This is a genomic window from Streptomyces sp. NBC_00224, assembly GCF_041435195.1.
Taxonomy (GTDB): domain Bacteria; phylum Actinomycetota; class Actinomycetes; order Streptomycetales; family Streptomycetaceae; genus Streptomyces.
Window position 1 is genome coordinate 5,200,980 of the sequence record NZ_CP108106.1, and the last position, 44,021, is coordinate 5,245,000.

Consider the following 44,021-nt stretch of genomic DNA (forward strand, 5'->3'; position numbering starts at 1 on the left):
GCGGCGGCCCTCGGCGAGGGCGACACCCCCGAACAGCACCTGGACGACACGCTGGTGGCGGGCGCGGGCCTGTGCGACGAGACCGCGGTGCGCACCCTGGTCACCGAGGGCCCGGACGCGGTGCGGCGGCTGATCGCCACCGGCGCCGCCTTCGACACCGACGACTCCGGCGCCATCTCGCTGACCCGCGAGGGCGGCCACCACCGCCGCCGCATCGCCCACGCGGGCGGCGACGCCACGGGCGCCGAGATCTCGCGCGCGCTGGTCGAGGCCGTCCGAGAGCAGGCCGTACGGACCATCGAGAACGCGCTCGTACTCGACCTGCTGAGGGACGACGACGGGCGCACCGCGGGCATCACCCTGCACGTCATGGGCGAGGGCCAGCACGACGGCGTGGGGGCCGTCCACGCCCCCGCCGTGGTGCTCGCCACCGGTGGCATGGGCCAGGTCTTCTCGGCCACCACCAACCCGCCGGTCTCCACCGGCGACGGCGTCGCCCTGGCGCTGCGGGCCGGCGCCGAGATCTCCGACCTGGAGTTCGTCCAGTTCCACCCGACCGTGCTCTTCCTCGGCGCCGACTCCGAGGGCCAGCAGCCGCTGGTCTCCGAGGCGGTACGGGGAGAGGGCGCCCACCTCGTCGACGCCTCCGGAACCCGGTTCATGCTCGGGCAGCACGAGCTGGCCGAGCTGGCGCCCCGCGACATCGTGGCCAAGGCGATCACCCGCCAGATGCAGGTGCGGGGCACCGAGCACATGTACCTGGACGCACGGCACTTCGGCGCCGAGATGTGGGAGCAGCGCTTCCCCACCATCCTCGCCGCCTGCCGCTCCCACGGCATCGACCCGGTCACCGAGCCCATCCCGGTCGCCCCGGCCGCCCACTACGCCTCCGGGGGCGTCCGCACCGACCTGCACGGCCGCACCACGGTCCCGGGGCTCTACGCGTGCGGCGAGGTCGCCTGCACCGGCGTGCACGGCGCCAACCGGCTCGCCTCCAACTCCCTGCTTGAGGGCCTGGTCTTCGCCGAGCGCATCGCGGCCGACATCGCGGCGGGCGGCCACGCGCGCGTGGCGGCTCCCCAGGACGCCGCCCACCGCGTCCCCGAGTCCGCGCCCACCTGCCCGCTGCTGGTCCCCGAGGCCCGTATCCAGATCCAGCGGATCATGACCAACGGCGCGGGCGTGCTCCGCTCCGCCGACAGCCTCGCCGGGGCCGCCGTCCGCCTGGAGGAGATCCGGGCCGATGCCGACGGCGCCGACGAACGCAAGGCCGCCGAGCCCGGCGTGGACGCGTGGGAGACCACCAACCTGCTGCTCGTCGCGCGCGTGCTGGTCGCCGCCGCCGCCGCCCGCGAGGAGACCCGCGGCTGCCACTGGCGCGAGGACCGGCCCGACCGGGACGACGCGGACTGGCACCGCCACCTCGTCGTACGAGTGACGCCGGACCGTACGCTCGACGTCCGCCGTACCGATTCCGCAGACTTCCCCCCGACAGTCGCCGACGCCCCCAGGGAGCCGTAACCGTGAGCACCCCCGACGAACACCGTCCCGAGCCGGTGGACGTACCGCTGATCCAGATCGGCGTCCCCGCGAGCGGAGGCGGCTGCGGCGACGACTGCGGCTGCGGCGACGAGGACGTGTACGAGTGCGGCCTCGACCCCACGCTGGCCGCGCTGCTGGCCGAGGCGGGCCTGGACCCCGTACAGGTCGAGGACATCGCGCACCTCGCCATCGAGGAGGACCTCGACGGCGGCGTGGACGTGACGACCGCGGCGACCGTCCCCGAAGACGCCGTCGCCACCGGCGACTTCACCGCCCGCGAGGCCGGTACGGTCGCGGGCCTGCGGGTCGCCGAGGCGATCCTGTCGATCGTGTGCACCGAGGAGTTCGAGGTCGAGCGGCACGTCGCGGACGGCGACCGCGTCGAGGCGGGCCAGAAGCTGCTGAGCGTCACCACGCGCACCCGCGACCTGCTCACCGCCGAGCGCAGCGCGCTCAACCTGCTGTGCCGCATGTCCGGCATCGCGACCGCCACGCGCGCGTGGGCGGACGCCCTGGAGGGCACGCGCGCGAAGGTGCGCGACACCCGCAAGACGACGCCGGGGCTGCGCGCCCTGGAGAAGTACGCGGTGCGCTGCGGCGGCGGCGTCAACCACCGCATGTCGCTCTCCGACGCGGCGCTGGTCAAGGACAACCACGTGGTGGCCGCGGGCGGCGTCGCCGAGGCCTTCAAGGCCGTACGGGAGATGTTCCCGGAGGTGGCGATCGAGGTCGAGGTCGACACGCTCGACCAGGTCGGAGAGGTCCTGGAGGCGGGCGCGGACCTGATCCTGCTGGACAACTTCACGCCGGAGCAGACCGCGAAGGCCGTCGAACTCGTCGCCGGGCGCGCCTTCCTGGAGTCCTCGGGCCGCCTCACCCTGGAGACCGCGGCGGAGTACGCGGCGACGGGCGTCGACTACCTGGCGGTCGGCGCGCTCACCCACTCCTCACCGATCCTCGACATCGGACTCGATCTGCGCGAGGCGGCGTAACCGATGCTGCTGACGATCGACGTAGGCAACACGCACACGGTCCTCGGCCTGTTCGACGGCGAGGAGGTCGTCGAGCACTGGCGCATCTCCACCGACTCGCGCCGCACCGCCGACGAGATGGCGGTCCTGCTCAACGGCCTGATGGGCATGCACCCGCTGCTCGGGGCGGAGCTGGGCGACAACATCGAGGGCATCGCGATCTGCTCGACGGTGCCGTCGGTCCTGCACGAGCTGCGCGAGGTGACCCGCCGCTACTACGGCGACGTCCCGGCGGTCCTCGTCGAGCCCGGCATCAAGACCGGCGTCCCGATCCTCATGGACAACCCCAAGGAGGTCGGCGCGGACCGCATCATCAACGCGGTCGCGGCGGTCGAGCTGTACGGGGGCCCGGCGATCGTCGTCGACTTCGGCACGGCCACGACGTTCGACGCGGTGAGCGCGCGCGGCGAGTACGCGGGCGGGGTGATCGCCCCCGGCATCGAGATCTCGGTCGAGGCCCTCGGGGTCAAGGGCGCCCAGCTCCGCAAGATCGAACTGGCCCGGCCGCGGGCGGTGATCGGCAAGAACACGGTCGAGGCGATGCAGGCGGGGATCGTGTACGGGTTCGCCGGGCAGGTCGACGGGGTCGTGACCCGCATGGCCCGCGAACTGGTGGGCCCGGGCGGGGACCCGTCCGACGTCACGGTGATCGCCACGGGCGGCCTGGCCCCCATCATCCTGGGCGAGGCCAACGTGATCGACGAACACGAGCCGTGGCTGACGCTGATCGGCTTGCGCCTGGTGTACGAACGCAACATCTCCCGCATGTAGCCCCCGGGCCCGGTGGGGGCTGGTCGCGCAGTTCCCCGCGCCCCTAAAAATTCAGCCCCTCCGGCGTTTGAGGAGCGGGGTCCGGGGCGGAGCCCCGAAGCGGGGTGCAGGGGCCGCAGGCCCCGCGAAAGGGGTCCGGGGGCCCCGCCCCCGGGAAACGAGCCTCCGCCCCCACCCACCCCCGGAGGGTTAAGGGAACGGGCGGGGTGGGGAATTCGACCCCCGCCGCAGACACAACGCGCCCACCAACCCCCATTAAACGGATTTTGTCCATTTAGGACGTATTGTCGGGTCATGCCCACGCCTTACGGATCCCGCGGCGGAATGGCCTTCAGCGCAGACGAGCTGCGTGTGCTCCGACGTGCCCTCGCCGTCGCCCTCCACCCTGCCCCCCTCGCGGACACGGACGTCCAGGACTGCCTGCGGCTCGCCGGCTCCGTGGACGAGGCCGTGCGCGAGGCGAACCGGCTGCACGCCTTTCTGCTGGCCGATCTCGCCCGCTACCGCACTGCCCTGCCCGGCTCCGCCCCGGGCTTCCTGGAGCTGCTCCAGGACGCTCTGGCGGCCGGTTACGACCCGACCCCGGACGACCTGGCGGCACTGCGCGGGCTGCGCGCGCTGCCCGTGGCCGCCGCCCTGCTCGAACGGTGCCGGCGGCTGGCCGAGCACTCCGTACGGGCGCGGCTCGCCGCCGTGACCCCGGGACCGCGCACCCGGCTCCTCGCCCTGCCCGGCGGGCGCGCCGCCGCGCAGGACCCGAAGCAGCCCAGACCCCAGCCCAAGTCCGAGCCCGCCCGGCCGCAGCCCAAGGCGCCCCGCCCGGACCGGCCCATCCCCACCCCCGGCGAGGTGTTCCCGCCGCGCCGCAAGCCCCTGCCCCCGCCCGCCGCCCGCGCCGCCGGGTAGCTACTCTGGTCGGCATGGACTACGTTTCCGCGCTCCTTCCCCCCGTGGTGATGGCCGTCTTCTTCATCGGGCTCATCGTGACGATCGTCAAGAGCCAGGGCGGCCCCAACAAGGGCAAGGAGGACGCGGCCGTGGACGCCGCGCTCGCCCGAGCCGAGGCCGCCCAGCAGCGGCCGACCACCGGCCAGGCCTGACCGCGACAGAGCCTGCGGCCTCTCCCGGCCGCACGGCGCGTTTCACGCGTCAAGGGCGCGCGACCCATATCAAGGGCGCGCGCCCTTTTTGCTGTTCACCACCGTAAATAACCAGCCATTCACGACATCTCCCACTATGGTGCAGATGTGCCTCGCCAATTGGGAGAGCTGGAAGACGCCGTCATGACGCGCGTCTGGCAGTGGAACCGTCCGGTCACCGTCAGGGAAGTACTGGAAGACCTTCAGCAGGAACGGTCCATCGCGTACACGACCGTGATGACCGTAATGGACAATCTCCATCAGAAGGGCTGGGTGCGCCGGGAAGTCGACGGACGTGCCTATCGATATACCGCGGTCTCCACCCGGGCCGCCTACGCGGCCGCACTGATGAACGAAGCGTGGTCGCAGAGCGACAACCCGGCCGCCGCACTGGTCGCCTTCTTCGGCATGATGTCGCCCGAGCAGCGCGAGTCCCTGCGCGATGCCGTACGGATGGTGGGACCGCCCGAGGACTCCCCGGATCCGGCCGATCCGCCACCGTCCCCGGAAGCCGAGTCCCCGCAAGAGAGCGCACAACCCGCACAACCCGCAGAACCCGATGGGACCGGAGACGGGACGGGGCGATAGCGTCCGGTCATGTCTTATGCCCCCGCAAATGCCGTCAGCGTCCGCCGGGCCAGGACCAGCGATGTCCCGGCGGTCCGCCGCCTTCTCGACGCGTACGTCGGCGCGGGGATCCTGCTCGACAAAGCGACCGTGACGCTTTACGAGGACATCCAGGAGTTCTGGGTCGCGGAACGCGACTCCGATGCCCGGGTGGTCGGCTGCGGCGCGCTCCACGTGATGTGGGAAGACCTCGCCGAAGTGCGCACTCTCGCGGTGGACCGCGAGTTCAAGGGCGCCGGAGTGGGGCATCTGGTGCTCGACAAGCTGCTGCAGACCGCCCGCTGGCTCGGGATCCGCAGGGTTTTCTGTCTCACCTTCGAAGTGGACTTCTTCGCGAAGCACGGCTTCACCGAGATCGGGGAGACTCCGGTCGACACAGATGTCTACAGCGAGCTGCTGCGCTCGTATGACGAGGGTGTCGCCGAGTTCCTGGGTCTCGAACGAGTGAAGCCGAACACCTTGGGTAACAGCCGGATGCTTCTGCACCTGTGATCGCGGGAACCCGGTGGAACCCGGCAGAGCCCTATGTCCGAATCGCGCACGTTTCCCGCTGTGCAAGGTCCCTGAACCTCTGCCGGGGGTTTGTGTTTTCCAGGGAAAAGCGGTTTCCTTTCCGCGTACTGCATTTTCGATGAAAGGAAATCCGGTGGCACAGAAGGTTCAGGTCCTTCTTGTCGATGACCTCGACGGCGGCGAGGCGGACGAGACCGTGACGTTCGCTCTCGACGGCAAGACCTACGAGATCGACCTCACCACCGCCAACGCGGACAAGCTGCGGGGTCTGCTCGACCCGTACACCAAGAGCGGGCGGCGCACCGGTGGCCGTGCCGCCGGCGGCCGGGGCAAGAGCCGCGCTGTCGCGACGGGCGGCCAGGACACCGCCCAGATCCGCAAGTGGGCCAAGGAGCAGGGCTACAGCGTGAACGACCGCGGACGCGTCCCGGCCGATATCCGCGAGGCCTACGAGAAGGCCAACGGCTGAGTTCCCGCGTTACCCGACCTCTTCGCGCCGGCCCTCTCCCGGGCATGCGCGGAGCCGGTTACCGATTTCGTGGGGAACAAGCGGGCCCGGTGGCATTCCGTCGCCGCCGCGTCCACCAGCCGGACGAGGTCGGGGGTGCCCCCACCGCCCCCGTCGCCCTTCGGTCCGGCGAATCCGGTGAAAGCCGGAAGGGTTGCTTCTACCTCGCACCCCGGCTCGGGAGGCCGCAGCCACACGGCGGTCTCCCGCGAGCCGTCCCGATCGGGCGGCACACTCCAGCCGGTCGGTACGGGAGCGGTGATCCGGCCGCCGGCGCCGATGGCCGACAGGTCCAGGGCGACCCCGCCCCACTCCAGCCAGTCGAGCAGCCCCGGCAGCTCCTCCGCGCTGCCCGCGGCGACCAGGAACCGCATCCGGCGCCCCACGAGGGCGACGGGGCCCGTGCGTCCGTACCGTCCCAGCAGGGCGGCACCGGCCGGCGCCGGGAGGTCGAGCACGTCGAAGCGCAGCCCCGTCAGGAGCCGCACCGGCGGTCCAGGCACCACGGCCCAGCCGAGCTCCCGCTCGTACCACTGGACGAGCGGACGGCCGAGCGGGGCTCGGGGGCAGGGCACGGTGAGGGCCATGTCCGGAGCAACTCCTGAAACGCCCCAGGGTTACGCAGGGTTTCCGGACGGGTGCGTTCCGTAGGCACATCGGGGGCGCGCGGGAGCATTCGGCGGCGCAAGTGTGTTCGCCCGTAGCTGAGGGAACCGGGGCGCGCCGCATGGACTGTCAGTGCTTACGGGTAAGACATTCCTAGTGGGGAGGGGCGAGAAGCTCGCCGGGCCGTCTCGCGTTCGCCATCGGCGTACTGGAGACAGGGGTATCTGCTTGGCCTGCGGGAACATCGTCTCGCACCATCGAGTTGGAGCAGTTGTCGACTGTTCGGCAGCAAGTTTCCCCGCCTGGGCGGGGGTGATCGGGTCGGATGTCGGCAGTTGGAATGAGCTGTCCCGTCCCACGGGACTAGCATGCGGAAGGACAGGGAGGGGACCGACCCCTTACTGCCCGACCGCTCTGAGGAGCGATTAACGATGTTCGAGAGGTTCACCGACCGCGCGCGGCGGGTTGTCGTCCTGGCTCAGGAAGAAGCCCGGATGCTCAACCACAACTACATCGGCACCGAGCACATTCTCCTGGGCCTGATCCATGAGGGTGAGGGTGTCGCCGCTAAGGCCCTGGAGAGCCTCGGGATTTCTCTTGAGGCGGTCCGCCAGCAGGTGGAGGAGATCATCGGCCAGGGCCAGCAGGCCCCGTCCGGTCACATCCCCTTCACTCCGCGTGCCAAGAAGGTCCTGGAGCTGTCGCTCCGCGAGGCCCTCCAGCTCGGCCACAACTACATCGGCACCGAGCACATCCTGCTCGGCCTGATCCGCGAGGGCGAGGGCGTCGCCGCCCAGGTCCTCGTGAAGCTGGGCGCCGATCTCAACCGGGTCCGGCAGCAGGTCATCCAGCTGCTCTCCGGCTACCAGGGCAAGGAAGCCGCCACCGCGGGCGGCCCGGCCGAGGGCACGCCTTCGACCTCCCTCGTCCTCGACCAGTTCGGCCGGAACCTCACCCAGGCCGCTCGTGAGTCCAAGCTCGACCCGGTCATCGGGCGCGAGAAGGAGATCGAGCGGGTCATGCAGGTGCTGTCCCGCCGTACCAAGAACAACCCGGTGCTCATCGGCGAGCCCGGCGTCGGCAAGACGGCGGTCGTCGAGGGCCTGGCGCAGGCCATCGTCAAGGGCGAGGTGCCCGAGACCCTCAAGGACAAGCACCTCTACACCCTGGACCTGGGCGCGCTGGTCGCCGGCTCCCGCTACCGCGGTGACTTCGAGGAGCGCCTGAAGAAGGTCCTCAAGGAGATCCGCACCCGCGGCGACATCATCCTGTTCATCGACGAGCTCCACACCCTGGTGGGTGCGGGCGCCGCCGAGGGCGCGATCGACGCCGCCAGCATCCTGAAGCCGATGCTCGCCCGCGGTGAACTCCAGACCATCGGCGCCACCACGCTGGACGAGTACCGCAAGCACCTGGAGAAGGACGCGGCCCTTGAGCGCCGCTTCCAGCCCATCCAGGTCGCCGAGCCGTCGCTGCCGCACACCATCGAGATCCTCAAGGGTCTGCGCGACCGGTACGAGGCCCACCACCGCGTGTCCATCACGGACGAGGCGCTGGTCCAGGCCGCGACGCTGGCCGACCGGTACATCTCGGACCGCTTCCTGCCGGACAAGGCGATCGACCTGATCGACGAGGCCGGCTCCCGGATGCGCATCCGCCGGATGACCGCGCCGCCGGACCTCCGCGAGTTCGACGAGAAGATCGCGGGCGTGCGCCGCGACAAGGAGTCGGCCATCGACTCCCAGGACTTCGAGAAGGCGGCCTCTCTCCGCGACAAGGAGAAGCAGCTGCTCGCCGCGAAGGCCAAGCGCGAGAAGGAGTGGAAGGCCGGCGACATGGACGTCGTCGCCGAGGTCGACGGCGAGCTCATCGCCGAGGTCCTCGCGACCGCGACCGGCATTCCCGTCTTCAAGCTGACGGAGGAGGAGTCCTCCCGTCTGCTGCGCATGGAGGACGAGCTCCACAAGCGCGTCATCGGCCAGAAGGACGCCATCAAGGCGCTCTCCCAGGCGATCCGGCGCACCCGTGCGGGTCTGAAGGACCCGAAGCGCCCCGGTGGCTCGTTCATCTTCGCCGGCCCGTCCGGCGTCGGTAAGACCGAGCTCTCCAAGACGCTCGCCGAATTCCTCTTCGGCGACGAGGACGCGCTGATCTCCCTCGACATGTCGGAGTTCAGCGAGAAGCACACGGTCTCGCGCCTCTTCGGTTCCCCGCCCGGATACGTGGGTTACGAAGAGGGCGGCCAGCTGACCGAGAAGGTCCGCCGGAAGCCGTTCTCCGTCGTCCTCTTCGACGAGGTCGAAAAGGCCCACCCGGACATCTTCAATTCCCTGCTCCAGATCCTGGAGGACGGTCGCCTGACCGACTCCCAGGGCCGGGTCGTCGACTTCAAGAACACGGTCATCATCATGACCACGAACCTCGGCACCCGGGACATCTCCAAGGGCTTCAACCTGGGCTTCGCCGCCCAGGGCGACGTCAAGTCGAACTACGACCGGATGAAGGTCAAGGTCAACGAGGAGCTGAAGCAGCACTTCCGCCCCGAGTTCCTGAACCGTGTCGACGACACGGTGGTCTTCCACCAGCTCACCGAGGAAGACATCATCCAGATCGTCGACCTCATGGTCGCCAAGGTGGACGAGCGTCTGAAGGACCGCGACATGGGCATCGAGCTCAGCGCGGAAGCGAAGTCGCTCCTGGCGAAGAAGGGCTACGACCCGATCATGGGTGCGCGCCCGCTGCGCCGGACGATCCAGCGCGAGATCGAGGACATCCTCTCGGAGAAGATCCTCTTCGGCGAGCTGCGCCCGGGCCACATCGTGGTTGTCGACACGGAGGGCGAGGGCGAGGCGAAGAAGTTCACCTTCCGCGGCGAGGAGAAGTCCGCGCTGCCGGACGTCCCGCCGATCGAGCAGGCGGCAGGCGGCGCCGGCCCGAACCTGAGCAAGGAGGCGTAGCCTCCGCAGGCTCGCCTTGAGGGGCTGCCCTGGTCCGTACGGGACCGGGGCAGCCCCTTTTTCGTGCGTACGGTCAGAGGGGGCGGCCGTTCACGGTGACGGTCACTCCGGTCAGCGTGCGGAGGGCTTTGCGCTCTTCACGGCTCAGCTCCGGTCTGGTGAGATCCGTGAGATTCAGCGTTTCCAGCGAGGGGAACGGCCGGGGCAGGTGCCGGTAATCGACGACGGTGTTCGACACGTTCAGATGGACTGTGCGGATCTGCGGGCAAGGTGGGCCACTGAGGAGCTCCGACGGAATGCCCACCTTGAGGTCCAAAGACGTGAGCCTCGGCATTCTCGCCACCTGAGCGAGGAGACCGGCCGGGTCCGATGCCCCCTGCGCCGACAAGCGCGACAGCCCCTGCCATGCATCCAGCCCGCTCGGATCTCCCAGCACGCCCACGTACAGGTCCGTGACTCCGATGTGCACTGGTATCGCTGCCAAGCCGATGGCTCCCATTCCGATGAGGTGGAGGGATTCGAGGGCTGTGAGCTCTGTAAGAGCGGAGAAGTCTTCGAGGATGGAGCAGTGGGCAACGGTCAGCCGACGAAGTCCATGGACACCACGGAGGAAGGAAAGGCTGGACACGGCACCGTTGGACCTCATGCCTACGGAGCGCAGAGTCAGGTTGCTCAGGGGACCGGTCAGTTCCTCGGTGGTGAAGTCCCCCGTGATGGACACATCTTGGACGGCCGGGAGACGGCGAAGCTCTTCCAGCTGGTCTTTCGATGTGATGCGCAACGGGATGCCTGCCCATGAGATCTGCGAGAGCACCTCGCGCGCGTATGCGGCGGTGGGGTAGCGATCCCATGCGCTCGCGAACTCATGCGCCGCCACATGACCGTGAGAGGCCCAGGCGCGCGCGTAGGGGATGGCTTCGCCCCCGCCGATCCTGTTGATGAGCGCGGCAATACCGCCCGACCCGGATGAATAGGCCTCGATGGCATCCGGCATGGGCAACTGCGGGAGCAGAGCAGGGCCGAGTCGAGCCAGTAAAGAGATCATGGATGAACGCGTCGGTGGCAACAGGGCCGCGATGCTCCGTTTCACCCGTTCGCTGGTCTGCTCGTCGAGCCACGCCGCGTGCTGGGCGCAGAGTGCGGCGAGTACATGGGCGTCGGAGGCCCGTTTCCCCCCTGCTTTCAGCAACCCATTGACCAGAACCGGCAGTTGACTGCGCCCGCAATGCCCCGCCGCCAGCAGAATGACGTCCTGCCACTGTTCCTCCGTGGCGTGCTGGACCAACTCCTTGATGTGGTCGTCCTCCACCAGCTCCTTCGCCGCCAGGAAGTCCTGGAACGTGCGGTGCGTGAACTGGTAGACGTCGAGGCCGCGTTCCTGGAGCAGGCCGCTGCGGTTGAGGAGGTGGCGCAGGACCGCCTCCGGGGTGCCCTGGTCCCGTACGCGCTGCATCCCCGGCAGGGCCCGCAGGATCTGAAGGCCGGCCTGTTCCGCCGTGAACTCCGTCTGCCCCTCCCGCACCAGCCACACCGCGATCCGCTGGAGCAGCTGCGTGGACTCCTCCACCGTGAGGGTGATCCGCTCCGGCGCGCCGACCTTGCGGCGCTCGTCGCGGTTGCCGAGGAGCATGCGCAGGGCCGACTGGTACAGGTCCCAGCGGGTCTTCGGCAGGAAGCCCTGGCGCAGGCGGTGCAGGGCGCAGATGACCGCGCAGAGCAGGGGCGTACGGGCGAGGGCGGCCAGTGCCGCGTTGGTGCGGAACTGGTGGGCGAGGTCCCGCTCCAGCTCGTCCAGCGGCTCGTGCGGGTCGCTGTCAAGCCGGGCCGCCCGGTGCCAGGCGGTCACGAACGCCTGGATGTCCTCGTCCCGCATCGGCAGCAGCCGCAGCTCCTCGAACTCGGCGCGCCGCAGCCACCCCGGTTCCACCGCGAGGGGGCGCACGGTCGCCACGCACCGCACCCGTGGGTAGCGCTCCAGGAGGAGCGAGAGCCAGCGGTGGGCCTCCTCGCGGTCGTCCTGGGGGACCTCGTCGAGCCCGTCCACGAGCAGCATCGCCCGCCCGGTCTTCAGGACCCGCGCCGCCCAGCCCTCCGGCGCCGCGTCGATCGCCAGGCGTGCGGCGTCCGGGAGTTGCCCGGGCAGCGGATACGCGCCGCCCTGGGCGCGCAGGGTCCGCAGGGGGACGACGAACGGCACCAGGCCGTTCAGATCGGCCAGTTGGGGTCCAAGGGTGCCCGCCGCCGCGTGTGCGGCCAGCCACCACACCAGGGTCGTCTTGCCCGCGCCCGCCTCGCCCCGCAGCAGGACGCGCGGGCGGGAGGCGAGCAGCGCGTCGATGCGCTGGGGTGCCCCGGCGTCGGGAAGGCCGGGCGCGCCGGGCCCCTTCGGCTGTGCCTCCAGGCTCAGATACGCGGTGTCCAGGTCCCACTCGGCGTCGTGCCGGTTCAGCTCGTCGAGCCCGAAGATCCGGGTGCGGCGGTACTGGGCGCGCAGGGCCTTGGCGTACTCCTCCTCGTACGCCATGTCCTCCGCGTACTCGCCGGTGACCTCGGGAAGCGGCGTCACGGGCGCGCCGTAATCGGCGCACCCGTTGGTGAAGTCCTCGTGTGTGACGAGGGCCGCCATCGGTACGCACTCCAGGCGCCGGTGGCCGCGCCCCTCGGGCACCTTCCTGACCAGGCCGATCACGGTGTCGCCGCCCGTGAACACGGGCGCGCCGGACAGCCCGGCGAGCGGGGAGCCGCCGTCGCGTCGCTCGGTCGCGGGCGGGCGGTCGAACTCGAAGGTCATCGTCTGGCGCATGCGGCCCGCGACGGGCAGGACGGTCCCGGTGAACTGGTCGAGGTCCAGCCGGTTGCCGTCGTACCGCTGGATGTCCGGGAACCCGATGATCTCGCAGTAGGGGAGCGGCCGTTCGGAGGCGACCCTGCCGAGGCGGGCGCCGGTGGGCCGCGAGAGCCGCCCCCAATCCGGTTGGCACCACAGCAGCGCGGCGTCGAGGACCCTGTTCTGCCAGACCAGATGGCACATGGTCTCCCCGGCCAGCCCGGGGACCGCGACCGTCGCCCTGCTGTCCAGCCCGAGGTGCGCGCAGGTCAGCACCAGCTCGGGGCCGATCAGTACGCCCGTGCCCTGCATGGCGCCGAACACGGCCACGACATGGCGGGAGCCCTGGAAGCCACTCACGACACCTCCACCCCACCGTCCAACACCTCGACCCCCTCCGGAAGCCGGTCCATTCCGGTCACCGTGTGGCTGGACTGGACGTTGATCTGGAGCAGCGTCGGCGGGGCCGCGAGCTGACTGATGTCGTACTCCCGCTGGTACGCCCAGAGGTTCAGGACGTGCAGGCGCGGGAAGAGGTCCGCGAGCCGGGCGAGGGCGGCCGGTGGCACGTGGTCGATCAGGTAGACCTGGAACACGGACGGAAGGGCGAGCCCGGCGGGTGCGGCGGACAGTGACGTGCCCGTCACCTGCAAGGTGCGCAGCCGGGGGATACGGGCCACCTCCTCCCACTCCTCGGTGCTCTCGGGGCTGCTCCACGGCCCGAGGTAGAGGCCGGTCAGGGCCGTGGTGGACCGGGCCAGGCCACGTAGGTCGCCCGCCGCCGACCCGCTGATGTCGAGGGACTCCAGCGGGGCCGCCGCCGGGAGCGCGGCCGGCGACCAGCTCAGCCGGTCGCCGGTCAGGCCGAGTGCGCGCAGCCGGCGCAACGTCGTGAGCGGGCTCAGGTCCGCGTTGCCGATCCTGTCCAGCGAGAGCTCTGTCAGCGGCATGTCGCGCAGGGCCGACAGGTCCGTCAACCGGGGGCAGTCGTGCACGCTCAGGTCCGTGAGCGGGTGCGGGCCCGCCAGGAACGACAGGTCCTCCAGGGTCGGGTTCTCGCGCACCCGCACCCGGGTGAGCGAGGCCTCGGCCGCGTACGCGCGCAGTGCCTGGGCCGAGACGTCGCCGCGCGCCTCCAGTTGCGGCCGGGTGCCGAGTGCCCGCAGGGCGCGCAGCTGCTCGTCGGAGGTGACGGTGAAGAAGATGTCCTCGGGGTCGAGCCCGGCGATGACCTCGTCCGCGTACTGCTGGGTGTCGAACCGGCCCCAGGACCAGACGAGCTGGGCCCTCACCCGCCGTGCCGGGTGGCGGCCGAAGCGGGCCAGGAAGGCGATCGCGCGCTCCGACTCCACGTGCGAGGCGGCGGTGACGACCAGGTCGGCCGTGTACTTGTCCAGCCCGTCGGGGCCCGGCAGCAGGTCGAGGATCATCGGGCCCGCCGCCGCGAGCGCCCGCGCGGCCACCAGGTCGCGCGGCGGGATCAGCGCGGCCGTGCGCCGCTCCACCTCGGCCCGTACCTCGGCGGCGAGTTCGGGCGCGTGCTCCAGGCAGGTGGCCGCGAGCAGGTGGACGCGGGTGCGCGCGAGCGTGCCGGAGTGCGCGTCGCCGTACTTCAGCAGTTCCCCGAACAGCTCCACGCGCTCGCGCGGGCGCGCGTGGGCGACGGCCATCCGGATGACGTCCTCCCACTGGTCGTCGCCGGAGTGGGCGACGAGCAGCCCGAGGTCGCCGGCCTCCACGGCGGCCCGCGCGCCCAGGTAGTCCTGGAAGGTGCGGTGGATGAAGTCGACGGTGCCGGGGGCCGGTTCGCGCAGCAGGCCGCTGCGGTGCAGGAAGTGCTCGAAGACGGCCCGCGCGTCGCCGAGCTCGGCCAGCTCCGGTACGGAGGGGAGCAGCTCCGCGATGACCGTCTCGGCGCGGGTGCGGTCCATCTCGGTGCGGCCGTTGCGGATCAGCCAGTACGCGAGCTGCTGGAGCAGCTGGATCTGCGGCTCCTGGCGGCGCTCGGGCACCCGCATGTCGCGCTCGCGGTCGCGGCGGATCAGCAGCATGGAGAGCGCCGCGTCGTACAGGTCCTTGCGGCCGTACGGCAGGAAGCCGCGCCGGTCGCGGTGGAGGGCGCAGATCAGGCCGCACATCAGCGGGTTGGTGGCCAGGCGCCCGAGGTCCGGCTTGGCGCGCACGGCTTCGAGGAGCTGGCTCTCGTACGCGGTTAGCTCGCCGTCGTCGTCCGCCCCCGCCCGCGCCGCCGTGTGCCAGCGCCGGACGAACGCGGCCACGTCCGCCGGGCCCATCGGGCAGAGCGTGAGCTCGGTGAAGTCTTCCTCGCCGAGCCAGTCCTCGCCCACCGCCGAGGGGCGCGAGGTGACCAGCCAGCGGTTGCCGGGGTAGGCCTCGATCAGATCGCTCAGCCACGCCCGGGTGTGGGCGCGTTCGGCGTCCGGGATCTCGTCGATGCCGTCGACCAGGAGCAGACCGCGCCCGTCCTCCAGGACCCTGGACTCCCAGCCGGGCGGCTGCTCGCCCGCCAGCGGGGAGCCGACGGCGGCCAGGAAGTCCTTGGGCGCGGGCAGCCGTGCGCCGTGGCGGGTGAGGGTGCGCAGCGGCAGGACGTAGGGGATGCGGTCGTAGAGGTACGCGGTCCCGTGGTCGAGGTCGTCGCGCGCGGCGGACAGGGCGAGCCACTGGACGAGCGTGGTCTTGCCGGAACCGGCCTCGCCGCGCAGCAGTACGCGCTCGTGGTCGGCGAGTACGCGGTCGGCGGGGCGGGGAGCGAAGTCCTCCTCGGTGCTCACGGCGCCCGGCACCGGCGCGCGCTCATCGCGCGTGCGCCACGGCCTGGCGGCGCGCCCCACCACCTCCAGCCTCAGATACGCGGTGTCCAGGGGCCACTTGCGCGGCGAGTTGGCGAGATCGATCCCGTAGATCGTCAACTTGCCGTGCTTCTTCGCCAGATGCGCCAGATAGCGCGCCTCGAACTTCCCGTCCTCCGCGCCGGGTCGCGGTGTCCGCGCGATCAACTCGTCCATACGGGCGATGAGTTCGCCCTGTCGACGGCTCTGCTCGACGAGGGTGGCGGGCACGAAGGTGGAGCGCTGGGTGAAGAAGTTCAGGATGTGCAGACAGGCGGTGTCGAGCAGGCGTACGTAGAAGTGGGTGGCGTCGGCGGAGAGGTGGCGCTCGGGGTGGTCGCCCGCGCGGCGCAGCTCGCGGGCGAGTTCCCGGTGGCCCAGGGCGACCGCCTCGGCGTCGCTGAGGGTGAGCTCGCCCAGTGCGTGGAGCGTCCGGGCGAGCGCGTCGGCCACGGCCCGCTCCTCGTCCGCCGGGACCGGCCGTTCGCCGGACCGCAGGGCGGCTCTGACGAGCTTGGCGGCGAGGGCGCGCAGATCCGCCTGGCCGAGCGTGCGCTGCTCGCCCCGGAAGGAGACGTACGACGAGATCCGGACCGGTCGGTCGACCAGGCCGGCGCCGGCCGGTTCGGCGGTGAACAGCTTGCGGATCAGCGGGGTGACGGCGGCGGACGCGATTTTGGCGGTGAGGAGTCCGGGTTCCACGACGCGCCAGCGTAGCCGTGGTCGCGGGACCTTGGTCCCGAAATGGAAGGACTTAGGTCCCGCCGAACGGGCGCGCCCGGTGACAAGGCGCACAGGCCACCGACGGTCTACTACGGCCGATAGCAGCCCATGACCGGTGCCCGGGCCGAATTCCACCGGTGATCGTTACGGCTTTCGTTAGTAGATGGGTGTTTTGGGGCGGGATGGGGGTGTGGGTTACCAAGGGGTGCAGCCCGGCGCGCCACTCGTGTGCCGGGCCTGTTCACGCCCCGTCCCTGTCGTCCACCCGGAGGATGTCCCCGCATGTCCCAGCGCTCCGCTTCCCGCACCCCCCGCCCGACCGTCCTCCGTCTCTGCGCCGCCGCCGTGGGCGCGGGCCTGGGAGCGACGGCCCTGCTGGGTGCCGGGACGGCCGCCGCCGCCGACAAGGCGGGGGCCCCGGGGCTGGCCGGTGCGGCCGCTTCCGTCGCCGCGCAGGCCGACGCGCAGGCCAAGGCGGCGACGCAGGCCGAGAAGGCGGCGGCCAAGAAGGCCGTGGCGTGGGTGGACCCGGTGGACACGTACAAGCTCAGCGCCACCTTCGGCACCGGCGGCTCGATGTGGGCGCACAAGCACTCCGGCCAGGACTTCGCGGTGCCGATCGGCACCGCGGTCAAGGCCGTGCACGCGGGCACCGTCGTCAAGGCGGGCCCGGGCGGCGGCGGCGACGGCCCGGCGTACGGCAACGCCATCGTGATCCGGCACGCCGACAACACGTACTCGCAGTACGCGCACCTGTCGCGGATCGACGTCCGCATCGGTCAGACGATCTCGACCGACCAGCGGATCGCGCTCTCCGGCAACACCGGCAACTCCAGCGGCCCGCACCTGCACTTCGAGATCCGTACGACGGCGAACTACGGCTCGGCCGTGAACCCGGTCGCGTTCCTCCGTACGGCGGGCGTCACGGTCTGACGGCCGCGCGACGGAGGGACTAACTCGCGCCGCTGTGCGCCTGCGTAACAAGATCGATGGCGACTTCGAGGATGGCCTTGCGCCTCTCCTCGGGGTCGCCTTCTAGGTCCTTGAGGGCGTGCATGCCGACGTGCATGGAGAAGAGCGCGGTGAAACAGCGGATCTGGTCGGTCAGGGGCGCGCCCGGGTCCTTGATCAGCTCGACCATCGCGAGGACGCGGTCCTTGAAGTTCTCCCCGATGGACAGCTCGCGGACGGTGGCCTGGTTCTCCTGCATGAAGCGGAAGAGCGGGGCGGCGTCGGTCAGGGCCTCGCTGTAACGTCGCAGAACCTCGATCTTGGATTCCAAGGTCTGGGGCTGCGTCTTGCCCCATTCGAGAAGTTCATCCATCGGCCGGGTGAGGTCCTCGAAGAGGCTCACCAGGATGTCTTCCTTCGTTTTGAAGTGGTAGTAGAGCGCCGCCTTGGTGACGTCGAGCCGCTCCGCGATCTCGCGCAGCGAGGTCTTCTCGTACCCCTGCTCACCGAAGAGCTCCAGGGCCACGTCCTGGATGCGCTGGCGGGTGTTGCCTCTGGCCATCGAGCTCTCCTGAAAACTTACTTGACGCCCGGCTAGTAGGGGGTCTACTTTCCCCAGTGTAGTAGTAACTAGCCGGGCGGCAAGTAAGTGTGGGGCAGGGAGTGGGAGAGATGGCACAACAAACCCAGCCGGAGGCAGGTTCAGCCGCGGCTCCAGAGGGCGGGCCCAAGCAGCGCAGCGTCCGAGTGGTCCTGCTGGCCCTGATGATCGCGATGCTCCTCGCGATGCTCGACAACATGATCGTCGGCACCGCGATGCCCACCATCGTCGGTGACCTGGGCGGCATGGCCCATCTGTCCTGGGTGGTCACCGCGTACACCCTGGCCACCGCGGCCTCCACGCCCATCTGGGGCAAGCTCGGCGACATGTACGGCCGCAAGGGCGCCTTCCTCAGCTCCATAGTCGTCTTCCTGGTGGGCTCCGCTCTCAGCGGCATGGCCCAGGACATGGGCCAGCTGATCGGCTTCCGGGCGATCCAGGGCCTGGGCGCCGGCGGTCTGATCGTCGGCGTCATGGCGATCATCGGTGAGCTGATTCCGCCCCGGGAGCGGGGCAAGTACCAGGGCATGATGGCCGGTGTCATGGGCATCGCCATGATCGGCGGCCCGCTGGTCGGCGGCTCCATCACCGACCACCTCGGCTGGCGCTGGTCCTTCTACATCAACCTGCCCCTCGGCGCGGTCGCGCTCGCGATGGTCACGGCCGTCCTGCACCTCCCGAAGAAGAAGTCCAAGCCGAAGATCGACTACCTCGGTACGGTGCTGCTGACCATCGGCATCACGTCGATCGTGCTGGTCACCACTTGGGGCGGGACGGAGTACGCCTGGGGCTCGGCCCGGATCATGGAGCTGATCGCGCTGGGCGTCGCGTCCCTGGTCGGCTTCCTCTTCGTCGAGACGAAGGCGGCCGAGCCGATCGTGCCGCTGCACATCTTCCGCAGCCGCAACTTCTCGCTGATGGCGGGGATCGCGTTCATCACGGGCTTCGTGATGTTCGGTGCGGTCCTCTTCCTCCCCCTCTACCAGCAGTCGGTACAGGGAGCCTCGGCCACCAACTCGGGTCTGCTCCTGCTCCCGATGCTGCTGTCGATGACGGTCGTCTCCCTCTTCGCGGGCCGGGTCACGACCTCCACGGGCCGCTACAAGGCGTTCCCGATAGTCGGCAGCGTCCTCATGGTCACAGGCCTCTACCTCCTCTCCACGATGGACACGGGCACCACGCGGCTGACCTCCGGCCTGTACATGGCGGTCCTCGGCGCGGGCATGGGCTGCCTGCTCCAGATCACGATGCTGGTGGCGCAGAACAGCGTCGAGATGAAGGACATCGGCGTCGGCTCCTCCACGAGCACGCTGGCCCGTACGCTCGGCTCCTCCTTCGGCGTGGCCATCATGGGCGCGCTCTTCAACAGCCGGGTCCAGGACGGGATGGCCGCGAAGGGCGGGGCCGGGGTCACCCAGCAGTCCGCCCAGCTCGACGCGGCGAGCCTGGCGAAGCTGCCGGTGCAGCTGCGGGAGGCGTACCAGCACGCGGTGTCGTCCGGTACGCACGGGGCGTTCGTCCTGGGCGCGGCGGTCGCGCTCGGCGCGGTGGTGGCTTCGCTGTTCGTGAAGGAGGTGCCGCTGCGGGGGGCGGGCCCGAAGCCGGACGCGGCCCCGGCCGACGCCTCGGCTCCCGCTCCGGCGGAGGTGGCTGACGGCTCGACTCCGGCCGACACGGAGACGGCTGCGCCGCCGGCGGTACGCGAACGAGTCTGACCCGCTTCTCTCCACCACGAAGGCCCCCCGGACACTGTCCCCCGGGGGCCTTCGTGGTGCCCGGGGGGTAGGTCCCCCACCCCGCCCCTTCCCGAAAGCCCTGGGCGGGCGGCCGGGTGGTGGGCTGAGGCAGGGGGGGAGGGGATCTCCTGGGGGCTACGCCCCCAGACCCCCAAGCGGGGGCTCCGCCCCCTGCACCCCTGGCGGGGCTGCGCCCCTGCACCCCTGGCGGGGCTGCGCCCCTGCACCCACCCGGGGCTGAGCCTCTGGCGGGGGCGGGGTCTACCGGGGTGGGGGCAGTACAGGGGGCTTCGCCCCCTAACCCCCGAGCGGGGGCTGCACCCCTGCACCCACCCGGGGCTGCACCTCTGGACCCCCGCGGGGCTGCACCGCGCCATGGACCTCGGCCCAGGCAGACCTGGGCCGTGCGGGGCTTTACGAGACGCTGCGCGGCCGCCCCGAGTACCTGCGGGCCATGGGGAAGTCTCGACGGCGGAGGGTCGCTGGCACGGTCGTGGGTGGGGGCATGGAGGGGTGTCCCCGCAAGGAGGAGCGCACGAGTGGCCGAGGGTGTGTGGAGGCAGAGAGCGCGACGAGAGAGGAGATACCCCTCCATGACCCCACCCACCCCACCACCGGGCGTGCGCCACCCCCACCGAACCCCAGCACTGCGCCGCAGGCACCGCGCTAAGCCACGCGCCACCGGCACCAAGCCATCCGCCTCAATCCACCGGCACTGCAACCGCCCCCAACCCAACCCAACCCCTACCCCTGCGTCGGCAGAACCGGAAAGCTCCCCGTCGCCGTAGGGGCGTGCTCCGGGAGCCAGAGGACCGCGATCGCGCCCCCCGCCGTGGACGGGGAACCCGCCGCGTTACGGAACGTCAGGCGCGCCCCCAGCACCCGCGCCTGGCCCGACGCGATCGTCAGGCCCAGGCCGTGGCCGTGGCCCGCCCGGTCGCTGCTGCCGGTGCGGAACCGGCTCGGCCCCTCGCGCAGCAGCGCCTCCGGGAACCCGGGACCGTGGTCGCGGATGCGCACCACACGGCCCTCCACAGTGACCTCCACCGGCCCCGCCCCGTGCTTCGCCGCGTTCCCCAGCAGATTCCCCAGGATCCGCTCAAGACGACGGGGATCCGTGTTCACCCAGGACTCGTGCACGACCCGCACCACGACCTCCGGGTCCAGCACCGCCACCCGCCGGCTCACGAACTCGCCGAGCGCGATCTCCTGGAGCTCCGCCCGCTCGGACGCGCTGTCCAGCCGGGCGACCTCCAGTACGTCCTCCACCAGCGTCCGCATCGCCTGCGCCCGGTTGCGTACGAGCTCCGTCGGCCGCCCCGGCGGCAGCAGCTCGGCCGCCGTCAGCAGCCCCGTCACCGGCGTACGCAACTCGTGCGCGATGTCCGCCGTGACCCGGCGCTCCGCTTCCAGCCGCTCCTGCAACGCGTCTGTCAGCGCGTCAACGGCCCGAGCCAGCTCATCCGTCTCATCACGGACGACCCCCCCGATCGCGTCCCGCACCCGCACGTCCGTATGCCCCTCGGCCACCTTCGTCGCCGCCGCCGCGGCCTTCCGCAGCCGCCGCGAGATCTGCCCGCCGATGAGGATGCCGAGCGCGCACCCGCCGAACACGACTGCGACGGACCCGATGACCAGCGCCCGGTCCAGGTCCGAGATGACATTGGAGCTGCGGTCGGTGAACGTGCTGTGCAGGGACAGGATGTTGCCGTTGCCCACCGGTACGGCCGCCCAGATGTCCGGCACACCGTTCTTCGGCTCCTGGACGGACGTGGCCTTGCGGCCCCGGTCCGTCTTGGCCTTCAGATCGGCCGGCAGCGCCGGGTCGTTGAGCTTCGCGCCGAACCGCGTCTGCTTGCTCGTCTCGTAGATGCGCTGCGCGAACAGCACACGGTCGAGCTGGAGGTCGCGCGCGTTGTCGAGCATCGAGACCCGCGCCGCGTTGTGCACGACGAGGCTGAGCGCCATCACGGTCAGCGCACCGACGGCGGTGATGGCGATACTGATCTTCCAGCGGACACCGGTCCGCAGGGTGGGCCGCCTCACGAGCCTCTCACCCACACCGCACCCAGACCCGAACCCAAAGCCAAACCCGCGCCCACGCCCAAACCCGTGCCCACGCCCGCGCTCACGCCTTCAGTTTGTAGCCGAAGCCACGCACGGTCTCGATCCGGTCCTGCCCGATCTTCGTACGCAGCCGCTGCACATGGACGTCCACCACGCGCGTGTCACCGCCCCACCCGTAGTCCCACACCCGCTCAAGGAGCTTGTCGCGGGAGAGCACGGTACCGGGCGCCGAGGAGAACTCCAGGAGCAGCCGCATCTCGGTCGGGGTGAGGGCGACCGTCTCGCCGCCCTTGCGGACCTCCATGCCCTCGGTGTCGACCTCAAGGTCGCCGAAGGCGAGCATCCCGCGCTCGTGGTCCCCGTCCGTCTCGCCCGCGCCCGCGCCGGGCCCGCCCGCGTGCCCGAAGCGCCGCAGCACGGCACGGATCCGGGCGACGAGCACGGCCCCGTCGAACGGCTTGGTCACATAGTCGTCCGCGCCCGCTTCCAGGCCGAGCACCACGTCGATCGAGTCCGCGCGCGCGGACAGCATGATCACGGGGACGGTCGACTCGTCGCGGATACGGCGGCACAGGCTGACCCCGTCGAGGCCCGGCAGCATCACGTCGAGCAGCGCGATGTCCGGCTGGTCGGCGCGGAACGCCTCCAGGCCGGAGAGCCCGTCGGGCATGGCGGTCACGGTGAAGCCGTCGCGCTCCAGCGCGAGCTGGGTGGCTTCACGGATGACGTCGTCGTCCTCGACGAACAGGACATGGGTCTCGGCCATCGTGCTGCTCTCAGTTCCTCGGCGTGCGCTTGCGCTTCTTACGTACGTACAAGTGCGGCTCAAAAACGGTCGGGGCCGGTCACGGCGAGGCCGGTACCGGCGCCTCGGTGCCCTCGTCGTTGCCGACCGCCTTGCTGAAGTCGTTCTCCACTTGGTCGTGCTTGGCGAACTTCGTGCCCGACCAGCGGTAGGTCGTCACAATCTCACTGGAGGCGAACGCCGGCTTGTCGCCCTTGGCGTACATCTGCCGGGTCACCACCAGGTCTCCCCGGTCGATCTCCGCGTAGACCGGCGCTTCCTCGGAGGTGAAGACATTGTCGTACGAGGAGCCGTCCTCGCGGTACACATAGGAGCCGAGTCCCACGGCATCTCCGCAGGTCATCACGTTCACCACGACGTCCTGGCCGGTGGCGCCGGTGATGTGGCCGTAGGAGACGTCGATCGGGTACTCGTCCTTCACACAGGGCTTCAGATCCGCCTTCACGCGCTCGCTGACCTTGGGGTCCGCCTTGAGCAGCCGTACGGCGTTGACCTTCTTGAAGGGCGCAGCGGTCGTCGCGGTCGGCGTCGGCGAGGCGTGGCCGGCGACCTTGTCGGTGTGCGCCTCGCCCTCGTCGCGCGTCCCCGTGCCGCCCGTCGAGCATCCCGCCGCGAGCAGGCCGAAGGCGGCGAGCCCGGCCATCGCCGTGGTTCCCGCCGCCAGTACGCCCCCTCTGCCCCTGCCTAGGCCGCGCACCGCTCCCGCCCCTTTTCGTCGCGCTCGTTGCGGCCGACCCGGCGGTCGGCCTGACGGCCCACCCGGCCGTCACGTCCCTCGGCGTGGCCGAGGGCGTGGAAGTCCAGCTCGCGGCTCTCCAGCTCCTGCCGGAGCCGGGCCAGTGCCCGGTGCAGCGTGCTCTTGACGGTACCCGCCGACATCCCGAGGGCCGCGGCGGTCTCTTCCGTGCTCATCTGCTCCCAGTGTCGCAGCACCACGACGCTGCGCTGCTTGGGCGCCAGGACTTTCAGTACGTCCATCAGGAGGGCGCGGTCGGCGCGCTGCTCGGAGCCGTCCTCGATGCGCGCGTCCGGCAGCTGCTCGGTGGGTACCTCTTCGAGCTTGCGTGCGCGCCACCACTCGGTCCGCGTGTTGATCATCACGCGGCGCAGATACGCGTCGGCGAGCGCCTTGTCGGCGATGCCGTCCCAGCGGCCGTACGTACGGGCCAGGGCGGTCTGCAGCAGGTCCTGCGCGTCCACCGGGTCCGGAACCAGTCGCCGGGCGCTGCGCAGCAGGGCCTCCTGCCGGGTGCGTACGTACTCTTCGAACTCAAGCACCTCGCCGTGCGCCATACCCAACCGCCTCCGTCCCCGTGACTTCCCTGCCTGTCCCACTTACCTGACTGAAGCTACGGAGCCGTTGTCACGGGCCTGTGCGGAGCAGCCGTCGGGGGGCGCACGGTGAGCCATCGGTTGTGTAACAGCAGAGGTTTGACCCGCGTTTTCAAGGGGTAAAGGTGTGTCCCCGCGGTGACGGAGAGCTATCCGAAAGAGCTGCGGCCCTGGTCAACTGGGGTCGCTGGACCGGGTGTTCCCGCACCGTGACGGTCGGTCATGACGGTCGCCGTAACTGTCGGCCGTAACAGTCCGCCGTAACAGTCCGCCGTGACACTCGGCCGGGGCGGGAGTCCGGTCAGGTCAGCGGCAGCCGGTACACCCCGTCCGCGAGCGGCTCCACCAGCCCGTCCGCGACCAGCCCGTCCAGTGCGCGGGCCCGCTGCACAGGCTCGTGCCACACCGCGTCCAGCGCCGCCCGCGGTACGGGATCCACCGCCTCCCGCAACACCGCGAGCAGCTTGCCGCGCACCTGGCGGTCGGTCCCGGCGTACGTCTGGCCGCGGCGCGGCGGTCCGTCGTGCGCGGGCTTCCCGGCCAGGTGCCAGGCACAGCGCGCGGCGATCGGGCACCGCCCGCAGTCCTCGTTCCTGGCCGTGCACACCAGCGCGCCCAGCTCCATCGAGGCGGCCGCCCAGCGGGCCGCGCGGGCCTCGTCGTCGGGCAGCAGCGCGCGGGCGAGGCGCCGTTCGGCGGCGGTGGTGGCGTTCGGCGGGTACTGGACGCCGGTGACGGCCCGCGCGAAGACCCGGCGGACGTTGGTGTCCAGGACCGCGTGGCGCTGCCCGTACGCGAAGGAGGCGACGGCCGCCGCCGTGTACTCGCCGATGCCGGGCAGCGCGAGCAGCCGGGCGTGGTCGCTGGGGACGTCACCGCCGTGCCGTTCCGTTATCGCCACGGCGGCCCCGTGCAGCCGCAGCGCGCGGCGCGGGTAGCCGAGCCGCCCCCAGGCGCGCACGGCCTCGCCCGGCGCGTCGGCGGCCAGGTCGGCCGGGCGCGGCCAGCGGGCCAGCCACTGCTCGTACACCGGGAGCACCCGGCTCACGGGCGTCTGCTGGAGCATGAACTCGCTCACCATCACCCCCCAGGCACCGGCCTCGGGGCGGCGCCAGGGCAGGTCGCGCGCGTGCTGGTCGAACCACCCGAGGACGGGGGTGTGGAGGGCGTCGGGGGAGACCGTGTCGGGGTCGGTCGTCGGCATCGTCGTCATCGCACCCCCGATCCTGGCACGGAACGGGGGTGCGGCGGGCACGGCGGGCCGCTCAGCGGCGGGCGTGCAGGGGCGCGCCCGGCCCGGCCAGCCAGACCGCGGCGCCGTTGCCGCTCGCCCGCATCGACTCGACCAGCGAGCGCACCGGGCGCGTACCGGCCTTGGCCATGAAGAACGCGGTGGCCGTGCCGAGCAGCAGGCCCACCGCCACGTCGTGCGGGTAGTGCACGCCCACGTACACCCGTGAGAACGCCATGAGCAGCGCCATCGGCACGGTCAGCGCCCAGATGCGCGGCCAGGCCAGCGCGAGCGCGACGGCCGCGCCGCCCGCGATGGTGGCGTGGTTGGACGGGAACGACCAGTCGCCGTGGGCCGGGCAGGTGATCAGGGAGGTGGCGGCGCCCTTGACCGCGCGGCACGGGCGCTCCTCGTCCACCAGCGACTTGACCGCCTCGCTGGCGATGTACGCGGCGGCGGTCGCCAGCGGGGCGAGCAGGGCCAGCGCCATCGCCGTCGAACCGGCCCGGCGCGCCCGCCACCAGCAGACGACGAACAGCACGCCGAACAGGATCAGCCCCACCTCCGTCCAGAGCTCGACGAGGTGCTGCAGCCACGAGGGGTTGTCGTGGGCGAAGTCGGTGATGTCGCGGTAGAGATCGCTATCCATGGTGACGGACAGTATGGAACATCGCCTTCCGGAATGATGATCCGGAAAAGTTGCGGAAGGCGAGCGGCGGGTGGGGCGGGAGTTGGTGCGGAACTCTCGTAGAGTTTCGCCCGTGGGATCTCTGCGCAATCCGGTCGGGCCGCTTCCCTCCTCCATCTACTGGCGACGGAGGGCAGTCGCGCTGTCCCTGCTCGCGCTGCTGGCGGTGGTGATCCTATGGTCCGTCAGTTCCGGTGGCGGCGGCGGCAGTAAGGGCAGTGGCAACGACAAGGGCGCCCACCCGGCCCCCTCGATCACGCCGGGACCAGGGAGCTCGGGGCCGGCGATCAGTACGGCGCCGGGCGGCCGTGACGAGTCCCCCGGCAGCTCCGCCTCGTCCTCCTCCGGCTCGACCGCCGGTTCGTCGTCCGGCGGCGGTGCGGGCGGTTCGTCCGACGGCGCCGGCAACGGGGGCGCGGACGGCGGAGGTTCGGCATCCGGAGGCGGCGCGGGCGCCGTCGGCGGCGGCTCCTCCGACGGCGGTACGGCGCGGCAGGTGCCCGCGGGGTCCTCGCTGCCGGTCTGCGCGCCGGGTCAGCTGAAGCTGACGGCCCGGAGCATGAAGAACGAGTACGCGCCCGGGGAGAAGCCGCGGGTCGAGATTTCCGTCCAGAACACGACGGCCTCCACCTGCAAGGCGGACCTCGGGCCCAAGGGCGCGGTGCTCGTGGTGACGGACTCCGGCGACAGCAGGGTGTGGGCGTCGGACGACTGCCCGAGCGGGTCGGGGAGCGCGCTGTACCAGGTGCCGGGCAATGCGACGATCACGCACATCGTGGCGTGGGACCGGACGCGGAGTGCGGCCCGTTGTGCGACGCCGGCGCCGGGTGGGCCGGGTCCCGGCACGTATCTCTTCGAGGTCCAGGCGACGGGGCTGCCGGTGGCGCGAGCGCCGTTCTCCCTGAAGAAGGACTAGCCCCACCCCGCGTAAACCCTCCGGGGGTGGGTGGGGGTGGAGGTGGCTCTCCCGGGGGCTGCGCCCCCGGACCCCGGGCTCCGTTCGTCTGCGGGCCGGCTGTGGCTGGTCGCGCAGTTCCCCGCGCCCCTAAAGGCGCGCGCCGGAGGAGCTGGAGTTGCCTAAGGGGCGCGGGGAACTGCGCGCTCAGCCCCCACCGAACCCGCAGACGAAGCGCCCCACGTCCTGGCTAGACGTATCGCTCCAGGATCGACGACTCCGCCAACCGCGACAGCCCCTCGCGGACGCTCCGTGCGCGGGCCTCGCCGACGCCGTCCACCGTCTGGAGGTCGTCCACCGACGCGGCCAGCAGCTTCTGGAGGCCGCCGAAGTGCTCCACCAGGCGTTCGATGATCGCGCCGGGGAGGCGGGGGACCTTTGCCAGGAGGCGGTAGCCGCGGGGGGAGACCGCGGAGTCCAGCGTCTCGGGGGAGCCGCTGTAGCCCAACGCCCGCGCCACTATGGGGAGTTCCAGGAGCTCCGCGTGGGTGAGTTCGTTCAGCTCCGTCAGCGCTTCCGGCACCGTGCGCGAGCGCTTCGCCGTGGGCTCGGGCACGTAGTCCCGGACCACCAGCTCGCGCTCGGGCTCGACGCCCGCGATCAGCTCGTCCAGCTGGAGCGAGAGCAGCCGGCCGTCCGTGCCCAACTCCACCACGTACTCGGCGATTTCCGTGGCGATACGTCTCACCATCTCCAGGCGCTGGGCCACCGCCGTCACGTCCCGGACCGTCACCAGGTCCTCGATTTCGAGGGCGGAGAGCGTGCCTGCCACCTCGTCCAGGCGGAGCTTGTAGCGCTCCAGCGTCGCCAGCGCCTGGTTCGCGCGCGAGAGGATCGCCGCCGACTCCTCCAGGACCCGGCGCTCCCCGTTCACGTACAGCGCGATCAGGCGCATGGACTGGGAGACCGAGACGACCGGGTAGTTGCACTGCTTGGAGACCCGGTCCGCCGTGCGGTGGCGGGTGCCGGTCTCCTCCGTGGGGATGCCCGCGTCGGGGACCAGCTGCACCCCGGCCCGGTGGATCTTGGTGATGTCCTTGTCCAGGACCAGCGCGCCGTCCAGCTTGCACAGCTCGCGCAGCCGCGTCGCGGCGAACTCGACGTCCAGGACGAAGCCGCCCGTACACATCGAGTCGACCGTCTTGTCGAGGCCGAGGACGATCAGGCCGCCCGTGTTGCCCCGGAGGATGCGCTCCAGGCCGTCGCGGAGTGCGGTTCCGGGCGCGACGGCGCTCAGCGCGGCACGCATCAGTACTTCGTTGCCGGAGCCTGTGCCGGACTTGCCGGATCCCGCTGCCCGGTCGTTGGCTGCCACTGCACTCCTCCGGTCGCAGACGTTCGACGGCAAAGTCTACCGGCGCTCCTCCTCCCCCCGTGGGGCGTCCGCGCGACGCCCGCGCGGCAGCACCCGAAGCGCGTCCCCCATGTCGGCGACTTCCGTGACCTTCATACCGGCCGGGACCTTCCCCGGGTCGGACGGCACCAGCGCGTGTGTGAAGCCCAGACGGTGGGCCTCGGCGAGCCGGCGCTGGACGCCCGTCACCCGTCTGACCTCGCCCGCGAGCCCCACCTCACCGATCGCCACCAGGTTCTTCGGCAGCGGGGTGTCGCTCGCCGCCGACGCCAGCGCGAGGGCGATGGCCAGGTCCGCCGCGGGCTCGGAGAGCTTCACGCCGCCGACCGTGGCGCTGTAGATGTCGCGCTTGCCCAGCGCGCTGATCCGCCCGCGCTGCTCCAGGACCGCCAGCATCATCGAGACCCGGGAGGTCTCCAGGCCGGACGTGGTGCGGCGGGGGGAGGGGATCTGGGAGTCGACGGTGAGCGCCTGGACCTCGGCCACCAGGGGCCTGCGGCCCTCCAGGGTCACCGTCAGACACGTGCCCGGCACCGGTTCGTCCCGCCGGGTGAGGAACAGGCCCGACGGGTCGGCCAGGCCCGTGATGCCCTCGTCGTGCAGCTCGAAGCAGCCGACCTCGTCCGTCGCCCCGTACCGGTTCTTCACGCCGCGCACCAGCCGCAGGCGCGCGTGGCGGTCGCCCTCGAAGGACAGGACCACGTCCACGAGGTGTTCGAGGAGACGGGGGCCCGCGATCGCGCCGTCCTTCGTCACGTGGCCGACCAGGAGCGTCGCCATCCCGCGCTCCTTCGAGGCGCGGATCAGCGCGCCGGCGACCTCGCGCACCTGGGCCATGCCGCCGGGCGCGCCGTCGATCTCCGGGGAGGCCACGGTCTGGACGGAGTCGAGGACGAGCAGGGACGGCTTGACCGCGTCCAGATGGCCGAGCACCGCGGAGAGGTCCGTCTCGGCCGCCAGATACAGATGGTCGTTGAGCGCGTTGATCCGGTCGGCGCGCAGCCGGACCTGGCTCGCGGACTCCTCGCCCGTCACATACAGCGTGCGGTGCTCCTCGCCGGCCGCCTTGGAGGCGACGTCGAGCAGCAGCGTGGACTTGCCGACGCCCGGCTCGCCCGCGAGCAGCACCACCGCGCCCGGGACGAGCCCGCCGCCCAGGACGCGGTCCAGCTCGTCGACGCCGGTCGAGCGCGCGGTGGCCTGGCGGGCGTCCACCTGGCCGATCGGCACCGCGGCGGCGGAGACCCGGCCCGCCGACGTGGTGCGCACAGCGGGCGCGCCGTACTCCTCGACCGTTCCCCACGCCTGGCACTCGGGGCAGCGGCCGAGCCACTTGGCGGTCGTCCAGCCGCATTCGGTGCAGCGGTAGGACGGCCGGTCCTTCGCGGATTTCGTACGGGTAGCCATGGCGTCACCGTAGCGGCGACCACTGACAGTGCCTCCGGGCGGCGGGCCCTCGGGGGCTGGGCGGCGGCGCCTGCACGGCCGAAAGTCGTTCCCCCACAAGGAGGAAGGCAACGTTCCGCGCCGGGGAAGGCAAGCTTCCGCGACGGAAGGCCGGGTTCCTGTCCCCTTTTGAGGGATACCTTCACCCGTAAGGAGTAAATGTGCTCAAGGGGCGCTAAGGACCCGGGATCCTGCGCCTACCTTCGCCGGGTGAAGAGCAGCGGTCTGGATCACTCCACGCACACCACCGGCGCACACCGGGCGCAGCGCCGTGCGCCCGGGACGTTGACCCAGCGCCCGCCGGCGCGTTACGAGGCGTATCTCGACGGCCTGTTCACATACTGCCTGTCCGTGCTCTGCGACCACGAGGAGGCCGTCCACGTCCTCGGTGACGTCCTCGCGGTCTCCGAGCGGCAGCACGCGCGCTGCCCCGACACCGAGGCCGAGCGCAAGGCGTGGCTGTACGCGCTCGCGCGCTGGTCCTGTCTGCGCAAGCTCGCCGAGCGCAAACGCGACCGCAAGGGCGCCCACACCGGCCGCCCGCAGGCGTGCGAGCAGAGCACCTCGGCCCCCGTCGCGGCCGAGGAGGCCGAGCGGCGGCGCCGCGAGCTGGCCCTGCTCGCCTGGCCCGAGGCCGCCGGCACCACCCCCGAGCAGCGCGAGGCCCTGGAGCTCGCCGTCCGCCACCGGCTGGGCCCCCGCGAGGTCGCCTCCGTCCTCGGCATGAGCTACCCGGCCGCCCGCGAACTGCTCGCCGCCGGTGCCTGCGAGGTCGAGCGGACCCGGGCCGCGCTCGCCGTCGTGGAGACCGGCGGCTGCCCGTCGGTCGCCCGGCTCACCGGTGACCACCAGGTGCTGCTCTCGGCGGCCCTGCGCCGCGAGCTGGTCCGGCACGTCGACGACTGCCCGCGCTGCCGCCGGGCCGCCGAGCGCGCCGGGGCCGCCGGGCCCTGGCCGGGCTCCTCGGTCACCCCGGCCGCGCTGCCGCTGGCCGAGGCGCCGCGCGCGGCCGCGTACGCGGCGATGCTCCACGTGCCCAGGACCCGCGGCGGCGTCCCCCGCTTCGACCGGTCCGGCTTCCCGATGGACCCCAAGGACCGCGCCGCCCGCCGGGACCGGCTGCGCGCGCGTGCCGTGACGACCACGGTGGTGGCCACGGTCGTCGCCGCGCCCGCCTTCGCGCTCTGGGCCGCGTACCGGGGCGCCCCCGCGACCGGCGAGTCCCACGACGGCACCAAGATCACCGCCAGCGAGGCGGACAGCGCGGGCGGCCTTGAGGGGCTCCCGTACGAGCGCTACGAGAACGCGGGCAACGCCCGCACCGACCCCGACCCCCGCTCCACCACCGGCAGCCGCGCCCCCGCCGACGTCTCCGTGGAGGTCGTCAGCCCCGGCTCGGCCAGCCCGACCAGCCCCGGCGACCTCACCGTCTCGGCCCGCTCGCAGGGCGGCGTCACGGTCCTCACGCTCACCGCGACGGGCGACGCCCCGGTGCGCTGGTCGCTGTGGACGAACGCGCCCTGGCTCGTCTTCAGCAGTACGGGCGGGACGCTGGAGGCGGGCGGAAACGTATCCGTGTACGTCTCCGTCAACCACGCGCGCGAGCCGCGCGGCCCGTGGTCGGCCCAGGTCGGCCTGCGGCCCTCGGGCGCGGTCGTACGGATCACCGGGACCGGGCAGGGGACGCGGGCCATCCCGCCCGCCTCGCCCGACCCCGGCACGCCGTCCTCGCCGGAGCCGACCCCGCCCACGACAGCAACGCCGCCGCCCGCCTCCCCGACGCCGACCAGCCCGTCGCCCACCCCGACCTCCCAGTCACCGACCCCGACGGCCCCGTCCTCGCCGCCGGACACCCCGAGCGACCCGGCGTCGCCGCCGCAGCCGTCATGAGGGCGCCGCCGGTACGGCCGTCAGCGTGCCGGGTCCGCCGGGTGCGGTGCCACCAGCGGCAGCGAGGACGCGAGCCGCGCCTCGCACAGGCCCACGAGCACGGCGTACGCCTTCTTGCCCATCAGCTCGGTCAGCTCCGGCCGGTAGGTCACATAGACCGGCTCGCCCGCGCCGTGCGCCGAGGTCGCCGAGGTGCACCACCAGTGCAGGTCGTGGCCGCCCGGACCCCAGCCGCGCCGGTCGTACTCACCGATCGAGATCTGCAGCACGCGCGTCTCGTCCGGCCGGTCGATCCAGTCGTACGTACGCCGCACCGGCAGCTGCCAGCAGACGTCCGGCTTGGTCTCCAGCGGCTCCTTGCCCTCCTTGAGCGCCAGGATGTGCAGCGAGCAGCCCGCGCCGCCCGCGAACCCGGGCCGGTTCTGGAAGATGCAGGAACCTTCCCACCTGCGGGTCTGCCGCTCGCCGTCCTCGTCGAGCTGGACCCAGCCGCTCTGCGTGCCCTCGTCGTGGAACTGCCACAGGTCCGGGGTGAGCCGCGCCACGTGCCCCGCCACACGCTTCTCGTCGTCCTCGTCCGAGAAGTGCGCGCCGAGCGTGCAGCACCCGTCGTCGGCGCGGCCCGCCTGGATGCCCTGGCAGCCGCTGCCGAAGACGCAGGTCCACCGCGAGGTCAGCCAGGTCAGGTCGCAGCGGAAGATCTGTTCGTCGTCGGTGGGGTCCGGGAACTCGACCCACGCGCGCGGGAAGTCGACCCCCTGCTCGTCGGCCCGCTGCTTGGGAGTCTTGGGGGCCTTGGCTTTGCCCGGCTTCGCCTTTTTCGTCTTTGGCACGGGACAAGCGTATGTCCGCAACGGCAGTAGCGTTCAGCCCATGAGACTCGGAGTCCTCGATGTGGGGTCGAATACGGTTCACCTGCTGGTGGTGGACGCGCACGCCGGTGCCGCGCCGCTGCCCGCGTACTCGCACAAGGCCGAGCTGAGGCTCGCCGAACTCCTCGACGGGGACGGTGCGATCGGACCGGAAGGCGTCGACCGGCTGGTGGCCACGGTCAGCGGCGCGCTGATCGCGGCCGAGGACAAGGGCGTCGAGGAAATGCTCCCGTTCGCCACCTCCGCGGTGCGCGAGGCGAGCAACGCGGACCTGGTGATCGGCCGGGTCAAGGAGGAGACCGGCGTCGACCTCGGTGTCCTCTCCGGCGAGGAGGAGGCCCGCCTCACCTTCCTCGCGGCCCGCCGCTGGTACGGCTGGTCCGCCGGAAAACTGCTGCTCCTGGACATCGGTGGCGGCTCCCTGGAGATCGCGTACGGGATCGACGAGGAGCCCGACGCGGCCGTGTCGCTGCCGCTGGGCGCCGGCCGGCTCACCGCGGCCTGGCTGCCGGGCGACCCGCCGGACCCCTCCGACGTACGGGCGCTGCGCCGCCACGTACGCGCGCAGATCGCCCGTACGGTCGGCGAGTTCATCCGCTCCGGCTCGCCGGACCACGTCGTCGCCACCTCCAAGACCTTCAAGCAGCTCGCCAGGATCGCGGGCGCCGCCCGCTCCACCGAGGGCGTGTACGTCCAGCGCACCCTGAGCCGCAAGTCGCTGGAGGAGTGGGTGCCCAAGCTCGCCGCGATGACCACCGAGCAGCGCGGCACGCTGCCCGGCGTCTCCGAGGGCCGCGCGCGCCAGCTGCTCGCGGGGGCGCTGGTGGCCGAGGGGGCGATGGACCTGTTCGGGGTGGAGGAGCTGGAGATCTGCCCGTGGGCGCTGCGCGAGGGCGTGATCCTGCGCCACCTGGACCAGCTGCCGGTGGGATGACGAGGGTCGCCGCAGGCCCTGCCCCGGTGCGGGCGAAGGGGTCCGGCCAGGTGGACGGTCCCCTCGCGGCCCCTCTTGTGGGTGCCCGTACGCTGTCTCCGTGGCAGAACCAGTAGTGCGCATCCCGGATGCGAAGGTCGCCCTGTCGACGGCTTCGGTCTATCCGGAGTCGACGGCGACGGCCTTCGAGATCGCCGCGCGCCTGGGGTACGACGGCGTCGAGGTCATGGTCTGGACCGACCCGGTCAGCCAGGACATCGACGCCCTGCGCCGCCTCTCCGACTACCACCAGGTGCCGATCCTGGCCGTTCACGCCCCCTGTCTGCTGATCACCCAGCGGGTCTGGTCGACCGACCCCTGGGTGAAGCTGCAACGGGCGAGAGCCGCTGCCGAGAAGCTGGGCGCCTCCACCGTGGTGGTGCACCCGCCGTTCCGCTGGCAGCGCCAGTACGCCCGCGACTTCGTCACCGGCATCTGGCGGATGGCGGACGAGACGGACGTACGGTTCGCCGTCGAGAACATGTACCCCTGGCGCTACCGCGACCGGGAGATGCTCGCGTACGCACCCGACTGGGACGTCACCAAGGACGACTACCGGCACTTCACGGTCGACCTCTCGCACGCCGCGACCGCCCGCACCGACGCGATGGCACTCGTCGACCGCATGGGCGACCGGCTCGCCCACGTCCACCTCGCCGACGGCAAGGGCTCCGCCAAGGACGAGCACCTGGTGCCCGGCCGGGGCAACCAGCCGTGCGCCGAGCTCCTGGAGGGCCTGGCCCGCACCGGCTTCGACGGGCACGTCGTCATCGAGGTCAACACCCGCCGGGCCATGTCCGCGGCCGAACGCGAGGCCGACCTCGCGGAGGCCCTTGCCTTCACCCGGCTGCACCTCGCCTCGAAGGTGCGCCGGTGACCGGCACGGCTTCCGCGTCCGCCCCGCGCCGCCGGGGCCGGGGCCGTCCGTCGCGCGCCGAGGCCGACAGCGGCCCCGGGGCGCGCGAGCGGATCCTGGAGGCGGCCCGGGCGGAGTTCGCCCAGCGCGGCTACGACAAGACGTCCGTACGCGGCATCGCCAAGGCGGCCGACGTGGACGCGGCGCTCGTCCACCACTACTTCGGCACCAAGGACGAGGTGTTCGAGGCGGCGGTGGAGATGACCCTGGAGCCGGTCCAGCCGGCCCCGGCGGTGGTCGGTGCCGGCGCCTCCCTCGACGGCGTCGGCGAACGCATGGCCCGCTACTTCATCGAGGTCTGGGAGAACCCCGCCACGCGCGCGCAGCTCCTCGCGCTCTTCCGCTCGGCCCTGACCCACGAGGCGGCGGCGAAGGTCCTGCGCACCTTCGTCCTGCGCCGCGTCCTGGAACGGGTGGCGGCGGACCTGGACGTCCCCGACCCCCGCTTCCGCGCGGAACTGGCGGCGTCGCACATGGTGGGCATCGCGGTCCTGCGCTACGTCATCAAGGTCGAACCACTGGCGTCCACGGACCCGGAGGAGATCATCAGGATGGTGGCACCGACCCTGCAGAGATATCTGACGGACCCGGGCTGATCCGTCGACCGGTCCTCTCCGGCCTCCCCGCCCGCCGGTCCCTGGCCCCCTGCCCCGGCCGCCCGGATGCCGAGCCACCCGTCCCGCCATCCGGACACCCCGTCCAGATCTTGGAGCCGGAGCGTACGCTCGAAGCAGCCCGATCTGGCTATTCAGGATGCTGAGGAGCAAGCGCAATGCCCGAGCTGAGGTCCCGCACCGTCACCCACGGCCGCAACATGGCCGGCGCCCGCGCCCTGATGCGCGCCTCGGGCGTAGCCGGCGCGGACATCGGCAAGCCGATCATCGCGGTGGCGAACAGCTTCACCGAGTTCGTGCCCGGGCACACCCACCTCGCCCCCGTCGGCCGCATCGTCTCCGACGCGATCCTGGCCGCCGGCGCCGTCCCCCGCGAGTTCAACACCATCGCGGTCGACGACGGCATCGCGATGGGCCACGGCGGCATGCTCTACAGCCTGCCTTCCCGCGACCTGATCGCGGACAGCGTGGAGTACATGGTCGAGGCCCACTGCGCCGACGCCCTGATCTGCATCTCCAACTGCGACAAGATCACCCCGGGCATGCTGATGGCCGCGATGCGCCTCAACATCCCCGCCGTCTTCGTCTCCGGCGGCCCGATGGAGGCCGGCCAGGCCACCCTCGTCGACGGCACCGTCCGCAAGCTCGACCTGATCAACGCGATCAGCGACGCGGTCAACGAGAACGTCTCCGACGAGGACATCCTCCGTATCGAGGAGAACGCCTGCCCCACCTGCGGCAGCTGTTCCGGCATGTTCACCGCCAACTCGATGAACTGCCTGACCGAGGCCATCGGCCTGAGCCTGCCCGGCAACGGCTCGGTCCTCGCCACCCACACGGCCCGCCGCGCCCTGTACGAGAACGCGGCCCGCACGGTCGTCGACATCACCAAGCGGTACTACGAGGACGACGACGCCTCCGTCCTCCCGCGCAGCATCGCCACGCGCGCGGCGTTCGAGAACGCCATGGCCCTCGACATCGCCATGGGCGGCTCCACCAACACGATCCTGCACCTGCTCGCCGCCGCCCAGGAGGCCGAGCTCGACTACGGCCTCCCGGACATGGACGCGATCTCGCGCCGCGTCCCCTGCCTGGCCAAGGTCGCGCCCAACGTCGCGCCCTCGACCACGTACTACATGGAGGACGTGCACCGCGCGGGCGGCATCCCCGCCATCCTCGGCGAGCTCTACCGCGCGGGCCTGCTCAACGAGGACGTCCACGCCGTCCACTCCCGCTCCATCAAGGAGTGGCTGGACGCATGGGACGTGCGCGGCGGCTCGGCGACGCCCGAGTCCGTCGAGCTGTGGCACGCGGCCCCCGGCTGCGAGCGCTCGGCGACCGCGTTCTCCCAGTCCAAGCGCTGGGAGACGCTGGACACGGACGCGGCGAACGGCTGCATCCGCGACGCCGCCCACGCGTACTCGCAGGACGGCGGCCTGGCCGTCCTCAAGGGCAACCTCGCCGAGGACGGCTGCGTCGTGAAGACGGCCGGCGTCGACGAGTCCATCTGGACGTTCGAGGGCCCGGCGGTCGTCTGCGAGTCGCAGGACGAGGCCGTCGACAAGATCCTCCGCAAGGAGATCAAGGAGGGCGACGTCGTCGTCATCCGCTACGAGGGCCCCAAGGGCGGCCCCGGTATGCAGGAGATGCTCTACCCGACGTCGTTCCTCAAGGGCCGCGGCCTCGGCAAGTCCTGCGCGCTGATCACGGACGGCCGCTTCTCCGGCGGCACTTCGGGCCTCTCCATCGGCCACGCCTCGCCCGAGGCGGCGTCCGGCGGCACGATCGCCCTGGTCGAGGACGGCGACCGCATCCGCATCGACATCCCCAACCGTACGATCGAACTCCTCGTCCCCGAGCCCGAACTGACGACTCGTCGTGAGGCGCTGGGCGGCGTCTACGCCCCGAAGTCCCGCGAACGCAAGGTCTCGGCAGCCCTGCGGGCATACGCGGCGATGGCCACGAGCGCGGACAAGGGCGCGGTCAGGGACGTGTCGAAGCTGGGCTGACGCCAATGGAGGGTGAAGGGGTGCGCGGCACCCCTTCACCCTCCGGCTAGCGTCCCCGCGTCCACCCCGAACACCGCCCCGTCCGGCGCACTCCCGAACACTCGCCCCCCACTCAGCACCGGCGCCCCCAGACTCGCCGCAAACGTGTCGCGGCCCGACGCCATCCGCGGACCGGTCTGCCCGACCAGCACACCCCGCCCCGCGTCCACGGCCAGCAGCCGCCCGTCCGAAGCCGTCACGTACACCCGCCCGCCGCCCGCGACCGGCCGCGAGGCACGGGCCGCGCCCGTCTCCAGCCGCCATAGCTGCGCGCCGCGCCCCGCGTCCACCGCGAGCAGCGACCCGCCCGCCCCGAACACGTACACCGTGTCGCCGTCGACCGTCGCCTGAGCCTGGTCGACGGGGGCGGGCAGCGGCGTACGGCGTACGGCCCGGGTCGCGGTGTCCAGGCGTACGACCGCCGTCGTGAAGCTGTCGGTGTCCGCCGCGAGCAGGGCGAGCGCCCCGCCCGCCACCCCGACGGGCCCCAGCGAACCCGGCAGCCGCTTGGTCCAGAGCACCTTGCCGGTGTCCGGCGCGACGGCGGTGACCAGCGAGGTCGCCGCGTTCTCGGCCACCGACACGGCGTACAGCGCGGTACCGCCGGGCGCCGCCACCCACTGCGCCGTCGCGGCGGCGGGCCGCCCGTGCCAGCGCTCCTTGCCGGTCGCGCTGTCGAGGCAGCGCACCTCGCCGCTGTCGGCGGTGAACACGACGGACGTGTCGCTGAAGGCGAGTGCCGCGTGCGCCGGGACCGGGCGGGTCCAGCGCGTGGCGCCGGTCGCCGGGTCGAGCGCGGCCAGGTGGCCCGAGCCCGCCGGCGCCACGAGGACGAGCCCGCCGGAGACCCGGGGCTGCCCGTCGTCGGCCACCCGCCCGGTCGCGCCCTTGGCCTTCACCGACCACAGGACGCGGCCGTTCGCCGGATCGAGCCGGGCCGCGGTGACGCCGGGTGCGGCGCAGTACAGGGCCCCGCCCGCCCCGGCGAGGGAGCAGGCGGGCATACGGTTCCCGCCCCCGCCGCCCGCGAGCGGCACGGCCCAGGGCGTGAACGCGGCGGCGCGGCGGGCCTCTTGACCGGTCGGCCCGGTCTGCCGGGCGCCGCCGTCGTCCTCACCCGCTCCCATCCGTACACCCAGCACCCCACCCGCGACCACAGCCGCCAGGGCGGCACCGGCGGCGGCCCACCGCAGCGGCCGGCGCGCGCGCCGGGGAGCCGCGGACGGCTCGGCGGCCGCCCGCTTGTGCGTGGGCACATCGGAGGAACCGTCCTCCTCCCCGCCCGGCCAGGGCCGCCCCGGCACCTTCTCGACCGGGTTGCGGAACCGCTGGGTCGGGATGAAGGCCTCGGTCCCGTACGCCGCCGAGCGCAGCTCCGCCATCAGCTCGTCCGGCGTGGGCCGGTCCTCGGGCTTCTTGGCGAGACAGCTCCGCAGCAGCGGTACGAGATCGTCCGGCACCCCGGTCAGATCGGGCTCGTTGTGCACCACCTGGTACGCCACGATGTAGTGGCTCTCGGAGTCGAACGGCCCGTTCCCGGTCGCCGCGTGCACCAGGACCGCGCCCATCGCGAAGACGTCGGCGGCGGGCCCGACCTCGCGCGGCGACTGGAACTGCTCCGGCGCCATGAACGGCGGGGTGCCGATGAGCTTCCCGGTCTCGGTGCGCAGATCGCTGTCGTACGGGCGTGAGATGCCGAAGTCGATGACCTTGGGCCCGTCGGCGGCGAGCAGGACGTTGCTCGGCTTGAGGTCGCGGTGCACGACCCCGGCGCGATGGATGTCGCGCAGGGCCTCGGCGAGCCCGGCGCCGAGCCGCCGTATCTGAGAGGGGGCGAGGGGGCCGTTCCGCTTCACTTCCTCGGCGAGGGTGGGCCCGGGGATGTAGAGGGTGGCCATCCAGGGCCGCTCGGCCGTCGGGTCGGCATCGACGACGGACGCGGTGAAAGCCCCGCTCACCCGCCGCGCGGCCGACACCTCCTGCCGGAACCGCGCCCTGAACTCGGGGTCCTTGGCGTGCTGGGCGTGGACGACCTTGACGGCCAGGCGCAGGCCGGAGGCGGACGCGGCCAGATGGACCACGCCCATGCCGCCGGTGCCGAGCGTCGACTCCAGCAGGTACTGCCCGGCGTACTCCGGATGCTCTGCTTCCGGGCCCGGCCCCGTGCTGCGCAGCGGCGGCATCGCCCACCCCCGTGTGTTCGTCCCCGAGCGCGACGCTCGGAGCCTAGTCGATGATGCGTGCGAGACCCGAGGGGCTTGCTAGCCTGCGGGTCGCGTACGCGGCGTACGCACAGTGACGGGTGATGGGGGAGGTCCGAGATGACTGCGGAAGAGCTCGCGGGCGTGGAGGCCGAGGCGACGACGAGGCGGTACGCGGTGGCACCGGGCGTCCGGGTGAACGTCCGCAGCGGCCCCGGCACGGGATACCCGGTGGTCAAGGTGCTGCCCGCCGGGGTGAGCGTCCCGATCAACTGCCAGTGCCCCGGAACGACGGTCTCCGGCCCGTACGGGACGACGAACATCTGGGACAACATCGCCAACGGGCAGTACGTGTCGGACGCGTACGTGAAGACGGGCAGCGACGGTTACGTGGCGGTCCGCTGCGGCTGAGGCCGCTTCTCGCGGCCCTTCTCGCGGCCGGGGGATAATCAAGCCCATGAGCGACCAGAACGGCAATGGCGGGGGCGGCCCCGAGCCCGAGCCCATCCGTTTCTTCGGCACGACGTGGGTCGGCCACGACAACGGCTACGGCCTGCGCCGCGCCGGGGTGGCGATCGGCGCCCTGGCCGCGGCGGTGGCGGCGTGCTTCGTGCTGCGCTTCGCGTACGAAGGCCTCCAGATCGCGGACACCGGCAGCTTCGTGACCGTCCTGGTCGTGGTGATGTTCGCGGTGTGCAGCGCGATGGCGTTCCGCAAGACCTGGGAGGGCTTCGGCGCGCGCCCCACGGACCCGGAGAGAGAACGCTCCCTCCAGGGCCTGAAGGCGATCGGCTTCGTGGGCTCCCTCCTGGCCTACGCCTTCCGGGCCTTCCGGGAAGCCCCCGGCGAATCCCTCCACCGCAAGGAGTACGAGGAAGCGCTGAAGCGCTACGAACGCCGCAAGGGAAACCCAGCAACCCGAAAGCGCCCGAAGCGCAAGTAGTACTCGGGCCTGCGGGTTCGGTGGGGGCTGGGACGCCGCAGCCGGAGAACATAGCTCAGCCACAGGCTTTTAGGGGCGCGGGGAACTGCGCGACCAGCCACAGACGACCCGCAGACAAACGGGGCCCGGGGCGCAGCCCCGCTGGGGTCGTGGGGCACAGCCCCAGCAGCCCGCCCCACCCCACACCCCCACCACCCACCCGGCCGCCCGCCCAGGGCTTTCGGGAAGGGGCGGGGTGGGGAACAAAAAGACAGCACCACCCCACGGCCGCCACGCCGAGCCCCCCCCACGCCCCCCCCCGGGATCCTTGACGCCCAACCCCTCCGCGAGCATTATTCAACACATGATGAATTACGAGCCCAGGACCCCGGACCCCCCGGACCCCCCGGAAAACAAGGGCACCCCAAACAACCCCACCCCCGCCATCACCGCCCAAGCCCTAACGGTCACCCGAGGCCCCCACCCCGTACTCCGCGACCTCAACTTCACCACCCCCCAGGCCCGCATCACCGGCCTCCTAGGCCCCTCCGGCTGCGGCAAATCCACCCTGATGCGGTCCATCGTCGGCACCCAGGCCAAGGTCTCCGGCACCCTCACCGTCCTCGGCCACCCGGCCGGCACCCCGGCCCTGCGGCCCCTGGTCGGGTACGTCACGCAATCACCGTCCGTGTACGACGACTTGACGGTGCGTCAGAACCTGGACTACTTCGCCGCCGTGCTCCAGCCGGGCCGCGCCCACCGAGCCGTCCGCGCGACCGCGGTGGAACGGGCCATCACGGACGTCGCCCTCACCACCCACGCCGACGCCCTCGCGGGCCGCCTCTCCGGCGGCCAGCGCAGCCGCGTCTCGCTCGCGGTCGCCCTGCTCGGCACCCCCGAACTGCTCGTCCTCGACGAGCCGACCGTCGGCCTCGACCCCGTCCTGCGCCGCGACCTGTGGAACCTCTTCCACACCATCGCCGCCGAACGCGGCACCACGATCCTGGTCTCCTCGCACGTCATGGACGAGGCCGAGCGCTGCCACAGCCTGCTCCTGATGCGGGACGGCCGGATCCTGGCCGAGGACACCCCGGCCGCCCTCCGCACCCGTACCGGCGCGGCCACGGTCGAGGAAGCCTTCCTCACCCTCGTGGACGAGGCCGACCTCGAAGACCTCGAAGACCTCGACGGCCGCACCCCGCTCCCCGAGAGGGAGGCTGCGCGATGACCACCCCCGCGAGCACGCCACCCACAGCCACCGGCCGAACCCCCGCCCTGAGCCCCGGCCGCACCCTCGCCACCGCCGCCCGCGTCCTGCGTCAGCTCCGCCACGACCCCCGCACCATCGCGCTGATGCTCCTCGTACCGGTCGTGATGATCACCCTGCTGCGGTACGTGTTCGACGCCTCGCCCCGCACCTTCGACAGCATCGGCGCGTCCCTGCTCGGCATCTTCCCGCTGATCACGATGTTCCTGGTGACGTCGATCGCCACCCTGCGCGAACGCACCTCGGGCACCCTCGAACGGCTCCTCGCCATGCCACTCGGCAAGGGCGACCTCATCGCGGGCTACGCCCTCGCCTTCGGCCTGCTCGCCATCGTCCAGTCCGCCCTGGCCACCGGCCTCTCCGTCTGGCTCCTGGGCCTGGACGTCCTGGGCTCCCCGTGGCTGCTCCTCCTGGTGGCCCTGCTCGACGCGCTCCTGGGCACGGCCCTCGGCCTGTTCGTCTCGGCCTTCGCGGCCTCCGAGTACCAGGCGGTCCAGTTCATGCCGGCCGTGATCTTCCCCCAGCTGCTGCTCTGCGGCCTGTTCACCCCGCGCGAGTCCATGCAGCCCGCCCTGCGTGCCGTCTCGAACGTGCTGCCCATGTCGTACGCGGTCGACGCGATGACGCAGATCCTCCACCACCCCGACCCGACCACCGCGTTCGTACGCGACACCCTGATCGTCGCCGCCTGCGCACTCCTGGTCCTGGCCCTGGGCGCGGCAACGCTCCGCCGCCGCACCGCGTGAAGCACGTACGGAACACGGCCCGGCACCCCGTACCGCTCCTCGGACACCCCACCCCCCACACCCCGCACGGTGCGAGGATGACGACGTCAGACCCCGCACCACCCGGAGGGTGACCGCATGACCCACACCGTCGCAGTCCTCGGCACCGGCAAGATCGGCGAAGCCCTCCTGAGCGGGATGATCCGCGCCGGCTGGAACCCCGCGAACCTCCTGGTCACCACCCGTCGCCCGGAACGCGCGGAGGAACTCCGTACTCGTTACGGCGTCGAGTCCGTCACCAACGCCGAAGCCGCCAAGCGCGCCGACACCCTGATCCTCGCCGTGAAGCCCCAGGACATGGGTCGCCTGCTCGACGAGCTCGCCCCCCACGTCACCCCCGACCGCCTGGTCATCAGCGCCGCCGCCGGCATCCCCACCGCGTTCATCGAGGAACGGCTCGCGGCGAACACCCCGGTCGTCCGCGTCATGCCGAACACCCCCGTGCTCGTCGACGAGGGCATGTCCGTCATCAGCGCCGGCAGCCACGCGACCCCGACCCACCTCGCCCACACCGAGGAGATCTTCGGCGGCGTCGGCAAGACCCTGCGCGTCCCCGAGTCCCAGCAGGACGCGGCCACCGCACTCTCCGGCTCGGGCCCGGCGTACTTCTACTACCTGGTCGAGGCGATGACCGACGCCGGCATCCTGCTCGGCCTGCCGCGCGCCCAGGCCCACGACCTGATCGTGCAGGCAGCCATCGGCGCCGCCGTGATGCTCCGCGACAGCGGTGAACACCCGGTCAAGCTCCGCGAGGCGGTCACCTCCCCGGCGGGCACCACGATCAGCGCGATCCGCGAGCTGGAGAACCACGGCGTACGAGCCGCCCTGATCGCGGCCCTGGAAGCCGCCCGCGACCGCAGCCGAGAGCTGGCCTCGGGCAACGGCTGAGCCACTCCCTCTATTGGTCCCGCCGTCGCCACCGCACGGAGGCGACGGCGGCGCCCCCACCCACCAGCAGGACGGACGCCCCCGCCACCAGCGCGGCGGCCCCGACGGGCGCCCCTTCGGCCACCTCACGGGCGGCCCGCAGGGGATCACCGGAGGATGCGACAGCATCCGCGCCCACCACTCGATACGTGCTCTCCACTCCGTACGAACCCGTCTCACCCCGCGCCGCCGCGTTCCGGGCGAGCGGCGCCCGTACGGAGTGGAGCTGCTCCGCATATAGACACGAGTCGCGGAGCAGCCGTTCCAGCCGATCAGCCTCGGCCCGCGACACCTCGTCCCCGCACTGCCGCAGCCGGTCGATCTCGCCGCGCGTCTCACGGTTGACGGCATCGACCATGCGCGCGCGGACGCGCGCGACCCGCTCGTCGCCATCGGCGGCGTACGCGGTCACGGCCCCGACCACGCTCGCGGCGCTCACGACGGCGGTGACCCCGACAACTCCGGCGACCCGGACAAGACTCCTCATGCAGCCCAAACTAGGCGCGCACCCACCCGCCCCAGATCGGCCGTCCTGCCACCCCTTCCTCGGCCGAAAGAACCAGCCAGACGGCCTCCGGGCCGGGGTTGACACGCACTTGGCCCGTACGTAGTGTTCTCCGAGTTGTCCGACGTGAGCGCCGACTCCGGTCGGTCCCCGGACAGCCATTCCGCACCAACCACTTGATCCGAACGGCGATCACCGCTGTTTCGTTTTTCGTGCGCTTTTGCGAAATGAGGAATCCGCGTTCGATAAGGACGCGGCCCCCGATTGGATCGGGGGCGAGGATTCCGCTAAAGTCTCACTCGTCGGAACGGCCGAACAGCCGGGAAGACAAACCGACTTGACCCGGGAGACCGGAAAGCAGGCCCGAAAGGATCTGATAGAGTCGGACTCGCCGGAAAGGGAAACGCGAAAGCGGAAACCTGGAAAGCGAATCCCGCTGACTGGGAATCGGACACGAAAGAGTCTGATAGAGTCGGAAACGAAGGAAGCGCCCGGAGGGCCCGGAAACGGGAACAAAGGAAGCGTCCGTACCTTGAGAACTCAACAGCGTGCCAAAAGTCAACGCCAGATTGACAACCCCGGCCCATCCACTGTGGTGGGTTGGAGGTTCCTTTGAAAAGTCCTGTGCGCCCTTGTGGCGGGCAGGCAATTACACAGCGAGGACGCTGAGGACGGTCGGTCTTATTCCGACATGACTGTCCCGCTCTTTCGTGTGTGTGGACCGGATTACCGGTAAACATTCATGGAGAGTTTGATCCTGGCTCAGGACGAACGCTGGCGGCGTGCTTAACACATGCAAGTCGAACGATGAAGCCTTTCGGGGTGGATTAGTGGCGAAC

At 71.6% G+C, this 44,021-nt stretch carries 37 protein-coding genes and 1 rRNA gene (2 of these 38 cut by a window edge); 23 read left to right on the top strand and 15 right to left on the bottom strand.

Annotated elements, in window-relative coordinates:
• The 8 genes from OG965_RS23200 to OG965_RS23235 all read left to right on the top strand — a co-directional run.
• On the top strand, window positions 1-1,521 hold the 3' portion of the coding sequence (locus OG965_RS23200; RefSeq protein ID WP_371653996.1) for an L-aspartate oxidase. It extends 213 nt beyond the left edge of the window; the window shows 1,521 of its 1,734 coding nt (coding positions 214-1,734); its start codon lies off the left edge, out of view; its stop codon occupies window positions 1,519-1,521.
• Window positions 1,522-1,523: 2 nt separating this feature from the next.
• Window positions 1,524-2,534, top strand: a complete 1,011-nt coding sequence (gene nadC, locus OG965_RS23205; RefSeq protein WP_371653997.1) for a carboxylating nicotinate-nucleotide diphosphorylase — start codon at window positions 1,524-1,526, stop codon at window positions 2,532-2,534.
• 3 nt (window positions 2,535-2,537) lie between these two features.
• The gene (locus OG965_RS23210; protein ID WP_371653998.1) at window positions 2,538-3,344 is read left to right on the top strand and encodes a type III pantothenate kinase; all 807 of its coding nucleotides are present in this window, start codon (window positions 2,538-2,540) and stop codon (window positions 3,342-3,344) included.
• Window positions 3,345-3,668: 324 nt separating this feature from the next.
• Window positions 3,669-4,250, top strand: coding sequence for a hypothetical protein (locus OG965_RS23215; RefSeq protein WP_371653999.1), 582 nt, complete (start codon window positions 3,669-3,671; stop codon window positions 4,248-4,250).
• Window positions 4,251-4,264: 14 nt separating this feature from the next.
• Window positions 4,265-4,444, top strand: coding sequence for a hypothetical protein (locus OG965_RS23220; protein WP_344077233.1), 180 nt, complete (start codon window positions 4,265-4,267; stop codon window positions 4,442-4,444).
• Window positions 4,445-4,591: 147 nt separating this feature from the next.
• Window positions 4,592-5,071 (top strand): BlaI/MecI/CopY family transcriptional regulator, encoded by a 480-nt coding sequence (locus OG965_RS23225; RefSeq protein WP_371654000.1) that lies wholly within the window; start codon window positions 4,592-4,594, stop codon window positions 5,069-5,071.
• A gap of 9 nt (window positions 5,072-5,080) precedes the next feature.
• Complete coding sequence (locus OG965_RS23230; RefSeq protein ID WP_371654001.1) at window positions 5,081-5,602, top strand: amino-acid N-acetyltransferase; 522 nt, start codon at window positions 5,081-5,083, stop codon at window positions 5,600-5,602.
• 154 nt (window positions 5,603-5,756) lie between these two features.
• Window positions 5,757-6,092: an Lsr2 family protein gene (locus tag OG965_RS23235; protein ID WP_371654002.1), complete on the top strand. Its 336-nt coding sequence runs from the start codon at window positions 5,757-5,759 to the stop codon at window positions 6,090-6,092.
• Here OG965_RS23235 and OG965_RS23240 read toward each other — a convergent pair.
• Complete coding sequence (locus OG965_RS23240; RefSeq protein WP_371654003.1) at window positions 6,071-6,718, bottom strand: SCO3374 family protein; 648 nt, start codon at window positions 6,716-6,718, stop codon at window positions 6,071-6,073. The two genes, OG965_RS23235 and OG965_RS23240, sit on opposite strands and share 22 nt — an antisense overlap.
• A 450-nt stretch (window positions 6,719-7,168) precedes the next feature.
• On the opposite strand from OG965_RS23240, the gene OG965_RS23245 reads away from it, so the two are divergent.
• The gene (locus tag OG965_RS23245) at window positions 7,169-9,694 is read left to right on the top strand and encodes an ATP-dependent Clp protease ATP-binding subunit (RefSeq protein ID WP_371654004.1); all 2,526 of its coding nucleotides are present in this window, start codon (window positions 7,169-7,171) and stop codon (window positions 9,692-9,694) included.
• A gap of 73 nt (window positions 9,695-9,767) precedes the next feature.
• Here OG965_RS23245 and OG965_RS23250 read toward each other — a convergent pair whose 3' ends face one another.
• Both OG965_RS23250 and OG965_RS23255 read right to left on the bottom strand, forming a co-directional pair.
• Window positions 9,768-12,881: an NACHT domain-containing protein gene (locus OG965_RS23250; RefSeq protein ID WP_371654005.1), complete on the bottom strand. Its 3,114-nt coding sequence runs from the start codon at window positions 12,879-12,881 to the stop codon at window positions 9,768-9,770.
• Window positions 12,878-16,075 carry an NACHT domain-containing NTPase gene (locus OG965_RS23255; protein WP_371654006.1) on the bottom strand — a complete coding sequence of 1,066 codons (3,198 nt, stop codon included), beginning with the start codon at window positions 16,073-16,075 and terminating at the stop codon, window positions 12,878-12,880. The genes OG965_RS23250 and OG965_RS23255 overlap by 4 nt, the downstream gene beginning before the upstream one ends.
• Before the next feature lie 303 nt (window positions 16,076-16,378).
• On the opposite strand from OG965_RS23255, the gene OG965_RS23260 reads away from it, so the two are divergent.
• A complete protein-coding gene (locus OG965_RS23260) occupies window positions 16,379-17,029 on the top strand; it encodes a M23 family metallopeptidase (protein ID WP_371654007.1) in 651 nt (216 codons plus the stop codon).
• Window positions 17,030-17,048: 19 nt separating this feature from the next.
• Here the strand turns inward: OG965_RS23260 and OG965_RS23265 are convergent, their stop codons facing one another.
• Window positions 17,049-17,609, bottom strand: a complete 561-nt coding sequence (locus OG965_RS23265) for a TetR/AcrR family transcriptional regulator (RefSeq protein WP_371654008.1) — start codon at window positions 17,607-17,609, stop codon at window positions 17,049-17,051.
• Window positions 17,610-17,719: 110 nt separating this feature from the next.
• Between OG965_RS23265 and OG965_RS23270 the strand changes: the two genes are divergently transcribed.
• Entirely contained in the window at window positions 17,720-19,363 is a 1,644-nt protein-coding gene (locus OG965_RS23270) for an MDR family MFS transporter (protein ID WP_371654009.1), read from the top strand.
• A gap of 765 nt (window positions 19,364-20,128) precedes the next feature.
• Here the strand turns inward: OG965_RS23270 and cseC are convergent.
• From cseC to OG965_RS23300, 6 genes are all read right to left on the bottom strand, one after another.
• Window positions 20,129-21,430 (bottom strand): two-component system sensor histidine kinase CseC, encoded by a 1,302-nt coding sequence (cseC, locus tag OG965_RS23275; RefSeq protein WP_371654010.1) that lies wholly within the window; start codon window positions 21,428-21,430, stop codon window positions 20,129-20,131.
• Between the two features lie 82 nt (window positions 21,431-21,512).
• Window positions 21,513-22,217 (bottom strand): two-component system response regulator CseB, encoded by a 705-nt coding sequence (cseB, locus tag OG965_RS23280; RefSeq protein ID WP_371654011.1) that lies wholly within the window; start codon window positions 22,215-22,217, stop codon window positions 21,513-21,515.
• Between the two features lie 79 nt (window positions 22,218-22,296).
• Window positions 22,297-22,899 (bottom strand): hypothetical protein, encoded by a 603-nt coding sequence (locus OG965_RS23285; protein ID WP_371654012.1) that lies wholly within the window; start codon window positions 22,897-22,899, stop codon window positions 22,297-22,299.
• Between the two features lie 41 nt (window positions 22,900-22,940).
• Complete coding sequence (locus tag OG965_RS23290) at window positions 22,941-23,549, bottom strand: SigE family RNA polymerase sigma factor (protein ID WP_371654013.1); 609 nt, start codon at window positions 23,547-23,549, stop codon at window positions 22,941-22,943.
• Window positions 23,550-23,889: 340 nt separating this feature from the next.
• Window positions 23,890-24,801, bottom strand: coding sequence for an A/G-specific adenine glycosylase (locus OG965_RS23295; protein ID WP_371654014.1), 912 nt, complete (start codon window positions 24,799-24,801; stop codon window positions 23,890-23,892).
• A gap of 52 nt (window positions 24,802-24,853) precedes the next feature.
• The gene (locus OG965_RS23300; RefSeq protein ID WP_371654015.1) at window positions 24,854-25,468 is read right to left on the bottom strand and encodes a phosphatase PAP2 family protein; all 615 of its coding nucleotides are present in this window, start codon (window positions 25,466-25,468) and stop codon (window positions 24,854-24,856) included.
• A gap of 112 nt (window positions 25,469-25,580) precedes the next feature.
• Between OG965_RS23300 and OG965_RS23305 the strand changes: the two genes are divergently transcribed.
• On the top strand, window positions 25,581-26,423 hold the full coding sequence (locus tag OG965_RS23305; protein ID WP_371654016.1) for a hypothetical protein: 843 nt from the start codon (window positions 25,581-25,583) through the stop codon (window positions 26,421-26,423).
• Window positions 26,424-26,652: 229 nt separating this feature from the next.
• Here OG965_RS23305 and disA read toward each other — a convergent pair whose 3' ends face one another.
• Both disA and radA read right to left on the bottom strand, forming a co-directional pair.
• Window positions 26,653-27,777 (bottom strand): DNA integrity scanning diadenylate cyclase DisA, encoded by a 1,125-nt coding sequence (gene disA / locus OG965_RS23310; RefSeq protein WP_371654017.1) that lies wholly within the window; start codon window positions 27,775-27,777, stop codon window positions 26,653-26,655.
• A gap of 36 nt (window positions 27,778-27,813) precedes the next feature.
• Entirely contained in the window at window positions 27,814-29,223 is a 1,410-nt protein-coding gene (gene radA / locus OG965_RS23315) for a DNA repair protein RadA (protein ID WP_371654018.1), read from the bottom strand.
• A 198-nt stretch (window positions 29,224-29,421) separates the two neighbouring features.
• On the opposite strand from radA, the gene OG965_RS23320 reads away from it, so the two are divergent.
• Window positions 29,422-31,152, top strand: coding sequence for a hypothetical protein (locus tag OG965_RS23320; RefSeq protein ID WP_371654019.1), 1,731 nt, complete (start codon window positions 29,422-29,424; stop codon window positions 31,150-31,152).
• A gap of 20 nt (window positions 31,153-31,172) precedes the next feature.
• Here the strand turns inward: OG965_RS23320 and OG965_RS23325 are convergent, their stop codons facing one another.
• Window positions 31,173-31,985, bottom strand: coding sequence for a hypothetical protein (locus OG965_RS23325; RefSeq protein ID WP_371654020.1), 813 nt, complete (start codon window positions 31,983-31,985; stop codon window positions 31,173-31,175).
• Window positions 31,986-32,025: 40 nt separating this feature from the next.
• On the opposite strand from OG965_RS23325, the gene OG965_RS23330 reads away from it, so the two are divergent.
• The 4 genes from OG965_RS23330 to ilvD all read left to right on the top strand — a co-directional run bounded on the left by OG965_RS23330 (window position 32,026) and on the right by ilvD (window position 36,536).
• Window positions 32,026-32,958 carry a Ppx/GppA family phosphatase gene (locus tag OG965_RS23330; RefSeq protein WP_371654021.1) on the top strand — a complete coding sequence of 311 codons (933 nt, stop codon included), beginning with the start codon at window positions 32,026-32,028 and terminating at the stop codon, window positions 32,956-32,958.
• A gap of 100 nt (window positions 32,959-33,058) precedes the next feature.
• On the top strand, window positions 33,059-33,874 hold the full coding sequence (locus tag OG965_RS23335) for a sugar phosphate isomerase/epimerase (RefSeq protein WP_188272957.1): 816 nt from the start codon (window positions 33,059-33,061) through the stop codon (window positions 33,872-33,874).
• Window positions 33,871-34,509, top strand: a complete 639-nt coding sequence (locus OG965_RS23340) for a TetR family transcriptional regulator (protein WP_371654022.1) — start codon at window positions 33,871-33,873, stop codon at window positions 34,507-34,509. The genes OG965_RS23335 and OG965_RS23340 overlap by 4 nt, the downstream gene beginning before the upstream one ends.
• A gap of 176 nt (window positions 34,510-34,685) precedes the next feature.
• Window positions 34,686-36,536: a dihydroxy-acid dehydratase gene (gene ilvD, locus OG965_RS23345; RefSeq protein WP_371654023.1), complete on the top strand. Its 1,851-nt coding sequence runs from the start codon at window positions 34,686-34,688 to the stop codon at window positions 36,534-36,536.
• Window positions 36,537-36,571: 35 nt separating this feature from the next.
• On the opposite strand, the gene OG965_RS23350 is transcribed toward ilvD, so the two are convergent.
• A complete protein-coding gene (locus tag OG965_RS23350) occupies window positions 36,572-38,758 on the bottom strand; it encodes a PQQ-binding-like beta-propeller repeat protein (protein WP_371654024.1) in 2,187 nt (728 codons plus the stop codon).
• Between the two features lie 138 nt (window positions 38,759-38,896).
• Between OG965_RS23350 and OG965_RS23355 the strand changes: the two genes are divergently transcribed.
• The 5 genes from OG965_RS23355 (at window position 38,897) to proC (ending at window position 42,638) form a co-directional block, all read left to right on the top strand.
• Window positions 38,897-39,187: a peptidase gene (locus tag OG965_RS23355; protein WP_371654025.1), complete on the top strand. Its 291-nt coding sequence runs from the start codon at window positions 38,897-38,899 to the stop codon at window positions 39,185-39,187.
• Window positions 39,188-39,233: 46 nt separating this feature from the next.
• Window positions 39,234-39,719 carry a hypothetical protein gene (locus OG965_RS23360; protein WP_371654026.1) on the top strand — a complete coding sequence of 162 codons (486 nt, stop codon included), beginning with the start codon at window positions 39,234-39,236 and terminating at the stop codon, window positions 39,717-39,719.
• A 343-nt stretch (window positions 39,720-40,062) separates the two neighbouring features.
• Window positions 40,063-40,926 carry an ABC transporter ATP-binding protein gene (locus OG965_RS23365; RefSeq protein WP_371654027.1) on the top strand — a complete coding sequence of 288 codons (864 nt, stop codon included), beginning with the start codon at window positions 40,063-40,065 and terminating at the stop codon, window positions 40,924-40,926.
• Complete coding sequence (locus OG965_RS23370; RefSeq protein WP_371654028.1) at window positions 40,923-41,711, top strand: ABC transporter permease; 789 nt, start codon at window positions 40,923-40,925, stop codon at window positions 41,709-41,711. Before OG965_RS23365 ends, OG965_RS23370 begins: the two co-directional genes overlap by 4 nt.
• Before the next feature lie 117 nt (window positions 41,712-41,828).
• A complete protein-coding gene (proC, locus tag OG965_RS23375; protein ID WP_371654029.1) occupies window positions 41,829-42,638 on the top strand; it encodes a pyrroline-5-carboxylate reductase in 810 nt (269 codons plus the stop codon).
• A gap of 10 nt (window positions 42,639-42,648) precedes the next feature.
• Here the strand turns inward: proC and OG965_RS23380 are convergent, their stop codons facing one another.
• Window positions 42,649-43,164, bottom strand: a complete 516-nt coding sequence (locus OG965_RS23380; RefSeq protein WP_371654030.1) for a hypothetical protein — start codon at window positions 43,162-43,164, stop codon at window positions 42,649-42,651.
• Between the two features lie 757 nt (window positions 43,165-43,921).
• On the opposite strand from OG965_RS23380, the gene OG965_RS23385 reads away from it, so the two are divergent.
• Window positions 43,922-44,021 (top strand): 16S ribosomal RNA (locus OG965_RS23385); it runs 1,426 nt beyond the window's last position.

Excerpts from the sequence above, each read along its gene's own strand:
- OG965_RS23210 (WP_371653998.1), top strand. The coding sequence starts at position 2,538 with ATGCTGCTGACGATCGACGTAGGCAACACGCACACGGTCCTCGGCCTG.
- OG965_RS23215 (WP_371653999.1), top strand. The coding sequence starts at position 3,669 with ATGGCCTTCAGCGCAGACGAGCTGCGTGTGCTCCGACGTGCCCTCGCC.
- OG965_RS23220 (WP_344077233.1), top strand. The coding sequence starts at position 4,265 with ATGGACTACGTTTCCGCGCTCCTTCCCCCCGTGGTGATGGCCGTCTTC.
- OG965_RS23230 (WP_371654001.1), top strand. The coding sequence starts at position 5,081 with ATGTCTTATGCCCCCGCAAATGCCGTCAGCGTCCGCCGGGCCAGGACC.
- OG965_RS23240 (WP_371654003.1), bottom strand. The coding sequence starts at position 6,718 with ATGGCCCTCACCGTGCCCTGCCCCCGAGCCCCGCTCGGCCGTCCGCTC.
- OG965_RS23245 (WP_371654004.1), top strand. The coding sequence starts at position 7,169 with ATGTTCGAGAGGTTCACCGACCGCGCGCGGCGGGTTGTCGTCCTGGCT.
- OG965_RS23260 (WP_371654007.1), top strand. The coding sequence starts at position 16,379 with ATGTCCCAGCGCTCCGCTTCCCGCACCCCCCGCCCGACCGTCCTCCGT.
- OG965_RS23265 (WP_371654008.1), bottom strand. The coding sequence starts at position 17,609 with ATGGCCAGAGGCAACACCCGCCAGCGCATCCAGGACGTGGCCCTGGAG.
- OG965_RS23270 (WP_371654009.1), top strand. The coding sequence starts at position 17,720 with ATGGCACAACAAACCCAGCCGGAGGCAGGTTCAGCCGCGGCTCCAGAG.
- cseB (WP_371654011.1), bottom strand. The coding sequence starts at position 22,217 with ATGGCCGAGACCCATGTCCTGTTCGTCGAGGACGACGACGTCATCCGT.
- OG965_RS23285 (WP_371654012.1), bottom strand. The coding sequence starts at position 22,899 with ATGGCCGGGCTCGCCGCCTTCGGCCTGCTCGCGGCGGGATGCTCGACG.
- OG965_RS23290 (WP_371654013.1), bottom strand. The coding sequence starts at position 23,549 with ATGGCGCACGGCGAGGTGCTTGAGTTCGAAGAGTACGTACGCACCCGG.
- OG965_RS23295 (WP_371654014.1), bottom strand. The coding sequence starts at position 24,801 with ATGACGACGATGCCGACGACCGACCCCGACACGGTCTCCCCCGACGCC.
- OG965_RS23300 (WP_371654015.1), bottom strand. The coding sequence starts at position 25,468 with ATGGATAGCGATCTCTACCGCGACATCACCGACTTCGCCCACGACAAC.
- radA (WP_371654018.1), bottom strand. The coding sequence starts at position 29,223 with ATGGCTACCCGTACGAAATCCGCGAAGGACCGGCCGTCCTACCGCTGC.
- OG965_RS23320 (WP_371654019.1), top strand. The coding sequence starts at position 29,422 with ATGTGCTCAAGGGGCGCTAAGGACCCGGGATCCTGCGCCTACCTTCGC.
- OG965_RS23330 (WP_371654021.1), top strand. The coding sequence starts at position 32,026 with ATGAGACTCGGAGTCCTCGATGTGGGGTCGAATACGGTTCACCTGCTG.
- ilvD (WP_371654023.1), top strand. The coding sequence starts at position 34,686 with ATGCCCGAGCTGAGGTCCCGCACCGTCACCCACGGCCGCAACATGGCC.
- OG965_RS23350 (WP_371654024.1), bottom strand. The coding sequence starts at position 38,758 with ATGCCGCCGCTGCGCAGCACGGGGCCGGGCCCGGAAGCAGAGCATCCG.
- OG965_RS23355 (WP_371654025.1), top strand. The coding sequence starts at position 38,897 with ATGACTGCGGAAGAGCTCGCGGGCGTGGAGGCCGAGGCGACGACGAGG.
- OG965_RS23360 (WP_371654026.1), top strand. The coding sequence starts at position 39,234 with ATGAGCGACCAGAACGGCAATGGCGGGGGCGGCCCCGAGCCCGAGCCC.
- OG965_RS23365 (WP_371654027.1), top strand. The coding sequence starts at position 40,063 with ATGATGAATTACGAGCCCAGGACCCCGGACCCCCCGGACCCCCCGGAA.
- OG965_RS23370 (WP_371654028.1), top strand. The coding sequence starts at position 40,923 with ATGACCACCCCCGCGAGCACGCCACCCACAGCCACCGGCCGAACCCCC.
- proC (WP_371654029.1), top strand. The coding sequence starts at position 41,829 with ATGACCCACACCGTCGCAGTCCTCGGCACCGGCAAGATCGGCGAAGCC.
- OG965_RS23380 (WP_371654030.1), bottom strand. The coding sequence starts at position 43,164 with ATGAGGAGTCTTGTCCGGGTCGCCGGAGTTGTCGGGGTCACCGCCGTC.